This is a genomic window from Caulobacter sp. 1776 (assembly GCF_040545685.1).
Classification (GTDB): Bacteria; Pseudomonadota; Alphaproteobacteria; order Caulobacterales; family Caulobacteraceae; genus Caulobacter.
The window spans coordinates 1-57,671 of the sequence record NZ_JBEPMI010000003.1; the positions used below are offsets into that span (position 1 = coordinate 1).

General features: G+C 68.5%; 39 protein-coding genes and 3 pseudogenes (1 of these 42 running past the window's edge). 23 read left to right on the forward strand and 19 right to left on the reverse strand.

The window, feature by feature from the left end; translation table 11 throughout:
• Positions 1-6: 6 nt before the first annotated feature.
• Positions 7-102 (forward strand): EF-Tu C-terminal domain-related protein, encoded by a 96-nt coding sequence (locus ABIC66_RS08595; RefSeq protein ID WP_442856955.1) that lies wholly within the window; start codon positions 7-9, stop codon positions 100-102.
• Between the two features lie 402 nt (positions 103-504).
• Positions 505-1,491: a sensor histidine kinase gene (locus ABIC66_RS08600; protein WP_354069413.1), complete on the forward strand. Its 987-nt coding sequence runs from the start codon at positions 505-507 to the stop codon at positions 1,489-1,491.
• Here ABIC66_RS08600 and ABIC66_RS08605 read toward each other — a convergent pair.
• From ABIC66_RS08605 to ABIC66_RS08620, 4 genes are read right to left on the reverse strand one after another with little or no spacing between them, the layout of a single operon-like run.
• Positions 1,466-1,984: a GNAT family N-acetyltransferase gene (locus tag ABIC66_RS08605; protein WP_354069415.1), complete on the reverse strand. Its 519-nt coding sequence runs from the start codon at positions 1,982-1,984 to the stop codon at positions 1,466-1,468. The genes ABIC66_RS08600 and ABIC66_RS08605 overlap by 26 nt on opposite strands.
• A gap of 4 nt (positions 1,985-1,988) precedes the next feature.
• Positions 1,989-5,129 (reverse strand): efflux RND transporter permease subunit, encoded by a 3,141-nt coding sequence (locus tag ABIC66_RS08610; RefSeq protein WP_354069417.1) that lies wholly within the window; start codon positions 5,127-5,129, stop codon positions 1,989-1,991.
• A complete protein-coding gene (locus ABIC66_RS08615) occupies positions 5,129-6,214 on the reverse strand; it encodes an efflux RND transporter periplasmic adaptor subunit (protein WP_354069419.1) in 1,086 nt (361 codons plus the stop codon). The genes ABIC66_RS08610 and ABIC66_RS08615 overlap by 1 nt, the downstream gene beginning before the upstream one ends.
• A complete protein-coding gene (locus ABIC66_RS08620; protein ID WP_354069421.1) occupies positions 6,211-7,713 on the reverse strand; it encodes an efflux transporter outer membrane subunit in 1,503 nt (500 codons plus the stop codon). The genes ABIC66_RS08615 and ABIC66_RS08620 overlap by 4 nt, the downstream gene beginning before the upstream one ends.
• 146 nt (positions 7,714-7,859) lie before the next feature.
• On the opposite strand from ABIC66_RS08620, the pseudogene ABIC66_RS08625 reads away from it, so the two are divergent.
• The 8 genes and pseudogenes from ABIC66_RS08625 (at position 7,860) to ABIC66_RS08660 (ending at position 21,342) form a co-directional block, all read left to right on the forward strand.
• A pseudogene (locus tag ABIC66_RS08625) lies at positions 7,860-11,237 on the forward strand (TonB-dependent receptor).
• Between the two features lie 59 nt (positions 11,238-11,296).
• A pseudogene (locus ABIC66_RS08630) lies at positions 11,297-11,445 on the forward strand (hypothetical protein); the annotation flags it as partial.
• Between the two features lie 168 nt (positions 11,446-11,613).
• A complete protein-coding gene (locus ABIC66_RS08635) occupies positions 11,614-12,750 on the forward strand; it encodes a mannonate dehydratase (protein WP_354069423.1) in 1,137 nt (378 codons plus the stop codon).
• A gap of 114 nt (positions 12,751-12,864) precedes the next feature.
• Positions 12,865-15,120, forward strand: coding sequence for a TonB-dependent receptor plug domain-containing protein (locus ABIC66_RS08640; protein ID WP_354069425.1), 2,256 nt, complete (start codon positions 12,865-12,867; stop codon positions 15,118-15,120).
• A gap of 5 nt (positions 15,121-15,125) precedes the next feature.
• Positions 15,126-15,641: a porin family protein gene (locus ABIC66_RS08645; protein ID WP_354069427.1), complete on the forward strand. Its 516-nt coding sequence runs from the start codon at positions 15,126-15,128 to the stop codon at positions 15,639-15,641.
• A gap of 247 nt (positions 15,642-15,888) precedes the next feature.
• Positions 15,889-18,246, forward strand: coding sequence for a glycoside hydrolase family 95 protein (locus ABIC66_RS08650; protein WP_354069429.1), 2,358 nt, complete (start codon positions 15,889-15,891; stop codon positions 18,244-18,246).
• Positions 18,247-18,330: 84 nt separating this feature from the next.
• Positions 18,331-20,169: an alpha-L-fucosidase gene (locus tag ABIC66_RS08655; protein ID WP_354069431.1), complete on the forward strand. Its 1,839-nt coding sequence runs from the start codon at positions 18,331-18,333 to the stop codon at positions 20,167-20,169.
• Between the two features lie 156 nt (positions 20,170-20,325).
• Positions 20,326-21,342 carry a MerR family transcriptional regulator gene (locus ABIC66_RS08660; RefSeq protein WP_354069433.1) on the forward strand — a complete coding sequence of 339 codons (1,017 nt, stop codon included), beginning with the start codon at positions 20,326-20,328 and terminating at the stop codon, positions 21,340-21,342.
• A 5-nt stretch (positions 21,343-21,347) separates the two neighbouring features.
• Here the strand turns inward: ABIC66_RS08660 and ABIC66_RS08665 are convergent, their stop codons facing one another.
• Positions 21,348-21,995, reverse strand: coding sequence for a TetR/AcrR family transcriptional regulator (locus tag ABIC66_RS08665; RefSeq protein WP_354069435.1), 648 nt, complete (start codon positions 21,993-21,995; stop codon positions 21,348-21,350).
• A 95-nt stretch (positions 21,996-22,090) separates the two neighbouring features.
• Between ABIC66_RS08665 and ABIC66_RS08670 the strand changes: the two genes are divergently transcribed.
• The gene (locus ABIC66_RS08670; protein WP_354069437.1) at positions 22,091-22,987 is read left to right on the forward strand and encodes an NAD(P)/FAD-dependent oxidoreductase; all 897 of its coding nucleotides are present in this window, start codon (positions 22,091-22,093) and stop codon (positions 22,985-22,987) included.
• Positions 22,988-23,035: 48 nt separating this feature from the next.
• Here the strand turns inward: ABIC66_RS08670 and lldD are convergent, their stop codons facing one another.
• Complete coding sequence (gene lldD, locus ABIC66_RS08675) at positions 23,036-24,172, reverse strand: FMN-dependent L-lactate dehydrogenase LldD (RefSeq protein WP_354069439.1); 1,137 nt, start codon at positions 24,170-24,172, stop codon at positions 23,036-23,038.
• Between the two features lie 102 nt (positions 24,173-24,274).
• Between lldD and ABIC66_RS08680 the strand changes: the two genes are divergently transcribed.
• The 3 genes from ABIC66_RS08680 to ABIC66_RS08690 are packed head-to-tail and all read left to right on the forward strand — an operon-like array spanning position 24,275 to position 26,928.
• The gene (locus tag ABIC66_RS08680) at positions 24,275-25,303 is read left to right on the forward strand and encodes an aldo/keto reductase (protein ID WP_354069441.1); all 1,029 of its coding nucleotides are present in this window, start codon (positions 24,275-24,277) and stop codon (positions 25,301-25,303) included.
• A 10-nt stretch (positions 25,304-25,313) separates the two neighbouring features.
• Positions 25,314-26,063, forward strand: a complete 750-nt coding sequence (locus ABIC66_RS08685; RefSeq protein ID WP_354069443.1) for an SDR family oxidoreductase — start codon at positions 25,314-25,316, stop codon at positions 26,061-26,063.
• A gap of 25 nt (positions 26,064-26,088) precedes the next feature.
• Positions 26,089-26,928, forward strand: a complete 840-nt coding sequence (locus tag ABIC66_RS08690; protein WP_354069445.1) for a fumarylacetoacetate hydrolase family protein — start codon at positions 26,089-26,091, stop codon at positions 26,926-26,928.
• Between the two features lie 120 nt (positions 26,929-27,048).
• Here the strand turns inward: ABIC66_RS08690 and ABIC66_RS08695 are convergent, their stop codons facing one another.
• Positions 27,049-27,765 (reverse strand): hypothetical protein, encoded by a 717-nt coding sequence (locus ABIC66_RS08695; protein WP_354069447.1) that lies wholly within the window; start codon positions 27,763-27,765, stop codon positions 27,049-27,051.
• Positions 27,766-28,107: 342 nt separating this feature from the next.
• A complete protein-coding gene (locus ABIC66_RS08700) occupies positions 28,108-28,977 on the reverse strand; it encodes an SDR family oxidoreductase (protein ID WP_354069449.1) in 870 nt (289 codons plus the stop codon).
• Positions 28,978-29,080: 103 nt separating this feature from the next.
• Here ABIC66_RS08700 and ABIC66_RS08705 point away from each other — a divergent pair, with 103 nt between their 5' ends.
• Positions 29,081-29,974 (forward strand): LysR family transcriptional regulator, encoded by an 894-nt coding sequence (locus ABIC66_RS08705; RefSeq protein ID WP_354069451.1) that lies wholly within the window; start codon positions 29,081-29,083, stop codon positions 29,972-29,974.
• 167 nt (positions 29,975-30,141) lie between these two features.
• Here ABIC66_RS08705 and ABIC66_RS08710 read toward each other — a convergent pair whose 3' ends face one another.
• Positions 30,142-30,924, reverse strand: coding sequence for an IclR family transcriptional regulator (locus ABIC66_RS08710; RefSeq protein WP_354069453.1), 783 nt, complete (start codon positions 30,922-30,924; stop codon positions 30,142-30,144).
• Positions 30,925-31,158: 234 nt separating this feature from the next.
• On the reverse strand, positions 31,159-33,087 hold the full coding sequence (locus tag ABIC66_RS08715) for an alpha-L-fucosidase (RefSeq protein WP_354069455.1): 1,929 nt from the start codon (positions 33,085-33,087) through the stop codon (positions 31,159-31,161).
• Between the two features lie 248 nt (positions 33,088-33,335).
• Between ABIC66_RS08715 and ABIC66_RS08720 the strand changes: the two genes are divergently transcribed.
• Positions 33,336-36,104 carry a TonB-dependent receptor gene (locus tag ABIC66_RS08720; protein ID WP_354069457.1) on the forward strand — a complete coding sequence of 923 codons (2,769 nt, stop codon included), beginning with the start codon at positions 33,336-33,338 and terminating at the stop codon, positions 36,102-36,104.
• Between the two features lie 269 nt (positions 36,105-36,373).
• Positions 36,374-37,687: an L-fuconate dehydratase gene (locus ABIC66_RS08725; RefSeq protein ID WP_354069459.1), complete on the forward strand. Its 1,314-nt coding sequence runs from the start codon at positions 36,374-36,376 to the stop codon at positions 37,685-37,687.
• Here ABIC66_RS08725 and ABIC66_RS08730 read toward each other — a convergent pair.
• The 3 genes from ABIC66_RS08730 to ABIC66_RS08740 all read right to left on the reverse strand — a co-directional run bounded on the left by ABIC66_RS08730 (position 37,678) and on the right by ABIC66_RS08740 (position 42,401).
• Positions 37,678-38,793, reverse strand: coding sequence for a hypothetical protein (locus tag ABIC66_RS08730; protein WP_354069461.1), 1,116 nt, complete (start codon positions 38,791-38,793; stop codon positions 37,678-37,680). The two genes, ABIC66_RS08725 and ABIC66_RS08730, sit on opposite strands and share 10 nt — an antisense overlap.
• A gap of 212 nt (positions 38,794-39,005) precedes the next feature.
• Positions 39,006-40,247, reverse strand: a complete 1,242-nt coding sequence (locus ABIC66_RS08735) for a TetR/AcrR family transcriptional regulator (protein ID WP_354069463.1) — start codon at positions 40,245-40,247, stop codon at positions 39,006-39,008.
• A 222-nt stretch (positions 40,248-40,469) separates the two neighbouring features.
• Positions 40,470-42,401 (reverse strand): ATP-binding protein, encoded by a 1,932-nt coding sequence (locus ABIC66_RS08740; RefSeq protein WP_354069464.1) that lies wholly within the window; start codon positions 42,399-42,401, stop codon positions 40,470-40,472.
• Positions 42,402-42,525: 124 nt separating this feature from the next.
• Here ABIC66_RS08740 and ABIC66_RS08745 point away from each other — a divergent pair, with 124 nt between their 5' ends.
• The 4 genes from ABIC66_RS08745 to ABIC66_RS08760 all read left to right on the forward strand — a co-directional run bounded on the left by ABIC66_RS08745 (position 42,526) and on the right by ABIC66_RS08760 (position 49,080).
• Positions 42,526-43,752, forward strand: coding sequence for a serine hydrolase domain-containing protein (locus tag ABIC66_RS08745; protein ID WP_354069465.1), 1,227 nt, complete (start codon positions 42,526-42,528; stop codon positions 43,750-43,752).
• Positions 43,753-44,170: 418 nt separating this feature from the next.
• Entirely contained in the window at positions 44,171-46,249 is a 2,079-nt protein-coding gene (locus ABIC66_RS08750; protein ID WP_354069467.1) for a 3-hydroxyacyl-CoA dehydrogenase NAD-binding domain-containing protein, read from the forward strand.
• 148 nt (positions 46,250-46,397) lie between these two features.
• A complete protein-coding gene (locus ABIC66_RS08755; RefSeq protein WP_354069469.1) occupies positions 46,398-47,954 on the forward strand; it encodes a class I adenylate-forming enzyme family protein in 1,557 nt (518 codons plus the stop codon).
• A 115-nt stretch (positions 47,955-48,069) separates the two neighbouring features.
• Complete coding sequence (locus tag ABIC66_RS08760; protein ID WP_354069470.1) at positions 48,070-49,080, forward strand: DegT/DnrJ/EryC1/StrS family aminotransferase; 1,011 nt, start codon at positions 48,070-48,072, stop codon at positions 49,078-49,080.
• 9 nt (positions 49,081-49,089) lie between these two features.
• On the opposite strand, the pseudogene ABIC66_RS08765 reads toward ABIC66_RS08760, so the two are convergent.
• The 4 genes and pseudogenes from ABIC66_RS08765 to ABIC66_RS08780 all read right to left on the reverse strand — a co-directional run.
• Positions 49,090-49,172, reverse strand: a pseudogene (locus tag ABIC66_RS08765) (hypothetical protein); the annotation flags it as partial.
• A 35-nt stretch (positions 49,173-49,207) separates the two neighbouring features.
• Positions 49,208-50,227 carry an adenosine deaminase gene (locus ABIC66_RS08770; protein ID WP_354069472.1) on the reverse strand — a complete coding sequence of 340 codons (1,020 nt, stop codon included), beginning with the start codon at positions 50,225-50,227 and terminating at the stop codon, positions 49,208-49,210.
• A gap of 191 nt (positions 50,228-50,418) precedes the next feature.
• The gene (locus tag ABIC66_RS08775; RefSeq protein WP_354069473.1) at positions 50,419-50,718 is read right to left on the reverse strand and encodes a hypothetical protein; all 300 of its coding nucleotides are present in this window, start codon (positions 50,716-50,718) and stop codon (positions 50,419-50,421) included.
• Between the two features lie 79 nt (positions 50,719-50,797).
• The gene (locus ABIC66_RS08780; RefSeq protein WP_354069475.1) at positions 50,798-51,694 is read right to left on the reverse strand and encodes a pirin family protein; all 897 of its coding nucleotides are present in this window, start codon (positions 51,692-51,694) and stop codon (positions 50,798-50,800) included.
• Between the two features lie 107 nt (positions 51,695-51,801).
• Between ABIC66_RS08780 and ABIC66_RS08785 the strand changes: the two genes are divergently transcribed.
• Positions 51,802-52,248 carry a DUF1801 domain-containing protein gene (locus ABIC66_RS08785; RefSeq protein ID WP_354069476.1) on the forward strand — a complete coding sequence of 149 codons (447 nt, stop codon included), beginning with the start codon at positions 51,802-51,804 and terminating at the stop codon, positions 52,246-52,248.
• On the opposite strand, the gene ABIC66_RS08790 is transcribed toward ABIC66_RS08785, so the two are convergent.
• Positions 52,245-53,522 (reverse strand): MFS transporter, encoded by a 1,278-nt coding sequence (locus tag ABIC66_RS08790; protein ID WP_354069478.1) that lies wholly within the window; start codon positions 53,520-53,522, stop codon positions 52,245-52,247. The two genes, ABIC66_RS08785 and ABIC66_RS08790, sit on opposite strands and share 4 nt — an antisense overlap.
• A 157-nt stretch (positions 53,523-53,679) precedes the next feature.
• Positions 53,680-54,177 carry an Lrp/AsnC family transcriptional regulator gene (locus ABIC66_RS08795; RefSeq protein ID WP_047409974.1) on the reverse strand — a complete coding sequence of 166 codons (498 nt, stop codon included), beginning with the start codon at positions 54,175-54,177 and terminating at the stop codon, positions 53,680-53,682.
• A 142-nt stretch (positions 54,178-54,319) separates the two neighbouring features.
• Between ABIC66_RS08795 and ABIC66_RS08800 the strand changes: the two genes are divergently transcribed.
• Positions 54,320-57,671 carry the 5' portion of an indolepyruvate ferredoxin oxidoreductase family protein gene (locus ABIC66_RS08800; RefSeq protein ID WP_354069479.1) on the forward strand. It continues 92 nt past the right edge of the window, so 3,352 of the gene's 3,444 nt are visible here — the first part of the coding sequence; its start codon is at positions 54,320-54,322; its stop codon lies off the right edge, out of view.

Genomic DNA, 57,671 nt, shown 5'->3' on the forward strand with positions numbered 1-57,671 from the left:
GAGCTGATCACCCCGATCGCCATGGACCAAGGCCTGCGCTTCGCCATCCGCGAAGGCGGCCGCACCGTCGGCGCCGGCGTCGTCGCGAAAATCGTCGAGTAATCGAACGATCCCAGCACACAGCTGATCTGATCTAAGCGAAGGCCCTGGAGGAAACTCCGGGGCCTTTTGCTTTGGGGCGTCCGCGAAGGCGGGAGCGGACATTCCCATCCGCTCTCCCCGGCGAAAGCCGGGGCCCAGCTCGACCCCACAGACGTTTGATCATCTGGACCAGATTGTTGGCGCATCAGCCCCCAACGCTCCAGATGAACCTGGACCCCGGCTTTCGCCGGGGAGAGCGGGTGTGTTGGCGCCGCCATGCCGTGCGTCCTTCGAGGCCGCGCTCAGGAGCGACCTTTAAGGACGCACGGTCAGAAATCTCCGTTTCCAGCCCTATGTCGGCCACCGGCTTGACGGCGCCGCTCGGAAGGCTCAGCACCGAGGTAGGGACGGGAGCGAGAACGCGTGAATCTACGCCGCAGGATCAGAGGCAATGTCTTGGCGCGCCACGGCCTGGCCGTGGCCCTGGCGGCCGGCGCGGTGCTGCTGCGCTTCGCCCTGACCTCGGTGTTCCCGCCCGGCTTTCCCTATGTGACCTTCTTTCCAGCCATCGTGGTCGCGGCCTATTACGGCGGTTTCCGGGCCGGGGTGCTGTGCGCGGCGCTGTGCGGCGCGGCGGCCTGGTACTTCTTCATTCCGCCGGTCAACACGTTCAAGTTCGATCTGTCGATCCTGGTGGCGCTGGGATTCTACGTGTTCGTGGCCGGGGTCGACATCTTCTTCATCGACGGCATGCGCACGGCGCTGGACGCCCTGGAGGCGGAGCGCGAGCGCTATCGCGACCTCGCCGAAAGCCGCGACCTGCTGTATCGCGAACTGCATCATCGGGTGAGCAACAACCTGCAGGTCGCCGGGGCCCTGCTGCGGCTGCAAGGTCAGGGCGTCGCCGACGCCGACGCCCGCCACGCCCTGTCCCAGGCCGGCGAACGGATCGAGGTCATCGCCCGCATCCAGCGCGAACTGCACAACCGCACCGGCGAGCCCGTCCCGTTCCGCGCCTTCGCCGAGGCCCTGCTGGCCAGCGCCGCCGCCGCCGCCGGCGCGCGGGTGCGCCTGACCCTGGAGGGCGGCGAACAGCCCCTGCATCCCGACCAGGCCACGCCGGTAACCCTGGTCATGCTGGAGAGCTTCAACAACGCCCTGGAACACGGCTTCGGCGCGGCGGGTGAAGGCGAGGTGCGGGTGAGCCTGGACCAGTCCGGCCTGACCCACCGGCTGACGGTCGGCAACAACGGCGCGGACCCGCCGCCGGGCTTCGATCCGGCGACGTCCAAGAGCCTGGGCCTACGCATCGTCCGCGCCATGGCCCAGCAGCTGGGCGGCAAGTTCGAGATGGCCCGCGAGGACGGCTGGACCGTGTGCCGGCTCAGCTACGCGCCCAAGCGGGACTGAGGGGCGGGAGCTCGTTGGCCAACCCCAGACGATAGAACCGCGTGTCCACGGCCATCCTCGGAAAGGTCGCCGGCAGGGCCTCGGCCTCGACCAGCGTGAAGCCGTTCTTCTCGTAGAAGCGATGCGCGGCCGTGAAGCGGTCGGTGGTGCCCAACCAGATCGCCTGGACATCGTGGTCGCGCGCGTGGGCCAGGGCCGTGTCCAGCAGCGCCTGGGCCGCGCCGACCGCGCCGCGCGCCGCCGGCTTCACGAACATCTTGCGCAGGGCGACAGCGCCGCCGCCGATGTCCTTCAGCGCCGCCGTGCCGACCGTCTCGCCGTCCAGTTCGGCCAGCCAGAACTGGCCCGCGCCCGCCTGGTACCAGCCTGGGATGTCGGCCAGGTCCGGCTGGTCGGCGGCCGTTATGGCGATCCCGAACTCTTCCCTCTGGATGGGCAGGATCACCCCGACGACGGCGTCTTCGTCGCCGGGGCGGAAGGGGCGGATGATCACCGGCCTACAGACGATCCGCCGGGATGGCCTCGCCCTGGCCGGCCGCTTCGCGCGGCGTGGTCAGGCGGGCCAGCTTGGGGGCCAGCCAGCGCTCGATGTCGTCGATGATCTCGTAGACCACCGGCACCAGCACCAGCGACAGCACGGTCGAGGTGATCAGGCCGCCGATCACGGCCACGGCCATCGGCTGGCGGAACTCCGACCCGGTGCCGATGCCCAGCGCCGTGGGCAGCATGCCGGCCATCATCGCCAGGGTGGTCATGACGATCGGCCGGGCCCGTTCGTGGCAGGCGTCGAGGATGGCGTCGCGCTGGCTCATGCCGGCCCGCTCCTGCTCGATCGCGTATTCGACCAGCAGGATCGAGTTCTTGGCCGCCAGGCCCATCAGCATCAGGAAGCCGATCAGCGACGGCATCGACAGCGACTGGCCGGTGATCAGCAGGGCGAAGAACGCGCCGCCGATCGCCAGGGGCAGGGCCGACAGGATGGTGATCGGCTTGAAGAAGCTGCGGAACAGCAGGATCAGCACGCCGAACACCAGGCCCACGGCCGACAGCAGGGCGATCGCGAAGCCGGTGAACAGCTCGACGAAGGCCTCCTGGTCGCCGGCCGTGGCCGGACCGACGCCGGCGGGCAGGTTCTTCATGGTCGGCAGGTTGGAGACGTCGGTCATCGCCTGGCCCAGCTGGGCGCCGTTGTTGAGGTCGGCCTCGATGGTCACCTGCCGCTTGCGGGCGAAACGGTCGATCTTGGCCGGGCCGGCCTGGAACGACAGGTCGGCCACGGTGTCGAGCCGGGTCGTGCCGCCGCTGGCGGTCGGGACGCGCAGGGCGCCGAGGGCCTCGAGGTCGCGGCGGCTGTCGGCGGGCAGGCGCACGCGGATCGGGATCCGGCGCTCGCCCTGGGTCATCTTGGCGACGTTGGCGTCGATGTCGCCCACCGTGGCCACGCGGGCGATGGCGGCGATGTCGGCCGAGTTGACGCCCAGGCGGGCGGCCTCGTCGGCCTTGGGCCGGATCAGGATCTCCGGGCCGCTGGGCGGCGAGGACGGCCGCGGATCGGCGACCGTCGACAGCTTCTGCATCTCGCGCTCGATCTTGGCGGCCGTGCGCTCCAGCAGCGGGCCGTCCTCGGAGATCAGGATGGTCTGGACCTCCGAGGTGCCCCAGTCGCCCAGCAGATTGACGCGGGCGTCGGGGATGTCGTGCAGGCTGTTGCGGACTTCCTGCTTGATCTCGGTGACCGTCTGCTTGCGGTCGCCGTTCAGCACGATGGTGACGGTGGCGTCGCGGATGTCGGCCCCGCTCTGGCCGCCCCAGCCGGTGCCGATGTTCGAACCGACCTGGGCGAAGACGTGGGCCACTTCCGAGCGCTTGCGGAACAGGCTGGTCACCGACTGGACGGTGCGCTCCATGTCGGCCGTGGTCGCGCCGGGCGGGCCCTGGACCTTCAGATAGTAGTAGTTGTTGTTGGCGGCCGGCTGGAACGCGGTGGGCAGGAAGCCGGCCAGCATGATCGAGCCGATAAAGATCAGGCCGCCGATGACGCAGGCCAGGATCCGGTGGTCCAGCGACCAGTCCAGGACGTTGCGGTAGAAGCCCTTGAAGTCCTTGCGCGGATGCGGGTCCTTGGCGGGCTTCAGGAAATAGGCGGCCAGCAGCGGGGTCAGCAGGCGGGCCACGACCAGCGAGAACATCACCGCCACGGCGACGGTCAGGCCGAATTCCTTGAAGAACTGGCCGGGCGTGCCGGGCATGTACGACACCGGCACGAACACCGCGACGATGGTGAAGGTGGTGGCCACGACCGCCAAGCCGATGGCGTCGGCGCCCTCGATCGCCGCCAGGAAGGGCCTCTGCCCGCGGGCGACGCGTTTCTCGATGTTCTCGATCTCGACCACGGCGTCGTCGACCAGGATGCCGATGACCAGGGTCAGGGCCAGCAGGGTCACGACGTTCAGCGAGAAGCCCATGATCGCCATGAAGGCGAAGGTCGGCACCAGCGACACCGGCATGGCGATGGCGGTGATCAGGGTCGCTCGCCACTCGCGCAGGAACAGGAACACCACCAGCGAGGCCAGCAGCATGCCTTCCAGCAGGGTGTGCTCGGTGGCCGCGAAGCTGGCGCGGGTCTCGTCGACGGTCGAGAAGATCTTCACGAAGGTGACCCCGGCCTGCTTCTGGGCCAACTTGTCGACGGCGGCCTTGACGCGGTCCTCGACGGCGACGTCGCTGCTGTCGCGGGTCTTCATCACCTGGAAGGCGACGACGGGCTTGCCGTCGAGGCGGGCGAAGCCGCGCTGCTCCTCGGCGCCCTGGCCCACCTGGGCCACGTCGGTCAGCTTGACGTAGCGGCCGCCGGCGACCGGGATGGTGATCTGGCGCAGCTGCTCGACCGTGGTGGCCGCGCCCAAGACGCGCAGGGTCTGCTCGCGACCGCCGACATTGGCCCGGCCGCCGGGGGCGTCGACGCTGAAGCTGGCCAGGGCCTGGTTCAGCTGCGGCGCCGTGACGCCGAAGCTGGCCATGCGGTCGGGGTCGATGATGACGTTGATCTCACGATCGACACCGCCGACGCGGGCCACCTGGGCCACGCCCTTCTCGCCCTGCAGGGCGCGGGTGACGGTGTCGTCGATGAACCACGACAGCTCGGTCGCGCTCATGGTCGGAGCGGCGACGGCGTAGGTGATGATCGGAGCGCTGGTGATCTCCAGCCGCTGGACGATCGGCTCGTCGACCTCCTTGGGCAGGATGGCGCGAGTCTGGTCGACCTTGGAGCGGACCTCGTCGGTGACCTTCTGCAGGTCCTCGCCGAGATTGAACTCGATCGTCGTGGTCGAGGCGCCCTGGACCACCGAGGAGCGGATGGTCTTGACGTTGGAGATGCTGGCCACCGCATCCTCGATGGGGCGGGTGACCTGGGTCTCCATTTCGCCGGGCGCCGCGCCGCTCTGGGTGACCGTCACGGTCACGGCGGGGAACTCGACGTTGGGGAACTGCTTGATCGGCAGGCCCATGTAGCAGCCGATGCCGGCGATCATCAGGGCGATGAACAGCACGGCGATCGGGATCGGATTGCGGATCGCCCAGGCCGAAACTCGTAGTTCGCCCGTCTTGTGCCCGGGGGTCTTCTGTTCGTCGGCCATCAGCGCGCCGCCTGCTGGACGGGAGCCGGACGCACGACGTCGCCGTCGGTGACGAAGGACGCGCCGCCCAGGACGATGCGCGTCCCGGCCGGCGGGCCTTGCACCAGCTGGGCCCAGCCGCCGCCCTTCTGGCCGATCTTCACGGCGGTCTGGTGGGCGCGATTGTTGCTGTCGAGCGTCATCACGAACAGGCCGTCGGCCTCATAGCGGATGGCCGATTCCGGGATGGCGGTGACCGGCGCGCCCGAGGCGCCGAAATTGGCGCGGCCGAAGCCGCCGGGACGCAGGTCGGGCCGCACGGGCAGGCGCACGCGCACCTTGCCCAGCCGGTTGGCGCTATCGACGCGTGGGCTGATCAGGCGCACGACGCCCGAGATCGACTGGCCGCCGGGCAGGCTGACCTGGGCGGCCTGGCCTTGGCGGATGCCGGCCAGGTCGGCCTCGTTGACCTCGGCGTCCAGCTCGACCAGGCCGTCGCGGGCGATGGTGAACCACGGGGTCGTCCCGCCGCCGGCGATCTGGCCGGGCGCCACGCCGCGCGACAGCACCCGGCCGCTGACCGGCGAGGTGATGGTCATGCGCGAGGCGCGGGTGCGCAGCTCCTTCAGCGCCGCTTCCTGGGCCTTGGCCTGGTAGCGGCGGGTCTCGATCTGCTCCTGGGATAGGACGCCCTGGCCGTCGAGGCCGGCGACGCGCTTGGCCTCGGCCTGGGCCTGGGCGGTGACGGCCGCCTGCTGCTCGACCTGGGCCCGCAGCAGGGTGTCGTCCAGCTGGACCAGGGGCTGGCCGGCGCGGACCCAGTCGCCCTCGTCGGCGTAGAGGCGGGCGACGCGGTAGCCGGTCAGCTCCGAGCCGACGGCCGCCTCCTCGCGCGAGACCAGCAGGCCGGACGCCTCGACCCCGCCGCCCAGCGGCCGGGTCTCGACGCTGCCGACGCTGACCGTCCGGGCCTGAGCAGCGGCGCTGGCGGCGGTCTTGGCGGGGGCTTCCTTGTCCTTCTTGCCGCCGCAGGCGGTCAAGCCCACGGCGCTGCAGACCAGGGCGGTGGCGATCAGGTGACGGGTCGTCATCGGGGCGGGTCTCATTGCGCGGAGGGCTTATTGGGAACGGCTTGCGGCGACCAGCCGCCGCCGAGGGCCTTGAAGGTCTGGACGGCGCGTTGCAGCGCTTGGGTCTGGGCCCCGGTCAGGGCCGTGCGGGCCCCGCGCCAGGACTGCTCGGCCTGCAGGGCCGTGGTCAGGTCGGTCAGCCCCATGGCGTAGCCCTTGCGGCTGGCCTCGTAGGCGACGGCGGCGCGGCGTTCGCCGGCGGCCAGCAGGGCCACGCGGCGCTCGTCAGCGTCCTGCTGGACGAGCGCGCCCTCGACCTCGCCGAAGGCCGTCTGCACGGTCTTCTCGTAGGTGACGGCGGCCTGCTCGACGCGGGCGTTGTCGGCCTTGATGTCCGACATCAGCTTGGGAATGTTCAGCACCGGGATCGACAGGTTCGCGCCCAGGGTCCAGGCCGAGCTGGTCGTCGAGGCCTTGGCTCCCGGCGACAGGAAGCTGGGGGTGATCGACTTGGAGACCCCGACGCCCGGCGTCAGGGTCAGGGTCGGAAACAGGGCCAGTTCGCTGATGTTCAGATTGCCCGAGGCCGAGGCCAGGCGGGCGGCGGCCTCGCGCACGTCGGGACGGCGGGCCAGCAGCTCGGCGGGGGCAGCGGCGGGGACCGGCGGCGCGGTGATCAGGATCGGCTCGACCGGCAGGCTGGCCAGGGGATCGACGCCCTTGCCGACCAGGATCAGCAGGCTGCGGCGCGCGGCCTGCAGCTGGCCTTCCAGGGCGGCGGCCTGGGCCTGGGCCTGGGCGAGGTCGGCGGCGGTGCGGTCGCCCTCCGAGGTCGGCGACAGGCCCCGGCGGCCCTTCTCGTCCGAGACCTTGAACAGGCTCTCGGCGATGCGGGCGTTCTCGCGGGCGTCCTGCAGCTGCACGGCGTAGCCGCGGGCCTCGAAATAGGACTGGGCGACATTGGCGGCCAGGGCCGCGCGGGCGCCTTCGTACGAGAAGCGGGCGGCGGCCAGGTCGTTATCGACCACGCGGCGGGCCGCGCCGCGACGGCCGATCAGGTCCAGCTCCCAGGAGACGTCGAAATTGGCGGCGTAGGTCTTGCTGACCCCGCCCTGGGTGAAGCCGCCCGTGCCGCTCTGGTCGATGATGTGGGTGTCGGTGCGCTTGGCCGAGCCGGTCAGCGGGGTCTGCGGGATGTAGATCTGGCGGATCTGGCCCTGACGAACGGCGCGGGCCTCTTCCAGCCGCGCGGCGGCCAGGCGGGCGTCGGGGCTCTGGGCCAGGGCGGTCGTGACCAGATCGTTCAAGACCGGATCGTTGAAGGCGGTCCACCACTGATCCAGCGCCTGCGACGGCAGCGGCGTCCCGGCCGGGGCCTCGTAGGCGGCGGGCAGGCGCGCGTCGACCTTGCGCGGCGCCGTCGTGCAGGCCGACAGGCTCGCGCCGACCAGGGCGGCGGTTCCGAGAAGCAGGACGCGAGACGAGCCAGAAGGCCGGCCAGGACGCCGAGGAGCGCCGGTCTTGGCGAGACGCATGAAATTTCTAACCCGGTTAGTGTGGCCCTTGGCGACCAATGTTTTCCCACTTAGGGGGGCAAAGCCCGAAGGAAAACCCCCCGTCGAACGCTTTAGCGAAGCTTATGTTGCGACGCACCCGTCCCTAGCCGGTCGAAGGTCCATACCTGTCAGCAGTGCGACGGGTTGACGCGCTTGCTGTCCCCTTGGCCTGGCGACGGTTGACGCAGCGTCGAAACATACCGCATCATCGAAACAGATGTTCGACCTTTGCGATCGGCATCCGCTTCGGTTGCGAAATCGAAGCAGTATGCGTGGCTTTTCAAGCGTCCGGCCCAAGGGGAACCACGGCTTGTCGGCACCAGCAGGCGCATCACCAAGTTTCGAAAACGAACGCTCCCCATGGGGTGTCGGACGGTGCGCCAACCCGGCCGCGCGCGTCCGTGCGTTCGCGCCATCCAGGAGACCGCCGCCAAGCTGAATGACTCCCTGGCCCCCGCGCAGACGAGCGGCCAGTCAAAGAACAAATCGAGGGAGGGAACACCATGAAACGAACCAGCTTCCTGCGCGGAGGCTCATGCCTCGCGCTGGCCGTCGCCCTGGCGGGAGCGACCGGCGCCCAGGCCCAACAGAAGCCCAACAACGACGCACCGGTCGAGGTCGAGGAAGTCGTCGTCACCGGCTCGTTCATCAAGGGCACGCCCGAGGACGCGGCCCTGCCGGTCGACGTGATCGGCGCCGAGGAGCTGCAAAAGCGCGGCTCGCCCTCCACCGTCGAACTCCTGAAGGCCTTGTCGGTGTCCAGCGGGGTGCTGGGCGACACCAACCAGTTCGACAGCCGCGCCCAAGGCTCGGAAGGCTCGGGCTCGGTCAACCTGCGTGGCCTGGGCTCGCAGCGCACCCTGGTGCTGCTGAACGGCCGCCGCATGGCGATCAACCCGTTCGGCCAGGCCGGGGCGGGCATCGTCGACACCAACATCATCCCCGCCGCCGCCATCGGCCGCCTGGAAGTGCTGAAGGACGGCGCCGCGGCGACCTACGGCTCGGACGCCATCGCCGGCGTGGTCAACTTCATCACCAAGAAGAACTTCGAGGGCCTGGAGGTCGGGGGCGACTACCGGATCATCGACGGGTCGAAGGGCGACTACGGGCTGCATGTCACGGCGGGCAAGCTGTGGGACAACGGCAACGTCCTGGCCAGCATCGGCTGGCAGCACCGTTCCAAGCTTTCGGTCGCCGACCGCGACTGGGCCAACAAGCCCTATCTGAGCAATCCGGAAGCCGGCTGGTCGGCCGCCGGCAATCCCTCGACCTTCATCCCGCTGGCCAGCACCACCAGCGGCATGCGCGACCCGGCCTGCGCGGGCCTGGGCGGCTTCCCCGGCTTTTCGGGCCTGACGCCGGTCTGCTACTGGCACTACACGCCGTTCGACAACCTGGTCGAAAAGTCCAACGCGGTGCAGGCCTATGCCGAGGCCAACGCGGACCTGTCGGCCAAGACCAAGTTCCACGCCGAGCTGCTGTATTCCCACACCGATGTGCCCGACTGGAACACCTCGCCGTCCTACGCGGCCCTGGCCGTTCCCACGGCGGAAGCCTCACCCATCGCGGGCCGCTACATCGTGCCGGCCACCAATCCGGGCCTGATCGCCTTCATGGCGGCCAATCCGACCGTGCAACTGACCAGCCTGGTCAACGGATCCACCTCGACGGTCCCCAGCTCGATCTTCGCGTTCGGAGCCATCAACGCCGCCAACCGGCCGTTCGGCCTCGGCGGCAATCCGAAGTTCGGCTATGGCCCCTCGATCGGCTCGCGATCGTTCGACGCCTTCCGCGTTTCGGCGGACCTTTCGGGCGAGTTCGAGAACGGCATCGGTTGGGACGTCGCCCTGACCTATTCGCAGGAAGTGGGCGTGCGGACCGGCTACGACACCCTGGTCAACCGCTTCGCCCTGGCGCTGCAAGGCCTGGGCGGGCCGCTGTGCGACAGCAGTCCGACCACGCCGGGGATCCAGGGTACGCCCGGTGTCGGGCAGTGCATGTATTACAACCCGTTCGCCAGCGCGATCCCCAGCAACGCGATCACCGGCGTGGCCAATCCGGCCTACAATTCGGCCCTGGCCAACAACAAGGACCTGGTCGACTGGTTCTTCAAGAAGCTGTCGACCAAGCAGTCCTCCCGCCTGTTCGTCGGCGAGGCGGTGCTGAACGGCAAGACCAACATCACTCTGCCGGGCGGCGACGTCGCCTGGGCCGCCGGCGTCCAGTACCGCCGCAGCTACTTCAAGGCCGACTACAACGACATCAGCAACGCCGCGATCAATCCGTGCGTCAACACGCCGGACTTCGGGGTGACCACCTGCACCGGCTCGCAGCGCAACGGTCCCTTCATGTTCCTGGGCGTCGGTAACGAGGCCGACAACCAGAGCGACGTGATGGCCGGCTTCGGCGAGCTGTCGGTGCCGATCACCGACGACTTCCAGGCCCAGTTCGCCGCCCGCTACGAGAAGTACGGCGGCGCGGTCGGTTCGACCTTCAATCCGAAGGCCTCGCTGCGCTGGCAGGCTCTTCCGTGGATGGCGGTCCGCGCCTCGGCCGGCTCGACGTTCCGCGGCCCGCCGGACCCGCAGACCACGACCACCTCGATTACCTCGCTGCAGGGCATATTGGGCGTGTTCCGGGCCGTGGACATCTTCGGCAACCCGAACCTGAAGCCGGAAAAGGCCAAGACCTACAACTTCGGCCTGCTGTTCAACGCGGGCGAGTTCAAGGCCAGCATCGACTACTTCGCCTTCGACTTCAAAAACCCGATCGTGGCCGAGCCGGTGGCCGGCATGGTCTCGGCGCTCTATCCCAACGGGGCGGCCGGCGCCAACAACTGCGCCGACCCGGCCTATGCGGCCCTGGTGGCGCGCTTCACGTTCAACGGCTCGTGCTCGACGCCGACGACCAGCATCGCGCGCCTGCGCACCAACTATATCAACGGCGCGCCGGTGAAGAATTCGGGCTTCGACTTCTCGGCGGACTACCGGTTCAAGAACGTGGCGGGCGGCGACATCGCCGTCGGCGGCAACGCCACCTACATCCGCAAGTACAGCGTCGGCGCCACCCAGGTGGAGGGGATCACCGTCGAAAAGGCCTTCGAGGCCGTGGGCCTGCTGAACTACCAGACCACCGTCGTGCCGATCCCCAAGTGGAAGGGCGACGTGTTCGCCGAGTGGAACATCGGGCCGCACAACGTGCGGGTCTCGGTCAACTACATCGGCGCCTACACCGACCAGCGCACCGCGCCGTTCGCCGCCAACGCCTACAAGGACACCACGGGTGCGGGCGTGACGGTCAGCGCCGGCAAGAAGATCAAGCAGCAGGTTCTGACCAACCTGGCCTATCGCGTCTTCCTGCCCTGGGACACCACGGCGACCCTGGCGGTCACCAATGTGTTCGACAAGGACCCGTCCTACGCCCGCCTCGACCTGGGCTACGACCCGTTCACCGGCGACCCGCTGGGCCGCACCTACAAGTTCGGCCTGCGCAAGAAGTTCTAGACCCTCGGAGCCTGTGGGAACTCACGGCGCGTCCTTCCGGGGACGCGCCGTTTTCTTGCGTGGATTGGACCACGATCAGAGAGATCCCTTTTCAGTGTCATCCCGGCCGGAGCGCGTAGCGCGGAGAGCCGGGACCCAGGGGCAACCGCATTGCGTCGACCCCTGGGTCCCGGATAGCGCTACGCGCTTCCGGGATGACACGGTATTTGGCCTTGCTGCGGTTGATGTCCTGACGCCAACCAAACGACGCCCCACCAATGCGCGCCCGGCATGTGTCGATACGGCCTTAGCATTGGTGAGAAACCGAGCTCGGCGCCTAGTCTCTTCACTAATAAAACGACCGGCTTAGATCGGCGAAGATTGCGGGAGAGAGACGATGGATCGCAGAAAGTTTCTGTCGGCGACAGGTCTTGGCGCGGCCGGATTGGGCGCGGTCGCGCTGGGCGCGGGGGCGGCCGTCGCGGACGCCGCGCCGAAAGTCCGGCCCGCGGCCGCCAAGGGCGGTCCCGCCCGGTTCAAGCTGGGCTGCCAGAGCCCGCCGGCCACCGACGAGCACTTCGCCTTCTTCGCCCGCTATGGCGTGCGCAACTGCAGCAGCAGCGCCAAGATCGCCGACCCGGCCCGGATCTATCCGACCGTCGATGAGCTGAAGGCCCTGAAGGACATGGGCGCGCGGCACGGCGTCAGCGTCGACATGGTCGACAGCGTGCTGCTGACCTCCTCCCACATCGACCGCGAGAAGAACCCGGCGATCATGCTGGCCCAGGACCCGCAGCGCGATCGCGACATCGAGGCCTTCCAGACCCTGATCCGGAACTGCGCCGCCGCCGGCATCCCGGCCGTGAAGTACAATATGAGCATCCTGGGCGTGCTGCGCAGCGGCAAGGTCAAGGGACGCGGCGACGCGGAATACGCGGCCTGGAACCTCGCGGAGGCCAAGCCCGCCACGCCGCTCACTCGGGCCGGGGTGGTCGACGCCGACCGGTTCTGGGAGCGGATCACCTACTTCCTGGAGCGCGTCGCGCCGGTCGCCCAGGAGTACAAGGTCAAGATCGCCTGCCACCCGCAGGACCCGGGCGTGCCGCCTGCCGGCTATCAGGGCGTGGACCGCGTGCTGGGTACGGTCGACGGCCTCAAGCGCTTCATCACCATCAAGGAGAACCCGTATCACGGGCTGAACTTCTGCCAGGGGACAGTGTCGGAAGACCTGCGCGATCCGGGCAAGGAGATTTTCGACGTGATCCGCTACTTCGGGACCAGGAAGAAGATCTTCAACGTCCACTTCCGCAACATCAGGGGCCACCGCGACAACTTCGCCGAGGTGTTCCCGGACGAGGGCGACGTCGATTTCGTCGAGGCCATCAAGGTCTACAAGGAAGTCGGCTACGACGGCATGCTGATGCCCGACCACGTGCCCGAGGTCCCCGGCCATCCCGAGGCGCGGGGCGAGAACTTCGCCTTCGCCTACGGCTATATCCGCGGCCTGATCCAGGCGGCCGACCGCCTGGCCTGACGCCAGTCCACGCGTAAGTAGCTGAACGCGTTCCTGTTTAACCGCTGAGGCCGCGTCGGTCGCAGCGAGCGGACTCTTGCGGCCGGTCGCCGGCCCATTTCGAGGGGCATCCCGATGTCACGACTGATCAAACGCGCCTGTGCGTCGTCCGTGGTCGCCTTGAGCACGGTGTGGAGTTTCTCCGCCGCGGCCCAGACCGCCGGCGCCGCGCCGGCCGCCGTGCAGGCGCAGGCCGCCCCTCAGGGCGACGTGGTCGAGGAGGTGGTGGTCACCGGCTCGCGGGTCGCCCGCGCCGGCTTCACCGCCCCGACCCCGGTCACGGTGCTGGGCAGCGAGCAGTTGACCAGCGGCAGTCCGACCACCCTGGGCGAGTCGCTGAAGCAGATCCCAGCTCTGAACAACTCCGTCGGCCCGCGCGGCGCCCAGACCTCGTCGGGGCAGGGCGGGGCGTATCTCGACCTGCGGGGCCTTGGCCCCAGCCGCACCCTGACCCTGCTGGACGGCCGCCGCTTCGTGCCCGGCGACGGCAGCGGCCTGGTCGACACCAACCTGTTTCCCCAGGCTCTTGTCGAGCGGGTCGAGGTCGTGACCGGCGGCGCCTCGGCGGCCTATGGCTCGGACGCCGTCGGCGGGGTGGTCAATTTCATCCTCGACAAGAAGTTCGAGGGCTTCAAAGGCGAGGTCCAGGGCGGGATCTCGAACTACAACGACGACCAGGAGCAGAAGTACAACTTCGCCTATGGGAAGGGCTTCGCCGACGGGCGCGGCCACGTCATCGGCAGTCTGGAGTACTTCAAGAGCAACGGCGTCGATCAGCGCCTGGACCGCCCCGTGGCCCGCAAGAGCTGCCAGGTGATCACCCTGCCGGCCGGCTCGGCCACCCTGCGCGACTTCGCCTGCGGGGTGCGGGTCTCCAACGCCAATTTCGGCGGGCTGATCACCAACACCGCCCTGGCCGGCACGACGTTCACGGCGGCGGGCGAGCCGATCCCGTTCAACTACGGGACCCTGCGCACCGGCTCGACCATGGTCGGCGGCGACGGGGTGATCCCGCAGTTCGCGCCGCTGACCGCCGCGATCGACAAGCGCATCGCCTTCCTGCGCGGCAGCTGGGACCTGACGCCCAAGACCAACGTCTATCTGGAGGGCAGCTTCGGCAAGGTGGCGCTGGGCTACCAGGTCGGCTCGTACCACAACCAGCTGGGCAACACCGCCTTGACCATCCGTCGCGACAACGCCTTCCTGCCAGCCTCGCTGCGCGACCGGATGACGACGCTGAACCTGCAGACCTTCAGCCTGGGCCGCTACGACAACGACATCCCGCAGAGCAAGGTCACCACCGACAACACCACCTACCGGCTGGTTGGCGGGATCAACGGCGAGATCGGCGGCTGGAAGTGGGACGGCTATTTCGAGCGCGGCGACAACAAGCGCAAACTCCAGATCGGCAACGACCTGCTGCAGGCCCGCTACGTCGAGGCCGCCGACGCGGTGGTCAGCCCGACGACCGGCGCGATCGTCTGCCGCTCCAGCCTGACCTCGCCCGGCAACGGCTGCCTGCCGATCAACGTGTTCGGCTACCATCCGCCCAGCGAGAGCGCCTTCCGCTACATCACCGCCACCAACGCGGCGATCCAGAAGTCCTACGAGCACCTGGTGGCGTTCAACCTGTCGGGCGAGCCGATCTCGACCTGGGCCGGGCCAGTGTCGCTGGCCCTGGGCGCGGAGTATCGCGAGCAGGGCTTCGACCAGAAGGTCGACGCGCTGTCCGAGACCTTCAACCCGGTGACCAACAGCCCCGGCCCGTTCCGGGTCGGCAATCCCAAGGCCCAGGCCGGCAGCTACAACATCAAGGAAGGCTACGTCGAAACCGTGGTCCCGCTGGCCAAGGACCTGCCCTGGGCCAAGGCGCTGGAGCTGAACGCGGCCGCCCGCTACACCGACTACAGCACCAGCGGCGGGGTCACGACCTGGAAGGTCGGCCTATCCTACGCGCCGTTCGAAGGCCTGCGGTTCCGCGGCACGCGGTCCAAGGACATCCGCGCCCCGAACCTCTACGAGCTCTATCAGAAGGGCCAGTCCAACTACATCGTGTCGATCTTCGACCGGGTGCGCGGGGTGACGGCGACCAACGTCAAGCAGCTGCAGCTGGGCAATCCGAACCTGGTGCCGGAGGTAGCCGAGACCACGACGTTCGGCGTCGTCTACCAGCCGTCGTTCGCGCCGGGCCTGGGGCTGTCGGTCGACTGGTACAACATCGACATCAAGGACGCGATCGCCACGCCCACGCCGCAGCAGTTGATCGACGACTGCGCGGCCGGCGTCCAGGCCCGCTGCGCGTTCCTCTATCGCGACGCGGCCGGCGGCTGATCGGGGTGGACCTGGTCAATCTGAACCTGTCGGCCTTCAAGACCCGCGGCGTCGACATCGAGGCCAGCTACGGCTTCGACCTGTCGGCGATCCACGACGGCCTGCCGGGGCGGCTGAACACCCGGGTGATCGGCAGCTATGTCGACACCTTCACCAGCATCACGCCCGGCGCGCCGGTTGTGAACCGGGCGGGGGAGGCGGCCAATCCGAAGTGGCGCTGGAACGGCCAGGCCACCTACGACGTCGGCGACTGGTCGGTGTTCCTGCAGGCCCGTCACACCGGCGAGGTGTCCTACGACCTCAGCACGGCGGCGAGCGACCTGCGGCAGCTGAAGATCAAGCCCGAGACACTGGTCGACACCCGCGTCGCCTACAAGCTGCCGACCAGCAGCGGGGTCTGGACCGCCTATTTCGCGGTCAACAACGTCTTCAACAACCTGCCGCCGGAATTCGCCCCGACGGCGGGGTCGTACGATCCGATCGGCCGGTTTTATCGGGCGGGGGTGAAGTTCGTGTACTAGCCCACTGTCATCCCGGAAGCCTCGCAGAGGCTATCCGGGACCGCCGGAAGCGCCGAGCTTGTCGCGGTCCCGGCTCTCCGCTTCGCTACGGCCGGGATGACATGAAGGGTTCGCGAATTTCTTATACGACATAGAAATTCACCCATAAAATATCCGCTTGTCAAAGCCGCTCCGGGATGATCACTGGTCCCGGGCGTGCGCCGGTCTTCCAGCAGCTTCGCCCCAACAGGATGTGGGGAGTTTCGACATGACCAGCTTGACCCGTCGTCAGGTCGCCGCCGGCGCGGCCGCGAGCGCCGCGGCCCTCTCGGGTCAGGCTCGGGCCAAGGCCCCGACGCGCGGCAAGCACGTGCTGTGGTACGCCAAGCCCGCCGTCCAGTGGGTCGAGGCCCTGCCGATCGGCAACGGCCGCCTGGGCGCCATGGTGTTCGGCGACCCGTGGGTCGAGCGGCTGCAGTTGAACGAGCACACCCTGTGGAGCGGCGGTCCCTACGACCCGGTCAATCCGCGCGCCCAGGAGGGCCTTGGGCCCGTCCGCGCGATGATCGCGGAGGGACGCTTCGCCGACGCCGAAAAGCTGGCCAACGAGACCCTGGTGGCGACGCCGCCGCGCGAGATGGCCTATCAGCCGTTCGGCGACCTGACCGTCCGCTTCGTCGGCCAGCAGGGGACGGTCGGCGACTATCGACGGTCGCTGGACCTCGACGACGCCATCGCCGAGACCACGTTCGTGGTCGACGGCGTCCGCTATCGGCGGCGGGTCCTGGCTTCTCCGGTCGATCAGGTCATCGCCCTGGAGATCACCGCCAGCAAGCCCGGCGCGCTGAACCTCGACGTGGCCCTGACCTCGGCCCAGACGGTCAACCAGGTCGCCCTCGAGGGGCGCGACGGGCTGAAGGTCTTCGGCCGCAACAACGCCGAGGGCGCGATCGCCGGGGCCCTGACCTTCTGCGGCCGGGCCAAGGTCGTGACCAAGGGCGGAACGGTGAACGGGGCCGACGGCCAGCTGTCGGTGCGCGGCGCGACCCGGGCGGTCGTCTATGTGGCCATGGCCACCAGCTACCGCCGCTACGACGATGTCGGCGGCGATCCCGACGCGATCACCCGTCAGCAGATCGAGCGCGTCGCCGCCAAGCCTTTCGACCGCGTGGCCCGCGACGCCACCGCCGCCCACCGCGCGCTGTTCGACCGGGTCAGCCTCGACCTCGGCGGGACGACCGATCCTACCGTGCCGACCGACCAGCGCCTGGCCCGCAACGAGACGACCGACGACCCGGCCCTGGCCGAGCTCTATTTCCAATATGCCCGCTACCTGCTGATCGCCTGCTCGCGCCCCGGTGGCCAGGCCGCCAACCTGCAGGGCCTGTGGAACGACCAGGTCAAGCCGCCCTGGGGCTCGAACTACACGATCAACATCAACACCCAGATGAACTACTGGCCCGCGGAGGCGGGCGGCCTGGCCGAGTGCGCCGAGCCGCTGTTCGCGCTGATCAAGGACCTCTCCGAGCGCGGGGCGGCGACGGCCCGCAAGATGTACGGCGCGCGCGGCTGGGTGGCGCACCACAACACCGACCTGTGGCGGGGAACCGCGCCGTTCGACCACGCCAAGGCCGGGCTGTGGCCGACCGGCGGGGCCTGGCTGTGCCTGCACCTGTGGGACCGCTACGACTACGGCCGCGACAAGCGGTTCCTGGCCCGCGCCTATCCGCTGATGCGCGGCGCCTGCCTGTTCTTCCTCGACACCTTGCAGACCGACGCCGCCACCGGCTGGCTGGTCACCAGCCCGTCGGTATCGCCGGAGAACCGCCATGGCTTCGGCTCGACCCTGTGCGCGGGCCCGACCATGGACATGCAGATCCTGCGCGACCTGTTCGACCATACCCGCGAGGCGGCGCGGATCCTGGATCTCGATCCCGACCTGCGCGCGGACCTGGCCAGGACCCGCGAGCGCCTGGCCCCCACCCGGGTCGGGGCGCAAGGCCAGATCATGGAGTGGAAGGACGACTGGGACGCCGTCGCGGCCGATCCCAAGCACCGCCACGTCTCGCACCTCTACGGCCTGTTCCCCAGCTGGCAGATGGATCCAGCCGCCCATCCGGACCTCGCGGCCGCCGCGCGGCGGACCCTGGAGACGCGCGGCGACAAGACCACCGGCTGGGCCATCGCCTGGCGGATCAATCTGTGGGCGCGGCTGAAGGACGGCGACCATGCCCACGACGTGCTGCGGCTGCTGCTGGCCCGCGAGCGGACCTATCCCAACCTGTTCGACGCCCACCCGCCGTTCCAGATCGACGGCAATTTCGGCGGGGCGGCGGCGATCATGGAGATGTTGGTCCAAAGCAAGGGCGAGATCCTCGACCTGCTGCCGGCCTTGCCCGCCGCCTGGCCGACCGGATCGCTGCGCGGCGTCCGGGTCCGCAACGCCGGAGAGATGGACCTTTCCTGGCGGGATGGGCGGCTGGAGAGCGTCACCTTGCGCTGCGCCACCTCGGACTATCGCACCCTCAAATGCGGCGAGGTCAGCCGCCGGATCTTCGTGCGCGCCGGCGAGCGCGTGACCCTGGCGGGGCCGTCCCTGCAAGGGTCCGCGCGCGCCGCCGCCTAGGCCTCATGGTTTCGTTTGACGTGTGGATTTAGCTTTCATATAAGAAATGAAAGATCACAAATAAAACGAGTGGGAGAAGACGCCATGCGGAAACTGACGACCGGGGCAGCGGCCCTGCTGGCCTCGAGCGCGCTGATTTGCGGCGCGCCGGCTTTCGCTCAGGACTCCGTTGGCGCCCCGCCGGAACAGACCCACTTCAAGGTCTCGACCTACAAGCCTGCCGTCCACGACGCCGCGACGACCAAGGGCCTGGCCCGCTTCAACCACGATCGCTATTCGATGTTCATCCACTGGGGGATCTACGCCCAGGCCGGCGGCGTCATTCGCGGCAAGCGCTATTACGGCGCGTCCGAATGGCTGATGAGCAACAGCAAGACGCCCAGCGCCGAGTACCTGCAGCTGGCGCAAGCGTTCAATCCGGTCGACTTCGACGCCCGCGCCTGGATGAAGACCATGAAGGCGGCCGGCTTCCGCTACATGGTGATCACCGCCAAGCACCACGACGGCTTCGCGATGTTCAAGTCGGCCGCCTCGCCACACAACATCGTCGACGGCACGAAGTTCGGCCGCGATCCGCTGAAGGAACTGGCCGAGGCCGCCAAGGCCGAGGGCATTGGCCTGGGCTTCTACTACTCGCAGTACCAGGACTGGACCGAGCCGAACGGCGGCGGCAACACCTGGGAGTTCGATCCCAGCAAGGCCGACTTCGCCGAGTACTTCAACCGCAAGGTCGTGCCCCAGGTCACCGAGCTGCTGACCAACTACGGCCCGGTGCGCGAGATCTGGTTCGACACCCCCGGCCCGATGCCGGCGGAATATTCCAAGCGCCTGCGCGACCTGGTCAAAAAGCTGCAGCCCGAGTGCCTGCTGAACAGCCGCATCGGCAACGACCTGGGCGACTACACCTCGCCGTCGGACTCCGAGATCCCGCCGGCCAGCCTGGTGCAGGGCGGCGACTGGGAGTCGGTGTTCACCCACAATCGCAGCTGGGGCTATTCGGCGTTCGACAACGACTTCAAGTCGACCAACACCCTGATCCGCTTGCTGACCACCTCGGCCAGCCGGGGCGGCAACTTCATGCTGAACATGGGCCCCGACGGCCGCGGGCGCTTCCCCGAGGGCGCCCAGAAGCGCCTGCTGGCGGTGGGCGCGTGGCTGAAGGTCAATGGCCAGAGCATCTACGGCACGACCCGCTCGCCCCTGCCGCAGACGCCCTGGGGCGTGGCCACCCAGAACGGGACGAAGCTCTATCTGCACGTGCTGGACCGCCCGGCCGACGGCGTCGTCCGCGTACCGGGCCTGAGCGAGCCGGTGACCAAGGTCAGCCTGCTGGCCGGCGGCGGCGCCTTGCGCTTCAAGCAGGCGGCGGACGGCCTCTCGGTAGACCTGCCGGCCGGCGCCCCGCCGACCGACGACCTGGTCGTCGTGGTCGAGACCAAGACCCCGGTGGCTGCGCGCCGCGACCAGGGCATCGTCCTGTCGCCGGCCTATGGCCGCCAGCCGCTGGACGTCGCCGACGCCACGCTTAGCCCCGGCGTCAAGCTGGACGCGATCAAGACCCAGCTGTCGGTCGACGACACCCGCAAGTTCTATACGCCCGTCGGGCTGGACGATCCGTCCAAGTCGATCGCCTGGACGGTGCAGGTCGAACGGGCCGGCGACTACCACATCGACCTGCAATATTCGGCCACCAAGGAGCAGGCCGGGCGCGAGGGCGTGGTCGAGCTCGGCGACCAGAAGCGCAGCTTCAACGTCGTCGAGACCGGCGTGATCGAGCGCCGCAAACCGGCGTTCCTGACCTTCCAGCCGGTCGGCATCCTGCATTTCGACAAGCCGGGCCGCTACCAGGTGACCCTGCGCCCGCAGACCGCCGGCCAGGACCTGTTCACCCTGCGGACGCTTTACCTCACCCCCGCCAACTAAGCCTTACCCAAGGGCGGGGACGCCTGGCCGGACGGCGCTCATCCGCCGCCCGGCCTTCTTTTTTTTGGGGGCGTTCGCAATCCCGCGATTGGTCATTGACCCGGCCGCTGGGGCCGGCCTGATACCCAAGACGGTCAGCGACCGCTCGAGGGTTCCATGCGCGCTTCCGTCACCTTCCTCAGTCCCGCCGAGGCCGCCCGCCGGCTTGGCATCTCGGCGAAGGCGCTCAGGCTCTACGAGGCGCGCGGCCTGGTTCGCCCTGGCCGGACCCGCGCCGGCTGGCGCGCCTACGGCCCCGACGACCTGGCGCGGGCCAGCGAGGTCGCGGCCATGCGGTCGCTGGGCCTGAGCCTGGCGGCCATCGAACGGGTCTTCGCCGGAACGACGGACGCCTTGCGCGAAGCGCTGGCGGTCCACGAAACCCGGCTCGGGATCGAGTTGGCGCAGGCCGGCCGGCGATTGGCGAAGGTTCGCGCCGTGCGGCGGGCGCTGGTCGCCAGCGACACGACCGTCCTGGCGGATCTGGCGGCCCTGCGATCCACGCCCGCCGCGCCGTTGGCGGCGTTCGATCTCCCCTGGCCGTGGGGTGGAGAGCGCTTCGAGCTCCGCGATGTCCGGGCCTTGAACTACGTCGTCGGCCCGCTGGGTAGCGGCAAGACGCGGCTGGCGCGGGCCATCGCGGAGCACGCGCCGAACGCGGCGTTCCTGGGCCTGGATCGCGTCGAGACCGTCAACGAAGAAGGCGCGCCGGAGCTTCGGCGGCGGATCGCGGCGAGCCTGGCCTGGCTGGCGGAGGACGGCGCCACGCCGTCCGTCGCCCTGACCGCCTTGGTCAGCGGGCTGGAACGCCACGCCGCCAACGTCCTCGTCGTCGACCTGGTGGAACACGGCCTCGACGAGCCCACGCAGCACGCGCTGATCGCCCACCTTCGCCGCCGGGGCGCCGACAGGCCGCCGCTGTTCCTGATGACCCGGTCGTCGGCGATCCTCGATCCGGCCGAGGCGACCGCCAACGAGATCGCGCTCTTCTGCCCGGCCAACCACGCCCCGCCGTTCAGCGTGGACCTGACCCCGGCGGCCAAGGGCTTCGAGGCCCTGACCAGCTGCCTGGGCCCGCCCGAGACCCGCGCGCGGACCGAAGGCATGGTCGCGACGATACCGCGACGGGCTTGAGGTCGCTATCCGCCAGCGTGGTCGGCGCCGCCGTGCGCGGCGATGAACATGGCGACGGCCGACCGGCAATAGGCTTCGATTTCGTCGTCGTCCTCGGCGCTCGCCTGATCGAAGCGCGCGATCATCAGGAGATCGGACCCTTTGAAGAGCGCGGCGAACAGGCGGGCGGACTGGAGAGGATCAGGCACGTTCAGAACCGCCTTCGCGTGCAGCTGACGCAACAGGGCCTCGATCTGGGCGATGACATGGGCGGGGCCGGCTTCGTAATGGAGCTTGCTCAACGACTTTTGGCTCGTCTTGTCGGCCATGACCATGGCTTCGACACCGCGGACGTCCGGGCTGAGCAGTGTGCGAAGCAGGGCTGATCCCACCGCCATGAGCTGATCTTCGGCCGAACCGTCGACGCCCTCGACAAGGGCCAGTGGCGAAAACCGATGGCAGCGGGCCGTGATGGCCGCGCTGAACAGCGCCTCCTTGTTCTCGAAGCGCCGATAGATGCTGAGCTTGGATATCTTCGCCCGCTGGGCGACCTTGTCCAAGGTCGTCGCCTGAAAACCCAATTCCAGGAAGAGGTCGCACGCGGCGTCGAGGATCGTCTGGCCAAGCGCCTCGTTGGCGGGCCGGCCGCGCCGGCCCTGGCTGTTTTCGGTCACCACAATTCCAGTACTTGACAGTATCCTAATTCCTGAATTACGATACCATGCAGTATCTAAAATGCGCAAGCCCATCCACAACCGAGCCCATCACCATGGATGACGTCATCATCGTCGGCGGCAGCTTCGCCGGCCTCGCCGCGGCCCTGCAGCTCGGCCGCGCCCGGCGCAAGGTCACGGTTCTCGACACCGGCCTGCAGCGCAACCGCTTCGCCGGCCACTCGCATGGTTTGCTCGGCCACGATCACAAGCCGCCGCTGGAGATCCTGGCGGAGGCGCGGCGGCAGCTGGCGCGCTATCCCACGATCAGGCTGATCAAGGCGCGAGCCGAGAGCGTGTCTGGCGCCATCGACGATTTCCGCGTCGTCACTGACGACAACGAAAGCCTAAGAGCGCGTCGCCTGATCCTGGCCTATGGCGTCGTCGATCAGATGCCTGATGTTCCCGGCTTCGCCGAAAGCTGGGGGACGTCCATCGTGCCCTGCCCTTATTGCGACGGCTTCGAAGTCGCCGGCCAGCATTGGGGTCTCGTCTGGTCGGGCCCGCACTCGATGAATCAGGTCAGGCTGTTCCACGATTGGACCGACAAGTTGACGGTCTTCGCCGACGGTCACGACATTTCGCCCGATGTCCGCGCCGACCTGGCGCGCCGCGACACGCCTGTCGTCGATGGCCGGATCATCGAGATCGCCCGTCACGGGGACCATAACGCCACCATCAATCTCGACACCGGCGCCAAGGTCGCGGTCGACATCCTGTTCGCCCATCCGCGCAACAAGCCGTCCGCGAGCCTGCATGAAGCGTTGGGCCTCGCCACGGTCGATACGCCCCTCGGCATCATCGTCAAGGTCGACGAGCGCCGCGAAACCAGCATGCCCGGCGTCTACGCCGCCGGCGACCTCGCCAACCCCATCACGCCGCCATCGGTCACCCTGGCGTCATCGCACGGCGCGATGGCGGGCATCTACGCCCAGCAGTCGATGCTGGTTTGAGAGGGCAGGCGCACGTCCTGCCCCCTCTCCCCAAAGAAGAGGGATTTCCTACCGCCCGTCCAACACCCCGCCATCCACATCCCGCGCCGCCCGCACCCCCGCCAGGGCCAGGGTCGTGCGCATTTCGGCGGTGAGCATGTCGAGCAGGCGGCCGACGCCGGGACCGCCGGCGGCGGCCAGGGCGTAGACCCAGGCGCGGCCCAGCAGCACGCCCTTGGCGCCGAGCGCCAGCATCCGCACCACGTCCATGCCCGAGCGGATCCCGGAATCGGCCAGGACGGTCAGGTCGTCGCCGACCGCCTGGGCGATGCGGGGCAAGGCGCGGGCGGTGGACAAAGCGCCGTCCAGCTGGCGTCCGCCATGGTTGGACACCACCAGGCCGTCGGCGCCTAGGCGTGCGGCGTCGCGGGCGTCGTCGGGGTCGAGCACGCCCTTGATGATCAGCGGACCGTCCCAGGCCTCGCGGATCCATTCCAGGTCGCGCCACTGGATCGACGGATCGAAATTGGCCCCCAACCAGCCCATGAAGTCCTCCAGCCCGCTGGCCTGGCCCAGCACCGGCGCGACATTGCCCAGCACGTGCGGGCGGCCGCGCACGCCGACGTCCCAGGCCCAGTCGGGCTTGCCGCAGATCTGGGCGTAGCGGCGGAAGGCGGCCAGCGGTCCGGACAGGCCGCTGTGGGCGTCGCGCCGGCGCGCGCCGGGCACGGGCATGTCGACGGTGAACACCAGGGCGCTGGCGCCCTCCGCCTTGGCCCGGGCGATCAGGTCGCGCATGAAGCCGCGATCGCGGATGACATAGAGCTGGAACCAGATCGGCGCCGGACAAGCGGCGGCCACCTCGTCCAGGGCGCAGACCGAGACGGTCGACAGGCAGAAGGGCAGGCCGCGCTCGGCCGCCGCCCGCGCCGCCTGGACCTCGCCGCGCCGCGCGTACATGCCGCTGAGGCCGACGGGACCCAGGATGATCGGCGCGGCTAGGGCCTGGCCGAACAAGGCGGTGGTCAGGTCGACGCCGCCGACGTCCTTCAGCACCCGCTGGCGCAGGGCCAGCCCCGCCAGGTCGCCGACATTGTCGCGCAAAGTCCGCTCGTCCCCGGCGCCGCCATCGATATAGTCGAACAGGAAGCGCGGCAGTCGCCGACGGGCGGCGCGCCGAAAGTCCTCGGTCGAGGTGGCGATCATCGGGGAACTCCTGGATTCGTCAGCTTGTATTTCTTATATGAACGTGTATTTCACATTTGATGAAAAACAAGGCGTACAGCGGCCCTTGGGAGGACGACCCGCATGATTCCCAAGCGTGAGATCCGGCGCACCGGCCTGCCCCTCAGCGTGCTGGGCCTGGGCGCGGCGTCGGTCGGCAATCTCTATCGGCCGGTCAGCGACGGCGAGGCGCGCGCCACCCTGGCGGCGGCGCTGGACGCGGGCCTGACCTATGTCGACACCGCGCCCCGCTACGGCCACGGCCTCAGCGAGCGCCGGGTCGGCGACGCGGTGCGCGAGCGCGACGACGTGGTGCTGTCCAGCAAGGTCGGCCGCCTGCTGACCCCGGATGTGCGCCTGAAGGGCGACGCCGAGCGCCACGGCTTCCGCTCGCCCCTGCCGTTCGAGCAGGTCTACGACTACAGCCACGACGGCGTCATGCGCTCGTACGAGGACAGCCTGCAGCGGCTGGGCCTGGCGCGGATCGACATCCTCTATGTCCACGACATCGGGCCGATGACCCATGGCGACGACGACGCGCGGACCTTCGGCCAGCTGACCACCGGCGGCGGTTTCCGCGCCCTGGAACGCCTACGCGACAGCGGCGCGATCAACGCCTTCGGCCTGGGGGTTAACGAGTGGCGGGTGTGCCTGCGGGCCATGGAGCATGTCGACCTGGACGTGGTCCTGCTGGCCGGCCGCTACACCCTGCTGGAGCAGACGGCGCTGGAGACCTTCCTGCCGGCCGCCCTGGCGCGCCAGGTGTCGGTGGTGATCGGCGGGGCCTATAATTCCGGGATCCTGGCCACCGGCGTGAAGGGCGAGGGCCCGCACTACTACGACTATGGCGAGGCGCCGCCCGAGATCGTCGCGCGGGTTCGCCGGCTGGAGACGCTTTGCGCGCGCCACGGCGTGCCGCTGCCGGCCGCGGCCCTGCAGTTCTGCCTGGCGCACCCGGCGGTGGTCAGCGTCATTCCGGGCCTCGGCTCGGTCGCGCGGGTCCATCAGACCCTCGACTTCCACGCCGCCGCGATCCCCGCCGACTTCTGGCGCGAGCTGCGGACGGAAAACCTCGTCGATCCCCAGGCCGTGCTGCCGGGCGAAGATCTCTAGGACCCTGACGATGACCCAGACACCTCAAGCGGCCGGACGCCTGGCCGGCAAGACCGCGCTGATCACGGCCGCCGGCCAGGGCATCGGCCGCGCCACGGCCGAGGCCTTCCTGCGCGAGGGCGCCCGCGTCATCGCCACCGACCTGAACCTGGAGACGGTGTCGTCGATCGAGGGCGCCACGCCGCGCGCGCTGGACGTCACCGACCCCGAGGCGGTCAAGGCGATCGCCGCCGAGTTCCCGACCGTCAACGTGCTCTACAACTGCGCGGGCTTCGTCCACGCCGGCACGATCCTGGACTGTGACGAGGACGCCTGGGCGTTCTCCAACAGCCTCAACGTCACCGCCCAGTACCGGATGATCCGCGCCTTTCTGCCGGCCATGATCGCGGGCGGCGGCGGCTCGATCATCAACATGTCGTCGATCGCCTCGTCGATCAAAGCCGTGCCCAACCGCTTCGCCTACTGCGCCACCAAGGCGGCCGTCATCGGCTTGACCAAGGCGGTGGCCGCCGACTTCGTCGCCCAGGGCGTCCGCTGCAACGCCATCTGCCCCGGTACGGTCGAGACGCCGTCCCTGCTGCAGCGGCTGCGCGACACCGGCGACTTCGAGGGCGCCTATCGCGACTTCACGGCCCGTCAGGCGATGGGGCGCTTCGGCCGTCCGTCAGAACTGGCCGCCCTGGCCGTCTATCTGGCGTCCGACGAGTCCGCCTTCACCACCGGCCAAACGCACGTCATCGACGGCGGCTGGGTGATGTGACCCTCACGATCTTCGGAGACTTGCGATGAAGCTGCTGCGCTTTGGACCCCCCGGCCAGGAACGGCCGGGGCTGCTGGACGCCGACGGCGTGGTCCGCGACCTGAGCGGGGTGATCGGCGATCTCGATCCCACCACCCTGATGCTCGACAAGTTGGACGCCCTGCGCGCCCTCGATCCGGCCAGCCTGCCGGCCGCGCCGGCCGACGCCCGCCTGGGGCCGTGCGTGGCCAAGCCGGGCAAGTTCATCTGCATCGGCCTGAACTACGCCGACCACGCCGCCGAGTCGGGCCTGCCGATCCCGGAGGAGCCCGTGGTGTTCATGAAGGCCACCAGCGCGCTGTCGGGCCCCAACGATCCGATCCTGAAGCCGCGCGGTTCGACCCAGCTGGACTGGGAGGTCGAGCTGGCCTTCGTGGTCGGGGCGCATGTCTCGTACGCCTCGGAGGACGAGGCCGCCCGGGCCATCGCCGGCTATTGCGTCTGCAACGACGTCTCCGAGCGCGCCTTCCAGATGCAGTCGTCGCAGTGGGACAAGGGCAAGGGCTGCGACAGCTTCGGCCCGCTGGGCCCGTGGCTGGTGACGCCGGACGAGATCCCCGACGTCCACGACCTGGCCATGTGGCTCGAGGTCAACGGCAAGCGGTTCCAGGACGGCTCGACCAAGACGATGATCTTCCGCCCGGCCTTCGTGCTGTCCTATCTCAGCCGCTTCATGAGCCTGCAGCCGGGCGACGTGGTCACCACCGGCACCCCGCCGGGCGTGGGCCTGGGCCAAAAGCCGCCGCTGTGGCTGCAGGTCGGCGACCGCGTGGCCCTGGGCATCGAGGGCCTGGGCGAGCAGCGGCAGGTGGTGGCGGCGGCGTAGGGAGGGGCCGAATCCCTCTCTCATAGAGAGAGGGAGGGACCCGCCGCGAAGCGGTGGGAGGGTGAGAGGTTACGAGGCTGGCGGGGAGGGCCCCGTTCGTCCAACCTAGGCGCAGGCACATCAGCCCACGTCGGACATGCGGACCGCCAAGGCCTCAAAGTCTGCATCGAAGCCGCTTAAACCCAACATGCTCGCTTCTGCCCGGCAGCCGTAGAACAGTGCGCTGCACATGAAGCCTCGCATCTGTACGCGCCGCATTCGCCGGAGTTGGTCAGCGTGCTCGGGGACAACGTCCACGAACAGCGAAACTCCAGTCACGTGGACGGAAGTGCCCGAGAGGTACGTGTACCAATCATAAAGATCGGGGACGGCGGCGTCCTTTGCCATGACTTTGAAACGCAACTGGTCATGTGGTGAGCCGTCCGCGCGCCTTGCGCCGAACAGCGACGTTAGGCCGTCATTTGCATCTCGCTCGTCGTCCGGATCGTCGCCAAACCAGATCGGGAACTGCCTTTTTAGTGTCTTCGAAGCATCGCTCCGAAGGTCAACGATGAAGGCGTCGCGACGGCGCTCAAGGTTCAGAAGGCAAATTGCCGTTTCGAGCGCCGCTCGAGTGACGATCTCGGAATCTAGGAAGAGTCGCGCGTTCACCAGTGTAGCGAACGCGTCGCGATGCCCCCTGAGCCGGCGGAACATTTGGATGGACACCATCTTGGGATCAAGCGTGTAACCTTCCTGCCCCACGCACTGTGACCAAATCCGCGCGGCGAGCGTGTCGAAATCGTCCAGGATGACATTCCAAGCCGCTAGCTTTGAGACTTCCTCAGCTTCGTCCATATGCACCGTGCCAAAACCTTAGGTCACAAGACCGATACCGTGATCCGCGTGGTTTGGACCATTCTCGCGCCGTGAAGTTCGTTTGGTGAGTCTTTGACCGCCTCCAACCCCGCTCTCCCCGGCGAAAGCCGGGGCCCAGATCGAGCCCACGAGCGCTCGACAGGCTGACGGGCGTCTTTCGGATCGCCCTAAGCCGCTCAGGATGAATCTGGGTCCCGGCTTTCGTCGGGGAGAGCGGATAGTAGGGCGCCTCGTTCTGACATGGTGTAACCTCTCACCCTCCCACCGCTTCGCGGCGGGCCCCTCCCTCTCTCAAAGAGAGAGGGATCGCAAACGCTTGGATCAGGCCGTCGCCGCGACCGCGGCGGCGAAGTCGCGATAGGCGTGCAGCGGCCGGCCCAGCATCCGGGTCAGGCGCTCGGTGTCGCCGGCTTCGGGGATCATGCCGTCGCCGACGAAGCGCTCGGCCATCAGGCGCATTTCGTAGGCCATCCATTTCGGCATGAAGGTCGCCAGGTTCTGTTCGAACCCGGTCGGATCGTCGCCGCCATAGGCGACCGGGCGACCCAGCACGTCGGACCAGATCGCGGCGACGTCCGACCCGGTGAGGGTCTGCGGGCCGACGACATTGATGATGTCGACCTGCGGCTTGGCCGGCGCCTGATCGCGGCGGAGCAGCTCGATCGCCGCGATCTCGGCGATGTCGCGGGCGTCGACCATGGCCAGGCCCTTGCCGCCGATCGGCATCGGATAGACGCCGTGGGTCGTGATGACGTCCTTGATCGTCAGGTCGTTGTCGATGAAGTAGGTCGGACGCAGGATCGTGGCCGAAAAGCCCATCTGCTGGATCATCCGCTCGGCGCCGTACTTCACCGCGAAGTGGGGCACGTTGACGAAGCGATCGGCGTGGATCACCGACAGATAGACGACCCGCTCGACGCCGGACTCGCGGGCGACGTTCAGGGCGATCAGCGCCTGGGTGAATTCGTCGGCGGCCACGGCGTTCAGCAGGAACAGCGTCTTGACGCCGGCGAAGGCGGCGCGCAGCGCGTCGATGTCGAGCAGATCGCCTTGGGCGACCTCCACCTTGGCCGGGAAGTCGGCCTTGGCCGGGTCGCGAACCAGGACGCGCACGTCGGCGCCGCGCTCGACGAGTTGCTGGACGACGTGGCGGCCGACCCGGCCCGTGGCGCCGGTGACGAGGATGGTCATGGGAAAATCTCCGTTTGTCTTAAGTGGACAGCCAGAGATTTATCGATCCACATGGTAGCCGATAGACGGTCGATCTGGACAGTCCGTCTCAGTGGTGGAACAGATGGACCTGCTCGCGCTCGCGGACTTCAACCTGGTCGCCCGGCATGGCGGCGTCGGCCGCGCCGCCCGTACGACCGGGCGCCCCAAGGCCACCCTGTCCCGCCGCGTGGCGGAGCTGGAGGCCAGCCTGGGCCTGCGCCTGTTCGAGCGCGGTGGACGCGTGCTGAAGCTCACCCAGGAGGGACGCGCGCTGCACGAGCGGACGGCCGCGCTGCTCACCGAGCTGGACGAGACCGCGGCGGCGATCGCGTCCGGCGGCGGCGTCCCGCGCGGCCTGCTGCGGATCAGCGCCCCCTTGCTGTTCTCGCAGACCGCCATGGGCCGGCTGGCCGCCGAGTTCGCCGTGAAGTTCCCCGACATCCGGCTGGAGGTGACGACGGAAGACCGGCCCGTCGACATGGTCGAGGAGGGCTACGACCTGGTGATCCGCGTCAATCCGGATCCGGACGAGACCCTGGTCGGGCGCGCCTTCCTGCGGGATCGCCTGGTGGTCGTGGCGGATCCCAAGCTGGCGAGGCCTAGGAACGGATCGGCGGCGCCCGCGGTCGTGCGCGGCGCGGCGGCGGGACCCCAGGTCTGGGCGATGACGGACGCCAAGGGGCGGTCCACCGTCGTGGCCGATCCGATCCTCAGCCTGTCATCGCTGATCATGGTCCGCGACGCGGTCCGGGCCGGCGTCGGCGTCGCGCGGCTCCCGGTGTCGCTAGTCGGTCCCGACCTGGCCGCCGGCCACTTGGCGCACTGGGGGGACGTCGAGGGGCCGGAGATCGCCCTCTGGGCGCTCTATCCCTCGCGCCGCCTGCTCAGCGCGCGGGTCTCGGCGTTTCTCGATCACCTGAAGTCCGCCTTTCCCACAGGCGAGCCGGAAGAATTGGCCGCCTTTCTCGCGGCGTGAGCCGGGCCTTAAACCCGATCGACATTCGCTCCCCAGCACCGCTCATCCCCGCGAAAGCGGGGACCCAAGCTGACTCTCAGGGTATGGCGCGGCTCAGAATCTATCCGCCGACTCGGCTTAGGTCCCCGCTTTCGCGGGGATGAGCGGATTTAAAAATGCGATCCGCCCTAGACCCGCACGTCCGACGAGGCCAGCTCCGCCGAAATCCGAGCGGCGGCGTCACGGACCAGCTGCAGGGCGTGGCCCTGCTCGACCTTCAGCGGGATCTTGCGGACGAATGGCATGGTCAGGGCGGCGGCGGCGATCTCGCCGCGCAGCACCGGGGCGGCCAGGTCGACGATGCCCGGCACGATGTCGCTGGAGTGCTCGTCATAGCCGTTGGCCTGGGCGCGGTCGGCGCGGGCGCGGAAGGCGGCCAGGCGGTCGGCCGAAGGGCGGGGCTCGAAGGCCTCCTCCCAGCGCAGGCGGGTCGCCGGGGTCTGGAAGGCGTAGAGCACGGTGCCCGAGCCGGTCAGCATCAACGGCTGGCGATAGCCGATGCGGACCGAGAAGCCGATCAGGCTGGCCGACTCCATCCGGGCGGCCACGACGATGTCGCCGTCGGCGCGCAGGGCCAGGTGGCAGCTCTGTTCGGCGTCCTCGGCCAGCTCGCGCATGACCGGCAGGGCGACCTCCAGGATCGACTTGACCGGGGCCTGCTGCATGCCCAGGGCGAACAGGCGCGCGGTCGGCAAGTAGCCGTTGCCGACCTGCTCGATGAAGCCGCGATATTCCAGCACCTGGATCATCCGGAACAGCTCGCCGGTCGAGCGGTCCAGCGCCTGGGTGATCATGCCGATCGACATCGGCTCGGTCGCCTTCGAGATCAGCTCCAGGATGTCCAGGCCCTTTTCGAGCGCCGGCGCGCGGTAGCGCTGCTCCTCGACGTCCGCCTTGCTCGATGCGCCCACCGCCGACCCCTCTCGTTTCATAGGCGAAAGGATAGCCGACAGCCGTGGGCGGACGGAAGGGCTCTTGATCATCGCTCTAGGATCCGTGCTCAACAGGAAGCCGATTATTCCGTGTCATACCGGCCGTAGCGCGTGAGCGCGAAGAGCCGGGACCCAGGGGCGGCCGCACTGCGCTTGGCCCCTGGGTCCCGGACAGCCTCTGCGAGGCTTCCGGGATGACACGGATTTTGGACCTCAGGGGCGGGCGGCCTCCAATCTTAGGTCGAAGACGTGGACCGGCTTGGCGGCGTCCTCCAGGGTCAGGGACAGGTCGGAAAGCTCGCCGGCCGCCAGCGGCAGCAGGCCCAGATCGACCTCGCGCAGGTCCTTCTCGCCGCTGGTGGGGACCAGAGGAACGGTCAGGGTCGTCGCGCCATAGCGCATCGTGGCGCGGCCCGGCGTCGCCAAAGTCGTGTCGGGCGTGCTGTAGCGCAGGCGGACGTGGACCGGCGCGGCCTGGGTCGCGCGCACGGACCACACCAGGCGATTGCCCGGCTGTTCCAGCCCGTCGACATAGAACCGCGCGGTCTTGCCGTCGCCGTAAGTGAAGCCGGTCCCCTCGGCCTTGGCGTCGAAGGCCAGCAGCTGGTTGGTCCCGAAGCGCGTCTCGATCAGCCGGCCGGCCTGGCCGCGCACCGGGCCGTCGGTCTCGACGACGACGACGCTGTCGGCGGCGTCGGGCGCGGTGGCGGGCAGGGTCAGGTCGTAGTCGCCGCCGCCCACGCGCTTGATCGCCACCGGCGCCTTGGTCGCCAGCACATAGGCGCGCTTGGGCGGGCTGAGCAGGCCGCCGACCCGCAGCGCGCGGTCCCCCTTTCCGTCTTTTTGGGGCCAGTCGAACACATGCAGATAGAGGTGGTCGCCCTTGACCGTGCTGTCGCCCCAGGCCTGGCGGTCCAGCGGCGTGCGGGTCGTGCCCCGGATGCTCTCGCCGTTGACGGCCATCCAGCGGCCGATCCCGGCCAGGATCGCCGCGTCCGGCGCGTCGATCACGCCGTCGCCGCGCGGCCCGACGTTCAGCAGGATGTTGCCGCCCTTGGCCGAGGCCTTGGCGATCAGCTGAATGAAGTGGGTCACGCTCTTATGGCTGTGGTCCAGGGCGTTGTAGCCGTAGGACTCGTTGGTGGTCGGGATCGCCTCCCAGTCGCCGGCGGTAGGGCGCAGCTCGGCTGGGCGGTCGGCGGTGTCCAGATAGTCGCCCAGATTGAGGTCCTTGGACCGCGCGGCGCGGCCGTTGATCACCACGTTCGGGTCGGCCTTGCGCACCGCCTCGACGATCCGGGCCTGCTGGAAGAACGGCAGCTTGCTGGGGGTGTCGAACCAGAGGATGTCGGGGTGATAGCGGCCGATCAGCTCATTCAGCTGCGGGATCACCTTGCGGTCGATATAGCGGTCGGTGTTGGTCAGGAATTGCGGATAGGTGTTCCACCAGTCGACGCCGCCGTGCAGCTTCTTGTCGCCGGCGGGATTGTCGTAGTCCCAGTCGTTGCCCGGCGCGTCCGGATCTTCCCAGTCGAAGGCGTGGGAATAATAGAAGCCGACCTTCATCCCCTCGGCGTGGGCGGCCTGAACCAGTTCGGCCAGCGGGTCGCGATTGAAGCCCGAGACCTGGGCGATGTTGTAGTCGCTGGCCTTGGACGGCCAGATGGCGAAGCCGTCATGGTGCTTGGCGGTCAGGATGACATAGCCGGCGCCGGCGTCCTTCATCATCCGCACCCAGGCGCGGGCGTCGTAGGCGTCGGGCCGGAACTTGGCGGCGACCTCGTCCTTGTAGGTCTGCCGCGGAATGCGCGCGACGCGCATGATGTGCTCGGAATAGCCGGGATTGGGCTGGCCCTGCCATTGGCCGCCGAGCACGGAATAGGCGCCCCAGTGGACGAAAATCCCGAACCGCGCTTGCCGGAACCAGGCCAGGCGCTGGTCGCGGGCCTTGCCGGCCTCGGCCCACCAGCCGTTCAGCGCCCGGTCGGCGGCCGCGGCGTCGCGCGCCGCCGGCGCGCCGAGGGCCATGGGCTCGTTGGCCTCGGCGCTGCGGCGCTGCTGGGCGGCGGGCCCGTCGGCCTGCGCCAAGGCCAGGGTCGGGGCGGCCAGCAGGCCGAGGGCCAGGATCTTAAGGCGCTTCATCGGACGATTCCTGAAAGGGGTAGGGCGGCGGTCGAACCCGGCGCCACGCCAGGCAAGCTGAGCGTCATCCCGTCATATGCGCAACTGGAATTTTATAAGTGGAGACAAATTTCACCCATTCGGGCCGAATAGGTAGCGGTACCATCAAATTTCCTCGGGTTTCGCCCAGCTCATCAGTTGACATTATTTCAAATACGAAAGAAGAAATCAGATACAAAAACGACTGCATAAAAGGGGAGGAACGATCGATGTCGCACAAGAAGGGCCTGCTGGCCGCCGGAGCGTCGCTGCTGGCTCTGGCCTTGATTCCGGGCTTCGGCCACGCGCAGACGGCCGCCCCTGGCGCCGCCGCGCCGGCCCAGGACGCGGCCACGGTGGACGAGGTGATCGTCACCGGCTTCCGCCAGAGCCTGGCGCAGGCGGCGACGATCAAGCGCACCGCCTCGGTGATCAGCGACGTCATCTCGGCCGAGGACATCGGCAAATTCCCCGACCAGAACCTGGCCGACTCCCTGCAGCGCATCACCGGCGTGCAGATCACCCGCACCAACGGCGAGGGCTCCAAGATCAGCGTCCGTGGTCTCAGCCCGGACTTCACCCAGACGCTGTATAACGGGCGCGTGCTGACCACGCCGAGCGGCGGTCGCAGCTTCGAATTCTCGACCCTGGCGTCCGACTTCGTCAGCGCCGTCGAGGTCTACAAGACCCCGACCGCCGACCAGCTGAGCGGCGGCCTGGCCGCGACGGTCAACATCAACACCGCCAAGCCGCTGGACCTGGGCCGCGACCGCATCGCGATGAGCGCCGAGGGGTTGTACGAGGTGAAGGCCAAGAAGGTGCGGCCGCAGGTGGCCGTGCTGGTCAATCACCTGTTCAACGACAAGTTCGCGATCAACGCCGGCGTCAACTATCAGCGCCGCGACTTCCGGTCCGACACCTTCCGCGGCTTCGGCTTCGAGAACGGCGTCGAGGCCACGCGCACGCCCAAGCTGGACTACAATCGCGACGGCGACTTCAACGACACCCTTCGCTTCAACCACGAGGCCGGCACCCGGATCATCCTGGGCCGGACCAAGCGCGTGACCGCGATCGGTGGCTTCCAGTTCGAGCCGACCGACCACATCGAGATCTACGGCGACGCGCTCTACTCGAAGTACGAGACCAAGCTGACCCAGCCGATCAACACGCTGCGGTTCACCAGCATCATCTGCCCGACGGCCCAGCAGGGCGTGGCGCCCGGCGGCTGCATCCGCGACAGCGCGCTCGACGCCGAGGGACACGTCATCTATCTCGACGCCGACGGCGTGGACTATCGCAACACCAACACCGTCTCCAACACCTACAACACGCTGAAATCGGGGGCGACGGGCTTCAAGCTCGAGTTCGGCCGCCTGAAGGTGGACGGCGAGGGCTCGTATTCGAAGGCCAGGCAACTGTTCGACAGCTGGGTGCCCACCGTGCTGGGCCGCGCCAGCGCCTCGTACGATTTCCGCCAGGATCCTTCGACCCTGCCGCAGATCAGCTTCAACCGCGGCTACAACCCGCTGGACCCGACCAACTTCCGGGGCATCGGCCTGTCGGGCGACTACCACCGCCCGATCAACGACCGCAACTGGGACACCAAGCTGGATCTGACCTTCGACGCCGGCCAGGGCTTCCTGCGCAGCATCAAAGGCGGCGCGCGCTATTCGGACCGCAAGCAGGCGTTCGGCACCAACCAGATCAAGGTCACCGCCGCCCAGCTGGCTGGCCTGCTGGGCCTGCCGGTCGTCAGCTCGGTCGACGGCCCGTCGTTCGACGCCTCCAGCCTGATGCGGCGCTACACGTTCGACCACTTCCTCAACAGCTATGACGGTCCGGTCAAATATCCGAACACCTTCTTGTCGGCCGACGCCGACCTGCTGTTCGCCAAGGCCCCGCTCAGCGAGATCTTGAAGGTCGCGCCGCCGGTCCGCGCCCTGGCCAACGAATACGCGGTCGGTGAAAAGGAAGCCTCGGCCTATCTGCGCGCCGACTTCTCGACCGCCGACGACGACCTGACCGGCAATGTCGGCCTGCGCTACGTCCACACCGACCAGGAGTCGTCGGGCTACGCGCCGGACCTGACTCAGATCCGCTTCTCGCTGGGCTCGTCGACCACGACCCTGCCCAGCGTCACGCCGGTGTCGATCAAGCGCAAGTATCATGACCTGCTGCCCAGCCTGAACGTCCGCTATCGGCTGCGCGAAGACCTCGTCCTGCGCGCCGCCGCCGCCAAGGTGATGTCGCGCCCGACCCTGTCGACCCTGTCGCCCTCGACGACGGTCAACGCCAACACCAGCTTCATCACCATCAACAACCCGATGGTCGACCCCTATCGCGCCAAGCAGCTGGACGTGTCGGTCGAGTACTATTTCGGCCACGGCGGCCTGCTGAGCGCGGCGGTGTTCTACAAGGACGTCCAGAACTTCGTCGTCTCGACCAGCCGCACCGAGAACATCAACGTCATCCTGACCGAGACCGGGGCGACCGTGCCGCGCAGCTTCACCATCTCGCAGCCGGACAACGGCGCGGGCGGCAAGCTGAAGGGCGCCGAGGTCGGGGTGCAGGCGCCGCTGACCTTCCTGCCGGGTCCGTTCGACGACTTCGGGGTGATCGCCAACTTCACCTATATCAGCGCCGACGACGTCGCCACGGTGCAGGGCGGACCGGCCCTGGCCCTGCCGGGCGTCTCGAAATACAGCTACAACTTGGTCGGCTACTACGAGAACGGCCGCCTCAGCGCGCGCCTGGCCTACAACTTCCGCAGCAAGTTCGTGAACGCCACCGCCTCGACCTTCGGCGACGGCAGCTACGCCCACTCGTACGGGCAGCTGGACTTCTCGGCCGGTTACGACCTGACCAAGAGCATCAGCCTGACGCTGGACGGCCAGAACCTGACCGACAGCGCCCGCATCGACCAGAACGTCTACGGCTACGCCCGCGGCTACGAGAACGTCGGCCGGCGGTTCACGGCCGGCGTGCGCGCCAAGTTCTAGCCTCCTCCTCCTCCAAGGGAAGATTGGACTTGGCCTATGCGCCGCGAGACCGGAGGTCCTCCCCTCCGGTCTCGCCCAGGCGCTCAGGTTCGTGCATAAGTGAAATTGAACTTCAAATATGCTTGCCCCAGAGGGGGTGTGCATGCCAGTTAGCGCTACCTTTTTGGCCCGCGCGTGGCGCCCCCAGGGCCAGGGCCGCCGCGCGAGACACGAGACTTGGAGAGTAAGATCTTGACCTGCGTCGCCATCCAGAAGCGAGATCCGCGCTGATGACCCGGATCACTGGCTTGCGGACGATCGACGTGCGGTTCCCGACCAGCCGTTCGCTGGACGGGTCGGATGCGATGAACCCCGATCCCGACTATTCGGCCGCCTATGTGGTTCTGGACACCGACACCGGGCTGCAGGGCTATGGCCTGACCTTCACCATCGGGCGCGGCAATGAGCTGTGCGTGGCGGCCATCGAGGCGATGCGCCACCTGGTGGTTGGCATGGACCTGGACTGGATCAAGGCCGACCCCGCCCGCTTCTGGCGTCACCTGACCGGCGACAGCCAGCTGCGCTGGGTGGGCCCCGACAAGGGCGTCATGCACCTGGCGACCGGCGCGGTGGTCAACGCCGTCTGGGACCTGTGGGCGCGCGCCGAGGGCAAGCCGGTCTGGGCGCTGGTGGCCGACATGTCGCCGGCCGAACTGGTCCGGGCCATCGACTTCCGCTACCTGACCGACTGCATCACGCCCGACGAGGCCCTGGCCCTGCTCGAGGCCCGCGCCGAGGGCAAGGCCCAGCGCCGCGAGACGCTGCTGGCCGAGGGCTATCCCTGCTACACCACCTCGGCCGGCTGGCTGGGCTATGACGACGCCAAGCTGCGCCGCCTGGCCCAGGAGGCCGTCGACGCCGGCTTCCGCCACATCAAGCTGAAGGTCGGCGCCGACCTGGAAGACGACATCCGCCGCGTCCGCGTGGCGCGCGAGGTGCTGGGTCCCGACCGCACCCTGATGATCGACGCCAACCAGGTGTGGGACGTCGATCAGGCCATTGACTGGGTCAACGCCTTGGCCTTCGCCAAGCCCTGGTTCATCGAGGAGCCGACCAGCCCCGACGACGTCTACGGTCACGCCCGGATCAAGGCCGGCATCGGCGAGGTCAAGGTCGCCACCGGCGAGATGTGCCAGAACCGCATCCTGTTCAAGCAGTTCATCATGAACCAGGCGATCGACGTCGTGCAGATCGACGCCTGCCGCCTGGGCGGGGTCAACGAAGTGCTGGCCGTGCTGCTGATGGCCGCCAAGTACGAACTGCCGGTCTGTCCGCACGCCGGTGGCGTGGGCCTCTGCGAATACGTCCAGCACCTGTCGATGATCGACTATCTGTGCTTCGCCGGCACGACCGAGGGCCGGGTCATCGAATATGTCGATCACCTGCACGAGCACTTCGTCGAGCCCTGCGTGATCCGGAGCGCGGCCTATATGCCGCCGCTGGCGCCGGGCTTCTCGATCGAGATGAAGACGGCCTCGCTGATTCAGTACGAGCACGCGCCGAAGGGCGACGACGCGGTCGGAAAAGCCCGGGCCTACAGGTAGTCCAGCAGGCTGGGCGGTCCGGCCACCGAGCCGTCGGCGTTGAACATCTGGGCCAGCTTGTCACGCGAAGCCTGCAGTTCGACCATCTTGTCGTAGACCGCCGGGGTCCAGCCGGCGGCCTCGCGTTCCTCGGTGGTCATGCCGGCGTAGCGCGTGATCATCGCCTTGCCGAAGCCGCCCTCGTCATCGCCGGTCGACTGGTAGCTGGCCTTGATGGCGGCGCTGTCGCGGCCGCGGATCTCGGCCTTGGCCTGGGCCATCTCGTGGGTCGAGAACTGCTCGTCCCTGTTCAGCACGATGGCCGCCAGCGAGCGGTCGTCGAAGCGGCGGAAGTCGATCTCGCCGCTGTCGCCGTCCTTGGCCGCCTCGGGCGCGAAGGCCAGGGAATACTGCTTGTCCAGCGCCACGCGGACGTCGCCGGCCACCTTGCCGAAGTCGCGGGTCTTGGCCCCGGCCACGGCGCTGCCGGTCTCGGTCATGTAGGCCGCGACGCTGTCGTTGGCGATGCCGGCCGGCGCCAGGCCGGGCCGGGCGATGGCCTGCTTGCGGCCTTCGACCAGGGCCTCGTGCTCCTGGCTCCAGGCGGCCGAGGCCTTCTCCTCGGGGCCGGCGGCCTCGGACTGGTCGAGGGCGGCCTGATAGAGGCTGGCATAGTCGCCGGTCAGCCGCGCCTGGGCGGCGGGGCCTGCCAGGGCCGCGTCGTGCTGGGCCTTCAGGCCCAGGGCCGCGACGACCTGCTGGTCCATGGGAAACTGGCCGCCCTTGTTGCTGGCGACGGCGTGGAGCGTGCGGCGGTCGAGGCCGGAGAGGTCGATGGTCGCATTGCCGTCCTTCAGCGCGGTGGACGTCTTGGCCGCCTTCAGCAGGGCGCCGATCTGGGCGCGGGCCTCGGCGACGACCGTCTCGATCGTGCGGGAGTCGGTCTGAGCCTTCAGCGCGGCCTGGGCGGCGGGCGACAGGGTGACGTTGACCGCCGGCGTGTTGATCGTCGGGCTCTGGTCGCGCGGCTGACCATAGCCGGTCGCCTGGTTGGCGCGCTGGGTCGCCGTCTGCCCGGCGGTCAGGCCGGGGGCGTAGGTCGACGAATACGGATTGATCGTCGTCATGACGCGGGAACTCAAGCGAATCAGACGCTTGACGATAACAGCCCTTCCCGGGGCAGGGCCACCCTATGGTTAATAGGTCGCAACACCTTCAAAGCTGTCATCCCGGCCAAGCGCGAAGCGCGCCGAGCCGGGACCGCCGGAAGCTCCGTGTTTCCGGCGGTCCCGGGTCTCCGCTGCGCTCCGCCCGGGATGACACGGGTAGAGGGATGGAGTTAAGCCAGCACCCCCGTCAGCAGCGGCCGGGCGAACAGGTCCGCCGCCTCGTCGCGCTCCAGGCCGGGCGCCCACGCGCCCAGCGAGGCCGCCGCGTTCAACATCGAATTGATCATGTGCGCCCCGATGCTGGGGTCGACCGGGCGGATCGAGCCGTCGGCGATACCGTCCGAAATCATCGAGGCGAAGCGCTGCCAGCCGCGCGCATAGCCGTCGGCCATGTCGTGTCGCAAGGTCTCGGGCAGGGCGCCCATCGACGAGGCCCGCAGCAGCGGCCCATGCTCGGACAGCTGGTAGCTGGTCAGGCCGGCGGTGGTCGAGGCCAGCTGGGTCCAGCTGTCGGCGGCCCTCCCTCCTGTTCCTAGGCCCCGGGCGTCCAGCTGCGAGCGGCGGGTGACGGTGAAGGTGCGCTCGAAGCACTCGGCGACCAGGGCGTCCTTGTCCTCGTGGTGGTGGTAGAACGAGCCCTTGGTCACGTTCAGCGCCGCCGAGATGTCCTCGACCGAGGCGCCGCGATAGCCGCGCTGGTTGATCAGGCGGGTGGCGGCGACCAGGAAGGTCTCGCGCCATTCCAGGCCTTCGGGCGACAGCGGGGTCGGATCGGGCAGGGGCAGGGGCGCCCAGGTCCGGCCGCCGGCGGGCAGGCCATTCAGCAGGATGTCGCCCAGGCGATCGCGCACCCGGCCATAGTCCTCGACGTCGTAGCGGCGCAGCCAAGTGCCCGACCAGAACACCTGCTCCATCAAGAGATGGGTGCGGGCGTTGCGCTGGCGCTTGTCCAGGTGGGCCAGGGACGGGTCGTCGAAGAAGCTCCGCACCCGGCGGAACAGGTCGTTGAACGCGCCCACGACGGATCCTCGCAGGGGCTCCTTCAGCGCCTTGATCTCGGTGAAGCTGGTCAGGGGCGTCGCCTCGCCCAGACGGACGCGGCGGTTGAGATCCAGATAGAGGTCCAGGAACTTCAGGATCCGCGCCGCGGGCGTCGGCGCCGCCGCGGCTTCCTCGACCATGGCCTCGAAGCGCTCCAGGCCGCGCATGAAGCAGGCGGCGGCCAGGTCGTCCTTCTTGCGGTAGTAGTAGGTGACGCTGGTGGTGTTCAGGCCGACCTTGGCGGCGACGTCGGCCAGGGTCATGCCGCGCACGCCCTGGCGGTTCAGGATCGCCGTGGCCGCCGCCAGGATCGTCTCCTTCTTGCGGGCGTAGCGCGCCGTCGCCACCCCCGCGATCCGACCGTCATCCATCGAAGCAACCCCTGGCAAGCCCGTCGCTATTGGCGGTTGCGCCCGCGACCGGACTATCGGGTCCAATTTAGGCGCCCGGAGGGCCGGCTTAAAGGCCGCCCCTCTCCGTAACGGGACAATAACCCGGCCGTAGCGCCAGGATTTGTCAGTATTGTTTCACAACGGGCGATTTTTGGGGGCGCCAGGATCCCTCTCTCTGAGAGAGGATTTCCTCACCCAGCCCTAAGACGCCCTGCGGGTTCCTGGGCGTTCGGCGACCAGGGCCGTGGCGATGGCCTGGGCCAGGGCGGCGGGGGAGAGCGGCTTGGCGATGGCCCCGTCCATGCCGGCGGCCAGATAGCCGGCCTGCTGGTGGGCCATGGCGTTCGCCGTCATCGCCAGGATCGGCGTGGCGCCGGCCGGGCCCTTGAAGGCGCGGATGCGGTGCGTGGCCTCGACCCCGTCCATGACCGGCATCTGGATGTCCATCAGGATCAGGTCGAAGCCTTGGCGGGCCGCCGCCACGCCCTGGACCCCGTCCTCGGCGGCCGTGACCCGCGCGCCGAGCGCCTCCAGCATCCGGGTGGCGATCAGGCGGTTGGTGGCGTTGTCCTCGACCAGCAGCACGCGCAGGCCGGCGAACAGGGCGGTGTCGGTCTCGTCGGCGCGAACCTCCGGCTGGGCGCAGGCGTCGGCCTCGACCTCGAGCCAGAAGGTCGAGCCCTCGCCCAGCGCGCTTTCGAACCCGACCTCGCCGCCCATCATCTCGGCCAGGCGCCGGCAGATGGCCAGGCCCAGGCCCGAGCCGCCGAAGCGGCGGGTCGTCGAGCCGTCGCCCTGGCGGAAGCGCTCGAACAGCTGCTTGCCGGCCTCCTCGTCGATGCCGACGCCGGTGTCGCTGATCTCGAACCGCAGCCGCACGCGGTCCCCGTCGGTCCGCCTGCCCGAGAGCCGCGCGACCACGCCGCCCTCCAGCGTGAACTTCACCGCATTGCCCAGCAGGTTGAACAGGGCCTGGCGCAGGCGCAGCGGATCGGTGGCGACCCAGCCCGGGTTGTCCTCTTCTTCGAGAGGCGTCTCGACGCGCAGATAGAGGCCCTTGGCCTCGGCCTGAGGCCGCAGCATGTCGACGACGCCGCGCATCAGCTCGGCCGGGTCGACGGGCTCTGGCAGCAACTCCAGCTTGCCCGCCTCGATCTTCGAGAAGTCGATGATGTCGTTCAGCAGCTCCGACAGCATCTCGCCGCAGCCCAGGGCCTCGTTCAGCAGACGGCGGCCGTCGTCGGACAGAGTCTCGCTCTTCAGGAGGTGCAGCACGCCCAGCACCCCGTTCATCGGCGTGCGGATCTCGTGGCTCATATTGGCCAGGAACTGACTCTTGGCCTCGGCCGCGCCCAGGGCCGCGTCGCGCGCGGCGACCAGCTCGGTGACGTTCTGGCTGATGCCGATCACGTCGAAGGCGTCGGGGCTGGAGCCGCGCACCCCGCGCCAGGCGCAGTGCATGTGCGCCCAGTCTTCGGTGACGGGGTCCAGGTAGCGGTAGTCGATCTCGACATGCTCGCCCGTGCGCAGGGTCTGGGAAAAGGCGTCCCAGACCCGGGCGCGATCCTCGGCGTGGACCGACATCGTCATCTCGGACACGGTCATGGTCCGCACCCCGCCCTGCGGGGTGCTGGGCGTGGGGATGTCCTGGTCGAAGACATAGACGCCCTTGCGGGGATTGAAGCGCCAGACATAGACGCCGGCCGCGTTGCGCAGCAGTTCGTTGGAGCGCTCGGCCTGCTGGCGGGCGATCTCGCGGGCGCGGTCCTCGCTGAAGTCCTGGAAGACGATCAGCAGGCCGTCGCTTTCCAGCACCTTGGTCTGCGAGCGCACCCACAGCCAGCCGCCGCCCTTGCGCGCCAAGCGGTGCTGCGAGCGGGCCTGGCCGACGCGGCGCAGGCTGTCGGCGATCGCCTGGATCACCTCGGTGTCGTGCAGGTGGAAGAAGTCTCGGATCGGGCGGCCCAGGGTGTCCTCGGGCGTCCAGCCGGTCAGGTCGGTCCAGGCGGGATTGACGCGGATGATGACGTCGTTCCGCAGCAGCACGAACATGTCGAGGCTGCTCTGGAAGAACCAGTCGGCGGCCGCGGCTTCGATTCTGGAGGCAGCCTCGGCGTCCAAGCGCTTGCCCATCCCCGTTTCCTCGTCTTCAATCGATATGCGCAGGGTCCGGTAAAGTTTACGTTGCGGCATAACGTCTCGGCGGCGTGTCCTGATCCAAGCCAACAAAAGTCGTCAAACAGGGGAGTGCGGGGATTTGAGTACGCCGGAAGCCGTGGGACTGTCGTCCGACCGCCTGAAGCGCATCGAGAGCTTCATCAAGGGCAAGTATATCGATACCGGTAAACTGCCCTGCGCCCTCACCCAGGTCTGGCGACGCGGCCAACTGGCCTATGCCTCTGTTCTGGGCAGCGCCGATGTCGAGCGGAACAAGCCGCTGAAAGCCGACAGCCTGTTTCGCATCTATTCGATGACCAAGCCGGTCACGAGCGTGGCCTTCATGATGCTGGTCGAGGACGGGCTGGTGGCCCTGGACGATCCGGTGCACCGCTTCATCCCGGCCTGGCGCGATCTGGGCGTGTTCGCGGCGGGCGTGGCGGGCGCGTTCCAGACCAAGCGCGCGGCCGAGCCGATGCGGATGATCGACCTGCTGCGCCACACCTCGGGCCTGACCTACGGCTTCCAGCAGCGGACCAATGTCGACGCGGCCTATCGCAAGCTGAAGCTGGACGGCGTCGACAGCGAGGGCGGACTGCAGGGTTTCGTCGAGACCCTAGGGACCGTGCCGCTGGAGTTCTCACCGGGCGAGGCCTGGAACTACTCGGTCTCGACCGACGTGCTGGGCTATCTGGTCGAGACGATCTCGGGCGTGCCGTTCGACGTCTATCTGAAGAACAAGATCTTCGACCCGCTGAAGATGGTCGACACCGGCTTCTTCGTTCCGGAGGGCCAGCGCGAGCGCTTCACCGCCTGTTACGCCCTGACCCCGTCGGGCAAGGTGGTGCTGCAGGACGATCCCGAGAAGAGCCATTTCCTAAAGGACCCGTCGGTGAAGTCCGGCGGCGGCGGCCTCGTTTCGACCGCCGACGACTACATGCGCTTCTGTCGGATGCTGCTGAACGGCGGCGAGCTGGACGGCGCGCGGCTGCTCAGCCCCAAGACCATCAAGCTGATGACCATGAACCACCTGCCCGGCGGCAAGGAGCTGGTGCAGCTATCCCGGTCGCTGTTCAGCGAGGCGGTGTTCGAGGGCCTGGGCTTCGGCCTCGGCTTCGCCATGACCATCGACCAGGCCCGGACTAAGAACCTGGGCTCGCTGGGCGAATACTTCTGGGGCGGCATGGCCTCGACGGCCTTCTGGATCGACCCGGTCGAGGATCTGGCGGTCGTGTTCATGACCCAGCTGATGCCCTCGACCTCCTACCCGATCCGGCGGGAGCTGCGGACGCTGGTCTATTCGTCGTTCACGGAGGCGGCGGGGTAGGGCGGGCGTTCTCCCAAAAGAAACGGCGCGGGATGCCCTCCCGCGCCGAGTTGCGCTTTACCAAAGTCCGACGCATTGCGAGCAATACGCCACGCTCGCGAAATTCACCGACTTCGAAACGTCAGGACGCGTGCAAGTCGCGTCCAAAGCCCATGACTTCCCGCGAACGCCCTCCCCAGCACGAATCATTCTCTCTGGATTTCAGGCAAATGCGGGCTCCCGCCGTCAGCGGCGCCGCATCCGCCCCCACGGATGATCTCGGCTGAAACTCTGATTTCGAACTTGTAGTATGTTTCTGAAATCGTCAACGGCCGCTGCCTGAGAAACAGGCGCCGCCACGGAGGTCTGGACATCTCCGTCACGTCGTGCACGCTGCCTTCAAACAATCGTTCAAACGAAGAGCAGGGGTGGAACCGCCATGGCCGCGATCAACGCCGTCACCGATTTTTCCGTCGAAGGCGACATCGGCGTCGTCACGCTGAACTCGCCGCCGGTCAACGCGCTGTCGGCCGCCGTCCGCGAGGGGTTGAAGGGCGCCTTCGACGCCGCCATCGCCGAACCGGCCGTCCAGGCCATCGTGCTGATCTGCGAAGGCAAGACCTTCATCGCCGGCGCCGATATCACCGAGTTCGGCAAGGCCATGACCGGTCCGTCGCTTCAGGACGTCCAGAACGTCATCGAAAATTCGCCCAAGCCGGTGGTCGCCGCGATCCACGGCACGGTGCTGGGCGGCGGGCTGGAGGTGGCGCTGGTCGCCCACTACCGCGTCGCCGTGCCGTCGGCCAAGGCGGGCCTGCCGGAAGTGAACATCGGCCTCCTGCCAGGAGCTGGCGGCACCCAGCGGCTGCCGCGCATCGTCGGCGTCGAAAAGGCGTTGGAGATGGTGACCAGCGGCCAGCATGTGCCGGCCAAAGCCGCGCTGGCCATGGGCCTGTTCGACTCGATCGTCGAGGAGGGCGCCCTGCGTGACGGGGCCATCGCCTTCGCCCGCGTGGTGCTCGCCGAGGGCCGGCCGCTGAACAAGGTCCGCGAGCTGAACGACAAGGTCGAGGCCGCGCGCGGCAAGCCCGAGATCTTCGCCGACTTCCGCAAGGCCAACGCCAAGAAGTTTCGCGGCTTCATGGCCCCGGAGTACAACATCCAGTGCATCGAGGCGGCGGTGAACCTGCCGTTCGACGAGGGGCTGAAGGTCGAGCGCAAGCTGTTCTTGGAGCTGATGACCGGCAGCCAGTCGGCCGCCCAGCGCTATGTGTTCTTCGCCGAACGCCAGGCCGCCAAGATCCCGGACGTGCCGGACGACACCCCGATCCTCCCCGTCAAGAAGGTCGGCGTCATCGGGGCCGGCACCATGGGCGGCGGCATTTCGATGAACTTCCTCAACGCCGGCATTCCCGTGACGATCATCGAGGCCAAACAGGAAAACCTGGAGCGCGGCGTCGGCGTCATCCGCAAGAACTACGAGAACACCGCCAAGAAGGGCCGCCTGACCCAGGACGACGTCGAAAAGCGCATGGGCCTTTTGACCCCCTCGATGAACCTCGAGGACCTGGCTGATTGCGACCTGATCATCGAGGCCGTGTTCGAGCTGATGGAGATCAAGCAGGAGGTGTTCGGCAAGCTCGACAAGATCGCCAAGCCCGGCGCGATCCTGGCCAGCAACACCTCGTATCTCGACATCGACGTGATCGCCGCCAGCACCAGCCGGCCCGAAAGCGTGATCGGCCTGCACTTCTTCTCGCCGGCCAATGTCATGCGGCTGTTGGAGATCGTCCGGGGCGCGAAGACCGACAAATCGGTGATCGCCACGTCGATGCAGATCGGCAAGAAGATCGGCAAGGTCGCGGTGCTGGTCGGCAACTGCCACGGCTTCGTCGGCAACCGCATGCTGGCCCAGCGCCAGCGCGAGGCCCAGAAGCTGATCCTGGAAGGCGCCATGCCCTGGGACGTCGACCGGGTGCTGTACGACTTCGGCCTGCCGATGGGACCGTTCGCGATGAGCGACCTGGCCGGGCTCGACATTGGCTGGGACCCGGCCAAGACCAGTTCGTCGACAGTGCGCGAGGTGCTCTGCGAGATGGACCGTCGCGGCCAGAAGAACGGCAAGGGCTTCTACGACTACGACGAGAACCGCAACGCCAGGCCGTCGGCCGAGGTCGAACAGGTGATCCGCGACTTCGCCGAGAAGCGCCAGATCCAGCGCCGCGAGATCAGCGACCAGGAGATCCTAGAGCGCTGCCTCTATCCGATGGTCAACGAGGGCGCGAAGATCCTGGAAGAGGGCAAGGCCATCCGGGCGTCCGACATCGATATCGTCTGGATCAACGGCTACGGCTGGCCGGTCTATCGCGGCGGCCCGATGTTCTGGGGCGAGCTGGTCGGCCTGGACAAGATCCTGGCCAAGATGCGCGAGTTCCAGGCGGCCCACGGCGACGACTTCAAGCCCTCGGCGCTGCTGGAGCGGCTGGTCGCCGAGGGCAAGGGGTTCAAGGACGCTTGAGGGCCGTCCATCAAAACAAACCTGTCATCCCGGCCGAAGCGCAGCGTAGAGCCGGGACCGCAAGAAACTCAGAGCTCCCGGCGGTCCCGGATCAGCGCGCTGCGCGCTTGTCCGGGATGACAGTATTTGCGCGCGTGAGGAAAAGCCCATGACCACCATCGCCGCCATGATGTCCGCCGACTACGGCACGCTCGGCGAGATCCTTCGGGTCCGCGCCCAGGAAGGCCCCAACCATCCGGCCGTGATCATGGAGACCGGCGAGGCCGTCACCTACGCGGAGTTCGACGCCCTGGCCGACCGGGTCGCGGCCGCTCTCCAGCGCGACGGGATCGCGCTGGGCGAGGCGGTCGCGGTCTGCGCCCTGTCGTCCATTCCGTACACGGCGGTGTTCCTGGGCGCCTTGCGAGCGGGCGTCGCCGTGGCTCCGATCGCGCCGTCCTCGACGCCCGAGGCCATCGCCGGCATGGTCGCCGACTGCGGGGCGAAGCTGTTCTTCCTCGACGCCGGCGTGGCCGAGGCGCAAGCGCCCGCCCCGATCCCGGTCCGCCAGATCGCGCTGGACGGCTCGGATGCCGGCGAAGCGTTCGAGGCCTGGCTCGCGCCCGAGGGCGCCCGGCCGGCGCCGGTGGCGATCGGTCCCGACCAGCCGTTCAACATCATCTATTCCAGCGGCACGACCGGAACGCCCAAGGGCATCGTCCAGTCGCACGGCATGCGCTGGAAGCACGTGTTCCGGGGCGACGCGGTCGGCTATGGGCCGGACGCGGTCACCCTGCTGTCGACCCCGCTCTATTCGAACACCACCCTGGTCTGCTTCTTCCCGACCCTGGCGGGCGGCGGGACCGTGGTGCTGATGAAGAAGTTCGACGCCGGCAAGTATCTGGACCTGGCCCAGAAGCATCGCATGACCCACACCATGCTGGTGCCGGTGCAGTACCGCCGGCTGATGGAGCGGCCGGACTTCGACAGCTACGACCTGTCCAGCACCCACCTGAAGTTCTGCACCAGCGCCCCGTTCGCCGCCGAACTGAAGGCCGATGTGCTGAAGCGCTGGCCCGGCGGCCTCGTGGAGTATTTCGGCATGACCGAGGGCGGCGGCACCTGCATCCTGATGGCCCACGAGCACCCGGACAAGCTGCACACGGTCGGCCGCCCGGCGCCTGGCCACGACATCCGGCTGATCGACGAGGACGGGGTAGAGGTCGGTCCCGGCGTGGTCGGCGAGATCGTCGGCCGCTCGGGCGGCATGATGAACGGCTATCACGGCCGTCCGGACAAGACCGCGGAGGCGACCTGGGTGTCGCCCGAGGGCGAACGCTTCATTCGCACCGGCGACGTCGGCCGTTTCGACGAGGACGGCTTCCTGACGCTGATGGATCGCAAGAAGGACATGATCATCAGCGGCGGCTTCAACATCTATCCGTCCGACCTGGAGGCGGTGCTGGTCCAGCATCCGGCCGTGCTGGAGGCGGCGGTGGTGGGCGTGCCGTCCGACGCCTGGGGCGAGACGCCGGTGGCCTTCGTGGCGATCAAGGCCGGCCAAGTCGCTGATCCGGGCGCGATCAAGGCCTTCGTCAACGGCCAGGTCGGCAAGACCCAGCGGCTGGCGGATCTGCGCATCGTCGACACCCTGCCGCGCAGCCATATCGGCAAGGTCTTGAAGCGCGAATTGCGGGACTCATGGCAAGTTTCGCCTAGCACCTAGCTATTTTTGCCGCGACCGCGCGCCACATTAGGGCGGATGGAATCGATGAATACGGTTGCTTAACCATATGGTGCGGCCATTCGGGTCGCCCGGTTCGTCGTGGAATGCGTCCGAAATGCTCCCGAAGCCCGCTGCCGCTCCGATCAATCTTCCGCCCGAAAAGGGTTTGGGCGGGAAGGCGTTTGTCCGCGCTCCCCACGGTCCTGGCGTCGCGCCGATCGACTTCGACGCGGTCGCCAAGGCGCTCGGCGCCGCCGGCCACGCCTCGGATCTGGACCAGCGCCTGACCGCCCGCTTCGCCCGTCCGGTCGCCGCCCGCGCCTTCGCCGATCGCGTCGAGGCCACCGCCGCCGCGCTGAAAGCCCTGGGCGTGCGCGCAGGCGGCGTCTGCGTCGTCTCGGCCCTGGCCGATCCCGAAACCCTGGCGGGCGTCGCCGCCGCCGGCCTGAAGGCCTGGCTGGTCGACGTCGACCCGTTCAGCGCCATGTTCGACACCAATCACCTGCGCCAGCGCCTGCCCGAGGCGCCCGGTCCGCTGGAGGCCATCGTCCCCGCCGCCGCCCACGGTCGCGCCCCGGACATGCGCGCCTGGGCCGCTTTCCGCGCCGAGACCGGCCTGCCGATCCTGGTCGACGCCGCTGGCGCGTTCGACGTGGTCATCGAGGCGCCGGTTCCGGTCTTGGTGGGCCTCCCCGCTGGGTCGGGCGTGTTCGTCGCCTGCGAGGACGCCACCCCGGTCAACGCCATCGAGGCGACGCCGTTCGAGGGCGACGACGGCCTGGCCGCCTGGCCGGGCCTGCGCCAGCGCCTGTGCGGCACGGCCCAGCAACTGCGCGTCCTGCTGCTGGACAGCGGCGTCGGCTTCCAGCCGGGCTGGGGCATGAGCTGGATCGCCCCGACCTGCGCCCTGTCCCTGCCGACCGACGACGCCGGCGCCGTGGCCTGGAAGCTCCAGGCGGCGGGAATCGCGGCCAGCTGCGCGGTCCGCGACCACGCCCTGGCCGCCGACGACACCCCGGTGGCGGATCACATCGCCGCTTCGACGGTGGTGCTGACCCTCGATCCGAACCTGGACATCGAAAGCCTGGACCGGCTCTGCGACGCCCTGCGGGACGCGGTTTCCTAAGCATCAACCGTCATCCCGCGCTTTATGCGCGGGACCTATCCGTCCACCGCAAGCGCGGAGCGGAATGATCTCTCACGTGAAAGCTGAACCATGGGTCCCGCGCATAAAGCACGGGATGACGGTGTAATCAGTTCGCCGCGGCGTACCGCTCGACCCCCGCCACCCGCTCGGCCTTCTCGGCGTCGCTGAGGAACGAGCCGGTGAAGCTGTTCTTGGCCAGGGTCACGATCTCGTCGCGGGTCAGGCCCACGGCCCCGGCGGTAGCCAGGTAGTTCTCCAGCAGATAGCCGCCGAAATAGGCCGGGTCGTCGGAATTGACGGTCGCCTTCAGGCCCAGGGCCAGCATCCGCTTCAGCGGGTGGACGTCCAGGCTGGGCACGCCGCACAGCTTCAGGTTCGACAGCGGGCAGACCGTCAGGGTCGTCCCGTCCTTGACCAGGCGCGCGGTCAGGGCCTCGTCCTCGAGGGCGCGGTTGCCGTGGTCGATGCGGTCGACCTTCACCAGGTCGATGGCCTCCCAGACATAGGCCGGCGGGCCTTCCTCGCCGGCGTGGGCCACGACCTTGAGGCCGAGGTCGCGGGCGGCCTGCATGACCCGGGCGAACTTGGCCGGCGGGTGGCCGACTTCCGAGCTGTCCAGGCCGACGCCGGCCAGCTTGTTCAGCCAGGGCTTGGCCACCTCCAGGGTCTCGAAGGCGGCGTCTTCCGACAGGTGGCGCAGGAAGCAGAGGATCAGCTTGCTGGTCACGCCATAAGTCTTCTCGGCCTCGTCCATGCCGGCCAGCAGGCCTTCCATCACGACGCCGAAGGCGATGCCGCGATCGGTGTGGGTCTGGGGATCGAAGAAGATCTCGGCGTGCGTGCCGCCGTCGGCGGCCAGGCGCTTGAAATAGGCCAGGGCCAGGTCCTTGAAGTCCTCGGCCGTCTGCAGGACGCCCGCGCCCTGGTAGTAGATGTCCAGGAAGTCCTGCAGGTTCGAGAAGGCGTAGGCCGCCCGGATCTCGTCGACCGAGGCGTAGGGCAGGGTGACGCCGTTGCGCTGCGCCAGCTCGAACATCAACTCGGGCTCGAGGCTGCCCTCGATGTGCATGTGCAGCTCGGCCTTGGGCAGGGCGCGGACGAATTCGGAAAAGGCGGTGTCGGTCATGGAGGAGTTATGACCGGGCCTGCCTCCATCTTTCAATCGGCATTGCAATGGCCTCGGCGAGATTGGGCCCGGCGCCAAATCACCTGTCATCCCGGCCGTAGCGTGGCGAAGAGCCGGGACCGCCACAGGCTCGGCGCTTCCGGCGGTCCCGGCCCGGCGCGCTGCGCGCTTGGCCGGGATGACAGGATCGATCAGTGCGCGGCGTCCTTGGCCTTTTCGCCGGCCTTCTTGGCGGCGTCGCCGGCTTCCTCGGCGGCCTTGCCGGCCTCGGCGGCGGCGTCGCCCGCGGCTTTCTTGGCGTCTTCCGTCGGAGCCGTGGCCGCGTCGGCCGTGGCGTTGGCGGCGTCGGTGGCGGCTTGCGAGGCGGCGGCCGCCTGGTTGGCGGCGTCGGCGCTCTGGGTGGTCGCTTCCTGAGCCTTCTCGGCCTTGTTCTCGCAGGCCATCAGCGTCAGGCCCAGGGCGGCCACGGCCGCGATCGTCACGATACGCATCAGCGTCTTCTCCCAATCCCGGCCTTGGCGCCGGTGTCAGGGGATAATCCCAAGGCGGAGGTTTCGGTTGCCTGGCGCGCTACGACATCGGCGGCGCGGGCGGCGGCGGGCCTTCGGGCAGGGGGATGAACTCGTCGTGGTCGAGGTCGGGCAGCTTCATGCGGCCGGCCTTCCAGTCGGCCTTCGCCTGCTCGATGCGGTCCTTGGACGAGTGGACGAAGTTCCACTCGATGAAGCGCGGACCGATCGGCTCGCCGCCCATCAGCATGACGGTGGAGCGCTCGATGGCCTTGAAGACGATGGTGTCGCCCGGCGCGAACACCGCCATCTGGGTCGCGGCCAGCTCGCGGCCGTCCACCTCGACCCGGCCGGCGGCGACATAGGCGGCGCGCTCGGCATATTCGGCCGGCAGGGCCGCGACCGTGCCCGGCTCCAGCTCCCAGTGGACATAGAACAGCGGCGAATAGACCGGGACATTGGCCTTGGCGCCGAACGCCTCGCCGGCGATCAGCCGCGCCTTCAGCCCGCCGTTCTCGTAATAGGGCAGGTCGGCCGAGCCCTCGTGGTGGGTGAAGCTGGGGGCGACCTCCTCATATTCCTTCGGCAGGGCCACCCAGGCCTGCATGCCGTCCATGCGGCCGCCGTGCTCGCGCAGGCCCTCGAAGCGCTCGGAGTGGGTGATGCCCGAGCCGGCGGTCATCCAGTTGACCTCGTGCGGCTTGATCACCGCCAGCGAGCCGACGCTGTCGCGGTGGGTGATCTCGCCCTCGAACAGATAGGTCAGGGTCGACAGGCCGATGTGCGGGTGCGGGCGCACGTCGGCGCTCTTGGCGAAGCCGGGCTGGAAGGCGGCCGGGCCCATGTGGTCGAGGAAGGTGAACGGCCCGACCATCCGGTGGGCGTGGAACGGCAGCACGCGCCCGACCTCGAAGTTTCCGAGATCCTTGCGACGGGCTTCGAAGACGAGGTCGATCATGGCGGGCTCCGGCGAATGTGCGTGGAACTTAGCCGGGACACACGGCGGGCGTCTTGTCGAAAGCGCGCGAGAGGCGTTTGCTGGCCGGGCTTTGCTGGGGACGGGGCATGGACACGCCGCAAGAGCAACTGGCCGCCATGGCCGCCCGCTACGAACCCGCCATCGCCGCGCGGGGGCTGGCCGCGATCGAGCGCCTGCGGGCGCGGATGCCCGGCGCGCACCGGCTGATCTATGACAACTACAACGCCCTGGCGGTCGGCTTCGCCCACGGCGATCGCGCCAAGGACGCCTTCGTCTCGATCGCCTTCTATCCGCGCTGGGTCACGCTGTTCTTTCTGTACGGCAAGGGGCTGGACGATCCGGAAGGCCTGCTGAAGGGCGACGGCGCGCGGGTCCGGCACGTGGTGCTGGACGATGTCGACGACCTGGAGCGGCCGGCGATCGTCGCCCTGCTGGACCAAGTCCTGGACCAGAAAGACCCTCCGCCGCTGGGCGAAGGGCCTCTGATCATCAAGGCGGTGTCGGAGAAGCAGAGGCCGCGACGGCCCGGCTAAAGTTCGCTCGCCGTCGTCTTCAGCGGCAGCAGGGCCAGCAGGCTCACCAGCCCCGCCGCGCCCAGATAGAGACCGACCAGGCCCAGCCCGCCGCGATTGGCCAGGGCCTGGGCGATGACCGGGGCCAGGCCGCCGCCGATGATGCCGCCGACATTGAAGGCGATCGAGGCGCCGGTGTAGCGCACCCTCGCCGGGAACAGGCTGGGCAGCCACGCGCCCAGCGGGCCGTAGACGAAGCCCATGACCAGCAGGGCCAGCGACAGGAAGATCCCGACCAGCCACAGCGAGCCGCCGCCCAGCATCGGGGCCAGCAGGGCGCCGACGCCGATGGTCAGGCCGCAGCCGGCCATCAGCACGAGGCGGGGGCTCTTGGCGTCGGCCCAGTAGCCGGCCGCGACGATGCCGACGGCCAGGAACAGGATCGCCACCAGCAGCACCGAAAGGAAGGTCTGGCGGTCATAGCCCAGGGTGGTGACGCCATAGCCCAGGGCGAAGGCGGTGGAGAGATAGAAGAGCGCGAAACAGGCGACGACGGCGAAGATCCCGCTGAGCGTTTCGCGCGCGTGGGTCTTGAGCAACTCGGCCAGCGGCACGTGAGCCGGCGGAGCTTCTTGCCGGGCGGCGGCGAAGGCGGCGGTCTCGGTCAGCTTCAGGCGGATCCACAGCCCGACCCCGACCAGCAGGAGGCTGCCCACGAATGGCAGGCGCCAGCCCCAGGCTTGGAACTGCTCCGGCGTCAGGAGGACGCCCAGCAGTAGAAACAAGCCGTTGGCGGCGATGAAGCCAACCGGGGCGCCCAGCTGCGGGAACATGCCGAAGCGCGCGCGCCAGCCGGGCGGAGCGTTCTCGACCGCCAGCAGCGCCGCCCCGCCCCACTCGCCGCCCAGGCCGAAGCCTTGCCCGAAGCGGAGCAGGCACAGCAGAAACGGCGCGACCCAGCCGGCCATCTGGTAGGTCGGCAAGAAGGCGATGGCCAGGGTCGAGCCGCCCATGATCAGCAGCGAGGCCACCAGGGTCGACTTGCGGCCGATGCGGTCGCCGAAATGGCCGAACACGATCGAGCCCAGCGGCCGCGCCACGAAGGCGACGCTGAAGCTGGCGTAAGAGGCCAAGAGCTGCACGGCGGGCGAGGAGGCCGGAAAGAACAGCGGCCCGAACACCAGCGAGGCGGCGGTGGCGTAGATATAGAAGTCGTAGAACTCGACCGCCGTGCCGATCAGGCTGGCGGCCAGCACGCGTCGCGTCGACGCACTGCCAGTGCTCGATCCGGCCATCACGGCCTCCCCCTGGACTCAGAAATCTCAACCTAAAATCCGCTCATCCCCGCGAAAGCGGGGACCCAAGCCGAGTCAGGCGAACTGTTCGAAGCCGCGCCTCAAGCTGAAAGACTGCTTGGGTCCCCGCTTTCGCGGGGATGAGCGGTATGAGGTGTTAGCCCAGCGGGCTGACATACGGGCTGATCAGGCCCAGCGGCACGGCCGTCGAGTTCTTGACGCCGCGGATCACGATGCGGCTCTCGATATTGCTGACCAGGCCCAGCGACAGCAGCTTGTCGCGCAGGAATTCGTCGAAGGCGCGCATGTCGCGGGTGACGATGCGCATCTCGTAGTCGGCCGCGCCGGTCACGGTGGCGCACTGCACGACCTCGGCCCACTTGCCGACCGCCTGTTCGAAGGTGTCCAGGTTTTCCTTGGTCGGAAGGGACAGCTTGACGGTGCAATAGACTTCGAAGCCCAGGCCCAGCTTTTCACGGTCCAGGATGGTGACGCGGCGCTGGATGACGCCGGCGTCTTCCAGGCGCTTGATCCGGCGCCAGCAGGGGCTGGACGACAGGCCGACACGTTCGGCGATCTCCGCGACGGACAGTCCGGCGTCGTGTTGGATGAGATCCAGGATCTTGGCATCCACGGCGTCGAGTTGTTCGGACAAGAAATTCCTCCCCCAAGTGGGCGTTGACGCTCCAATTTTGCGCAAAACGGCCACGAGTCGGGCACGCCTTGGGCAAACAATTTCCGCGCTTCTATAAGATATTGCGTTGCGGGCGGGAAGACCCGGGAGGAAAATTTTTGCCATGCGGCACTCGGAAGTCACTCTAGACGACAAATATGTGCTCGAAGATGGCCGCGCCTTCATCACTGGCGTGCAAGCGCTCCTCCGGGTTCTGCTGGATCGGAAGCGCCTGGATCGCCTCGCGGGGCTGAACACCGGCGGCTATCTGTCCGGCTATCGCGGCTCGCCGCTGGGCGGCCTGGACCAGCAGGCCGCGCGCATCCGCAAGCTGCTGACCGCGCACGACGTCGTCTTCCAGGAAGGCCTGAACGAGGACCTCGCCGCCACCGCCGTGTGGGGCAGCCAGCAGGCGAATCTTTTCCCGGGCGCGCTTTATGATGGCGTGTTCGGCATGTGGTACGGCAAGGCGCCCGGCGTCGACCGCACCGGCGACGTCTTCAAGCACGCCAATTTCGCCGGGACCTTCCCGACCGGCGGCGTGCTGGCGGTGGCCGGCGACGACCACGGCTGCAAGAGCTCGACCCTGCCGTCGCAGTCGGAGTTCGCCTTCCAGGACTTCGAGATGCCGGTGCTGTCGCCGGCCGACGTGCAGGAGGTGCTGGACTACGGCGTCCTTGGCATCGCCATGTCGCGCTTCTCGGGCCTGTGGACGGGCATGATCGCCCTGGCCGACACCATGGATTCGGGCGTCACGATCGACGTCTCGCTGGACCGCCACAAGGCGGTGACCCCCGACTTCGCCTTTCCTCCTGGCGGCCTGGGCATCCGGCTGAAGGACCAGCCGATGGAGAAGGAGCGTCGCCTCCGCCTCCACAAGCTGCCCGCCGCCCTGGCCTTCGCCCGCGCCAACCAGATCGACCGCGTGGTGCTGGGCGCCTCGCACGTCCGCGTCGGCAAGGCCCGTCTGGGCGTCGTCTGCCAGGGCCAGGCCTACAAGGACGTGCTGGAAGCCTTCACGGCCATGGGCATGACCCTGCAGGAAGCCGCCGACCTGGGCGTCTCGATCTACAAGGTCGGCATGCCCTGGCCGCTGGAGCCGCTGGGCCTGCGCGCCTTCGCCGCCGGCCTCGAGACCCTGATGGTCATCGAGCACAAGCGCGCCCTGATCGAACCCCAGGCCCGGGCCGCGCTCTATGATCTCCCCGCCCAGGCGCGCCCGCGCGTGATCGGCAAGACCGACGAGAAGGGCGGGCCGCTGCTGTCCGAGCTCGGCTCGCTGTCTGTGGCCGAAATCGCTCTCGCCATCTACGATCGCCTGCCGGACGGCCCGCACATGGAGCGGGCCCGCGCCTATCTGAACCGCGTCTCGGCCGCTGGGGTCGCGGCCGTCAGCCTGGCCGCCGACCAGGCCCGCAAGCCGTTCTTCTGCTCGGGCTGCCCGCACAACACCTCGACCAAGCTGCCGGAGGGCTCGCGGGCTCTCGCCGGCATCGGCTGCCACTACATGGCCGGGTTCAACGACCCGATGACCGACCTCAACACCCACATGGGCGGCGAGGGCCTGACCTGGGTCGGCGCGGCGCCGTTCACCTCGGAAAAGCACGTTTTCCAGAACCTGGGCGACGGGACCTACAACCACTCCGGCTCGCTGGCCATCCGCGGCGCGGTCGCGGCCAAGGCCAACATCACCTACAAGCTGCTCTATAACGACGCGGTCGCCATGACCGGCGGCCAGCGCGCCGAGAGCGGCTTCACCCCCGCCCAGATCACCCGCCAGCTGGCGGCCGAGGGCGTGACCAAGACCGTCATCGTCGTCGACGAGCTGGAGCGCTACCAGGGCGTCACCGACCTGGCCCCCGGCGTCGAGATCTTCCCGCGCTCGGACCTGATGCGCGTGCAGGAGATGCTGCGCGACACGGCCGGCGTCACGGTGCTGCTGTACGACCAGACCTGCGCCACCGAAAAGCGCCGCCGCCGCAAGCGGGGCTCGATGGCCAAGGCGACCAAGCGCGTCTTCATCAACCCGCTGGTCTGCGAGGGCTGCGGCGACTGTTCGGTGAAGTCCAACTGCGTCTCGGTCGAGCCCCTGGCCACCGAGTTCGGCCGCAAGCGCAAGATCAACCAGTCCAGCTGCAATCAGGACTACAGCTGCGTCGAGGGCTATTGCCCGTCGTTCATCACCCTGGAAGGGGCCGAGAACGCCCAGTCCAAGACGGCGCCGGCGGCCCTGACCGCCGAGTCCACGCCGCTGCCCGAGTTCGAGCCGCTGACCGGCGTGCGCAAGATCCTGTTCACCGGCGTCGGCGGCACCGGCGTCACCACCGTGGCCTCGATCCTGGCCATGGCCGCCCACATCGACGGCCGCGCCGGCAGTGTCGTGGACATGACGGGCCTCGCCCAAAAGGGCGGCTCGGTGTTCAGCCACGTCAAGATCGGCGAGACCGAGGAGACCATCGTCGGCGGCCGCGTGCCGGCCGCCAGCGCCGACGTGCTGATCGCCTGCGACCTGCTGGTGGCCGCGTCGCCCGAAGGCCTGTCGCTGTACGCCAAGGATCGCACGCGCGCGTTCGGCAACACCGACTTCGCGCCGACGGCGGACTTCGTGACCAGCCGCGACATCCGCTTCGACAGCGGGGCCATGGCCCGCCGCGTGAAGGGCGCCACCAACACGTTCGACGCCTGCCCGGCCCAGCGCCTGGCCGAGACCCAGTTCGGCGACGCCATCTACGCCAACATGATCATGGTCGGCTTCGCCTGGCAGCGCGGCGTGATCCCGGTCTCCAGCCGCGCCCTCTACCGCGCCATCAAGCTGAACGGCGTCGATGCCGAGGCCAATCTGCAGGCCTTCGAGCTGGGCCGCCGCGTCGCCCACGATCCGACCTCGGTCGAAGTGAAAGAGGACAAGGTCGCCACGCCCGAGGTCATGCCGCTTGACGCGCTGATCGCCCACCGCATCCGCGAGCTAACGGCGTATCAGAACGCCGCCTACGCCCAGCGCTACGCCGACAAGGTGGCCAAGGTGCGCGCCGCCGAGGTCGCCGTCAGCGGTCCGGATGGCGCCCTGCCGCTGACCCGCGCGGCGGCTGTGAACCTCTACAAGCTGATGGCCTACAAGGACGAGTACGAGGTCGCCCGTCTGTACACGGATGGACGCTTCGCGGCCGAGCTGGCCGGAACCTTCAAGGGCGGCAAGGCCAAGGTCTGGCTCTCGCCGCCGCTGCTGGCCCCCAAGGGTCCCGACGGCAAGCCCAAGAAGATCGCCTTCGGCGGCTGGATGCTCGACGTGGCCTTCCCGATGATGGCCAAGATGAAGGGCCTGCGCGGTGGCGCACTCGACATCTTCGGCCACACCGAGGAGCGCAAGATGGAGCGCGGCCTGATCGGCGCGTACGAGATCGGCCTCGACCGCCTGGCCGCCGGCCTCTCGGCCGAAAGCCTGCCCCTGGCCGTGAAGATCGCCGAGATCCCGCAGC

What these genes read in the sequence shown, in the direction of transcription:
- ABIC66_RS08610 (WP_354069417.1), bottom strand. Translation starts at nt 5,129, where the DNA reads ATGGCCGACGAACAGAAGACCCCCGGGCACAAGACGGGCGAACTACGA.
- ABIC66_RS08615 (WP_354069419.1), bottom strand. Translation starts at nt 6,214, where the DNA reads ATGAGACCCGCCCCGATGACGACCCGTCACCTGATCGCCACCGCCCTG.
- ABIC66_RS08620 (WP_354069421.1), bottom strand. Translation starts at nt 7,713, where the DNA reads ATGCGTCTCGCCAAGACCGGCGCTCCTCGGCGTCCTGGCCGGCCTTCT.
- ABIC66_RS08635 (WP_354069423.1), top strand. Translation starts at nt 11,614, where the DNA reads ATGGATCGCAGAAAGTTTCTGTCGGCGACAGGTCTTGGCGCGGCCGGA.
- ABIC66_RS08640 (WP_354069425.1), top strand. Translation starts at nt 12,865, where the DNA reads ATGTCACGACTGATCAAACGCGCCTGTGCGTCGTCCGTGGTCGCCTTG.
- ABIC66_RS08650 (WP_354069429.1), top strand. Translation starts at nt 15,889, where the DNA reads ATGACCAGCTTGACCCGTCGTCAGGTCGCCGCCGGCGCGGCCGCGAGC.
- ABIC66_RS08655 (WP_354069431.1), top strand. Translation starts at nt 18,331, where the DNA reads ATGCGGAAACTGACGACCGGGGCAGCGGCCCTGCTGGCCTCGAGCGCG.
- ABIC66_RS08660 (WP_354069433.1), top strand. Translation starts at nt 20,326, where the DNA reads ATGCGCGCTTCCGTCACCTTCCTCAGTCCCGCCGAGGCCGCCCGCCGG.
- ABIC66_RS08670 (WP_354069437.1), top strand. Translation starts at nt 22,091, where the DNA reads ATGGATGACGTCATCATCGTCGGCGGCAGCTTCGCCGGCCTCGCCGCG.
- lldD (WP_354069439.1), bottom strand. Translation starts at nt 24,172, where the DNA reads ATGATCGCCACCTCGACCGAGGACTTTCGGCGCGCCGCCCGTCGGCGA.
- ABIC66_RS08680 (WP_354069441.1), top strand. Translation starts at nt 24,275, where the DNA reads ATGATTCCCAAGCGTGAGATCCGGCGCACCGGCCTGCCCCTCAGCGTG.
- ABIC66_RS08685 (WP_354069443.1), top strand. Translation starts at nt 25,314, where the DNA reads ATGACCCAGACACCTCAAGCGGCCGGACGCCTGGCCGGCAAGACCGCG.
- ABIC66_RS08690 (WP_354069445.1), top strand. Translation starts at nt 26,089, where the DNA reads ATGAAGCTGCTGCGCTTTGGACCCCCCGGCCAGGAACGGCCGGGGCTG.
- ABIC66_RS08695 (WP_354069447.1), bottom strand. Translation starts at nt 27,765, where the DNA reads ATGGACGAAGCTGAGGAAGTCTCAAAGCTAGCGGCTTGGAATGTCATC.
- ABIC66_RS08700 (WP_354069449.1), bottom strand. Translation starts at nt 28,977, where the DNA reads ATGACCATCCTCGTCACCGGCGCCACGGGCCGGGTCGGCCGCCACGTC.
- ABIC66_RS08705 (WP_354069451.1), top strand. Translation starts at nt 29,081, where the DNA reads ATGGACCTGCTCGCGCTCGCGGACTTCAACCTGGTCGCCCGGCATGGC.
- ABIC66_RS08715 (WP_354069455.1), bottom strand. Translation starts at nt 33,087, where the DNA reads ATGAAGCGCCTTAAGATCCTGGCCCTCGGCCTGCTGGCCGCCCCGACC.
- ABIC66_RS08720 (WP_354069457.1), top strand. Translation starts at nt 33,336, where the DNA reads ATGTCGCACAAGAAGGGCCTGCTGGCCGCCGGAGCGTCGCTGCTGGCT.
- ABIC66_RS08725 (WP_354069459.1), top strand. Translation starts at nt 36,374, where the DNA reads ATGACCCGGATCACTGGCTTGCGGACGATCGACGTGCGGTTCCCGACC.
- ABIC66_RS08730 (WP_354069461.1), bottom strand. Translation starts at nt 38,793, where the DNA reads ATGACGACGATCAATCCGTATTCGTCGACCTACGCCCCCGGCCTGACC.
- ABIC66_RS08735 (WP_354069463.1), bottom strand. Translation starts at nt 40,247, where the DNA reads ATGGATGACGGTCGGATCGCGGGGGTGGCGACGGCGCGCTACGCCCGC.
- ABIC66_RS08740 (WP_354069464.1), bottom strand. Translation starts at nt 42,401, where the DNA reads ATGGGCAAGCGCTTGGACGCCGAGGCTGCCTCCAGAATCGAAGCCGCG.
- ABIC66_RS08750 (WP_354069467.1), top strand. Translation starts at nt 44,171, where the DNA reads ATGGCCGCGATCAACGCCGTCACCGATTTTTCCGTCGAAGGCGACATC.
- ABIC66_RS08755 (WP_354069469.1), top strand. Translation starts at nt 46,398, where the DNA reads ATGACCACCATCGCCGCCATGATGTCCGCCGACTACGGCACGCTCGGC.
- ABIC66_RS08760 (WP_354069470.1), top strand. Translation starts at nt 48,070, where the DNA reads ATGCTCCCGAAGCCCGCTGCCGCTCCGATCAATCTTCCGCCCGAAAAG.
- ABIC66_RS08770 (WP_354069472.1), bottom strand. Translation starts at nt 50,227, where the DNA reads ATGACCGACACCGCCTTTTCCGAATTCGTCCGCGCCCTGCCCAAGGCC.
- ABIC66_RS08775 (WP_354069473.1), bottom strand. Translation starts at nt 50,718, where the DNA reads ATGCGTATCGTGACGATCGCGGCCGTGGCCGCCCTGGGCCTGACGCTG.
- ABIC66_RS08780 (WP_354069475.1), bottom strand. Translation starts at nt 51,694, where the DNA reads ATGATCGACCTCGTCTTCGAAGCCCGTCGCAAGGATCTCGGAAACTTC.
- ABIC66_RS08785 (WP_354069476.1), top strand. Translation starts at nt 51,802, where the DNA reads ATGGACACGCCGCAAGAGCAACTGGCCGCCATGGCCGCCCGCTACGAA.
- ABIC66_RS08790 (WP_354069478.1), bottom strand. Translation starts at nt 53,522, where the DNA reads ATGGCCGGATCGAGCACTGGCAGTGCGTCGACGCGACGCGTGCTGGCC.